The sequence below is a fragment of the Bradyrhizobium sp. B025 genome, assembly GCF_042257955.1.
Taxonomy (GTDB): Bacteria; Pseudomonadota; Alphaproteobacteria; order Rhizobiales; family Xanthobacteraceae; genus Bradyrhizobium; species Bradyrhizobium diazoefficiens.
Map to the genome: position 1 here is coordinate 5,219,427 of NZ_CP170150.1, position 53,184 is coordinate 5,272,610.

Annotated in this window: 58 protein-coding genes, 3 tRNA genes and 2 pseudogenes (2 of these 63 running past the window's edge); 25 read left to right on the plus strand and 38 right to left on the minus strand. The window is 65.2% G+C overall.

All coding sequences use genetic code 11. From position 1 onward, the window contains the following. On the plus strand, positions 1-289 hold the 3' portion of the coding sequence (locus tag ACE10W_RS24335) for a hypothetical protein (protein WP_244651782.1). Its footprint begins 92 nt before the window's first position; 289 of the gene's 381 nt are visible here — the last part of the coding sequence; its start codon lies beyond the left edge, outside the window; its stop codon occupies positions 287-289. 52 nt (positions 290-341) lie between these two features. On the opposite strand, the gene ACE10W_RS24340 is transcribed toward ACE10W_RS24335, so the two are convergent. Continuing rightward, complete coding sequence (locus ACE10W_RS24340; RefSeq protein ID WP_028176017.1) at positions 342-596, minus strand: hypothetical protein; 255 nt, start codon at positions 594-596, stop codon at positions 342-344. Positions 597-834: 238 nt separating this feature from the next. On the opposite strand from ACE10W_RS24340, the gene ACE10W_RS24345 reads away from it, so the two are divergent. Next, positions 835-1,149 carry a hypothetical protein gene (locus tag ACE10W_RS24345; protein WP_011088222.1) on the plus strand — a complete coding sequence of 105 codons (315 nt, stop codon included), beginning with the start codon at positions 835-837 and terminating at the stop codon, positions 1,147-1,149. Positions 1,150-1,263: 114 nt separating this feature from the next. Further along, positions 1,264-1,386, plus strand: a complete 123-nt coding sequence (locus ACE10W_RS24350) for a hypothetical protein (protein ID WP_256380430.1) — start codon at positions 1,264-1,266, stop codon at positions 1,384-1,386. Positions 1,387-1,403: 17 nt separating this feature from the next. Here the strand turns inward: ACE10W_RS24350 and ACE10W_RS24355 are convergent, their stop codons facing one another. From ACE10W_RS24355 to ACE10W_RS24400, 10 genes are all read right to left on the minus strand, one after another. Continuing rightward, complete coding sequence (locus ACE10W_RS24355; RefSeq protein ID WP_011088223.1) at positions 1,404-2,417, minus strand: formate dehydrogenase subunit gamma; 1,014 nt, start codon at positions 2,415-2,417, stop codon at positions 1,404-1,406. A 43-nt stretch (positions 2,418-2,460) separates the two neighbouring features. Continuing rightward, positions 2,461-3,057 (minus strand): formate dehydrogenase FDH3 subunit beta, encoded by a 597-nt coding sequence (gene fdh3B / locus ACE10W_RS24360; RefSeq protein WP_011088224.1) that lies wholly within the window; start codon positions 3,055-3,057, stop codon positions 2,461-2,463. 12 nt (positions 3,058-3,069) lie between these two features. Next, on the minus strand, positions 3,070-6,012 hold the full coding sequence (locus ACE10W_RS24365; protein WP_038967510.1) for a formate dehydrogenase subunit alpha: 2,943 nt from the start codon (positions 6,010-6,012) through the stop codon (positions 3,070-3,072). Positions 6,013-6,014: 2 nt separating this feature from the next. Continuing rightward, positions 6,015-6,233, minus strand: a complete 219-nt coding sequence (locus tag ACE10W_RS24370; protein ID WP_011088227.1) for a twin-arginine translocation signal domain-containing protein — start codon at positions 6,231-6,233, stop codon at positions 6,015-6,017. A gap of 29 nt (positions 6,234-6,262) precedes the next feature. Continuing rightward, positions 6,263-7,042, minus strand: coding sequence for a molecular chaperone TorD family protein (locus ACE10W_RS24375; protein WP_182871986.1), 780 nt, complete (start codon positions 7,040-7,042; stop codon positions 6,263-6,265). Between the two features lie 132 nt (positions 7,043-7,174). Continuing rightward, positions 7,175-7,801 (minus strand): DUF3306 domain-containing protein, encoded by a 627-nt coding sequence (locus ACE10W_RS24380; RefSeq protein ID WP_370204478.1) that lies wholly within the window; start codon positions 7,799-7,801, stop codon positions 7,175-7,177. Further along, entirely contained in the window at positions 7,798-8,316 is a 519-nt protein-coding gene (locus tag ACE10W_RS24385) for a DUF3305 domain-containing protein (protein WP_370204479.1), read from the minus strand. Before ACE10W_RS24385 ends, ACE10W_RS24380 begins: the two co-directional genes overlap by 4 nt. Continuing rightward, positions 8,313-9,320: a DUF6352 family protein gene (locus ACE10W_RS24390; protein WP_370204480.1), complete on the minus strand. Its 1,008-nt coding sequence runs from the start codon at positions 9,318-9,320 to the stop codon at positions 8,313-8,315. Before ACE10W_RS24390 ends, ACE10W_RS24385 begins: the two co-directional genes overlap by 4 nt. Next, positions 9,317-9,856, minus strand: a complete 540-nt coding sequence (locus tag ACE10W_RS24395; protein ID WP_028176011.1) for a DUF6505 family protein — start codon at positions 9,854-9,856, stop codon at positions 9,317-9,319. The genes ACE10W_RS24390 and ACE10W_RS24395 overlap by 4 nt, the downstream gene beginning before the upstream one ends. Positions 9,857-9,858: 2 nt before the next feature. Then, positions 9,859-10,614, minus strand: a complete 756-nt coding sequence (locus tag ACE10W_RS24400) for a biotin/lipoate--protein ligase family protein (RefSeq protein ID WP_370204481.1) — start codon at positions 10,612-10,614, stop codon at positions 9,859-9,861. Positions 10,615-10,765: 151 nt separating this feature from the next. Between ACE10W_RS24400 and ACE10W_RS24405 the strand changes: the two genes are divergently transcribed. Further along, the gene (locus ACE10W_RS24405; RefSeq protein ID WP_370204482.1) at positions 10,766-12,736 is read left to right on the plus strand and encodes a 4Fe-4S binding protein; all 1,971 of its coding nucleotides are present in this window, start codon (positions 10,766-10,768) and stop codon (positions 12,734-12,736) included. A 4-nt stretch (positions 12,737-12,740) separates the two neighbouring features. Continuing rightward, the gene (locus tag ACE10W_RS24410; protein ID WP_244651786.1) at positions 12,741-13,034 is read left to right on the plus strand and encodes a hypothetical protein; all 294 of its coding nucleotides are present in this window, start codon (positions 12,741-12,743) and stop codon (positions 13,032-13,034) included. Positions 13,035-13,093: 59 nt separating this feature from the next. Here ACE10W_RS24410 and ACE10W_RS24415 read toward each other — a convergent pair whose 3' ends face one another. Continuing rightward, entirely contained in the window at positions 13,094-14,386 is a 1,293-nt protein-coding gene (locus tag ACE10W_RS24415) for a c-type cytochrome (protein WP_182872573.1), read from the minus strand. A gap of 295 nt (positions 14,387-14,681) precedes the next feature. Between ACE10W_RS24415 and ACE10W_RS24420 the strand changes: the two genes are divergently transcribed. Continuing rightward, positions 14,682-14,921, plus strand: a complete 240-nt coding sequence (locus ACE10W_RS24420) for a hypothetical protein (protein WP_038967506.1) — start codon at positions 14,682-14,684, stop codon at positions 14,919-14,921. 715 nt (positions 14,922-15,636) lie between these two features. Here the strand turns inward: ACE10W_RS24420 and ACE10W_RS24425 are convergent. Both ACE10W_RS24425 and ACE10W_RS24430 read right to left on the minus strand, forming a co-directional pair. After that, positions 15,637-15,710, minus strand: a tRNA-Gly gene (locus ACE10W_RS24425). 318 nt (positions 15,711-16,028) lie between these two features. Next, entirely contained in the window at positions 16,029-18,434 is a 2,406-nt protein-coding gene (locus tag ACE10W_RS24430; RefSeq protein WP_028176005.1) for an ATP-binding protein, read from the minus strand. A gap of 334 nt (positions 18,435-18,768) precedes the next feature. Here ACE10W_RS24430 and ACE10W_RS24435 point away from each other — a divergent pair, with 334 nt between their 5' ends. Further along, entirely contained in the window at positions 18,769-19,482 is a 714-nt protein-coding gene (locus ACE10W_RS24435; RefSeq protein WP_370204483.1) for a substrate-binding periplasmic protein, read from the plus strand. Positions 19,483-19,491: 9 nt separating this feature from the next. Here the strand turns inward: ACE10W_RS24435 and ACE10W_RS24440 are convergent, their stop codons facing one another. Together ACE10W_RS24440 and ACE10W_RS24445 are read right to left on the minus strand one after the other, a co-directional pair. Next, the gene (locus ACE10W_RS24440) at positions 19,492-19,695 is read right to left on the minus strand and encodes a hypothetical protein (RefSeq protein ID WP_011088238.1); all 204 of its coding nucleotides are present in this window, start codon (positions 19,693-19,695) and stop codon (positions 19,492-19,494) included. Positions 19,696-19,734: 39 nt separating this feature from the next. Further along, the gene (locus tag ACE10W_RS24445; RefSeq protein WP_027549099.1) at positions 19,735-19,920 is read right to left on the minus strand and encodes a hypothetical protein; all 186 of its coding nucleotides are present in this window, start codon (positions 19,918-19,920) and stop codon (positions 19,735-19,737) included. 202 nt (positions 19,921-20,122) lie between these two features. On the opposite strand from ACE10W_RS24445, the gene ACE10W_RS24450 reads away from it, so the two are divergent. After that, positions 20,123-20,497 (plus strand): YciI family protein, encoded by a 375-nt coding sequence (locus ACE10W_RS24450; RefSeq protein WP_028176003.1) that lies wholly within the window; start codon positions 20,123-20,125, stop codon positions 20,495-20,497. 14 nt (positions 20,498-20,511) lie between these two features. Here ACE10W_RS24450 and ACE10W_RS24455 read toward each other — a convergent pair whose 3' ends face one another. After that, on the minus strand, positions 20,512-21,102 hold the full coding sequence (locus ACE10W_RS24455) for a TMEM175 family protein (RefSeq protein ID WP_028176002.1): 591 nt from the start codon (positions 21,100-21,102) through the stop codon (positions 20,512-20,514). A gap of 128 nt (positions 21,103-21,230) precedes the next feature. Between ACE10W_RS24455 and ACE10W_RS24460 the strand changes: the two genes are divergently transcribed. Next, positions 21,231-23,288 (plus strand): ATP-dependent helicase, encoded by a 2,058-nt coding sequence (locus tag ACE10W_RS24460; protein ID WP_370204484.1) that lies wholly within the window; start codon positions 21,231-21,233, stop codon positions 23,286-23,288. Between the two features lie 6 nt (positions 23,289-23,294). On the opposite strand, the gene ACE10W_RS24465 is transcribed toward ACE10W_RS24460, so the two are convergent. Genes ACE10W_RS24465 through ACE10W_RS24475 form a run of 3 tightly spaced genes read right to left on the minus strand, consistent with a single transcriptional unit; the run spans position 23,295 to position 26,414 of the window. After that, positions 23,295-24,542, minus strand: a complete 1,248-nt coding sequence (locus ACE10W_RS24465) for an amidohydrolase family protein (RefSeq protein ID WP_370204485.1) — start codon at positions 24,540-24,542, stop codon at positions 23,295-23,297. 13 nt (positions 24,543-24,555) lie between these two features. Continuing rightward, entirely contained in the window at positions 24,556-25,059 is a 504-nt protein-coding gene (locus ACE10W_RS24470) for a GAF domain-containing protein (protein WP_097532325.1), read from the minus strand. Continuing rightward, positions 25,056-26,414 (minus strand): MFS transporter, encoded by a 1,359-nt coding sequence (locus ACE10W_RS24475; RefSeq protein ID WP_028175998.1) that lies wholly within the window; start codon positions 26,412-26,414, stop codon positions 25,056-25,058. Before ACE10W_RS24475 ends, ACE10W_RS24470 begins: the two co-directional genes overlap by 4 nt. Positions 26,415-26,527: 113 nt before the next feature. Here ACE10W_RS24475 and ACE10W_RS24480 point away from each other — a divergent pair, with 113 nt between their 5' ends. Both ACE10W_RS24480 and ACE10W_RS24485 read left to right on the plus strand, forming a co-directional pair. Next, complete coding sequence (locus tag ACE10W_RS24480; protein WP_028175997.1) at positions 26,528-27,451, plus strand: LysR family transcriptional regulator; 924 nt, start codon at positions 26,528-26,530, stop codon at positions 27,449-27,451. 140 nt (positions 27,452-27,591) lie between these two features. Next, positions 27,592-28,623 carry an LLM class flavin-dependent oxidoreductase gene (locus ACE10W_RS24485; protein WP_370204486.1) on the plus strand — a complete coding sequence of 344 codons (1,032 nt, stop codon included), beginning with the start codon at positions 27,592-27,594 and terminating at the stop codon, positions 28,621-28,623. Positions 28,624-28,734: 111 nt separating this feature from the next. On the opposite strand, the gene ACE10W_RS24490 is transcribed toward ACE10W_RS24485, so the two are convergent. Beyond that, positions 28,735-28,820, minus strand: a tRNA-Tyr gene (locus ACE10W_RS24490). A 206-nt stretch (positions 28,821-29,026) separates the two neighbouring features. Here ACE10W_RS24490 and rlmB point away from each other — a divergent pair. Further along, a complete protein-coding gene (rlmB, locus tag ACE10W_RS24495; protein ID WP_060908009.1) occupies positions 29,027-29,857 on the plus strand; it encodes a 23S rRNA (guanosine(2251)-2'-O)-methyltransferase RlmB in 831 nt (276 codons plus the stop codon). Between the two features lie 115 nt (positions 29,858-29,972). Here the strand turns inward: rlmB and ACE10W_RS24500 are convergent, their stop codons facing one another. Both ACE10W_RS24500 and ACE10W_RS24505 read right to left on the minus strand, forming a co-directional pair. Beyond that, positions 29,973-30,452, minus strand: coding sequence for a hypothetical protein (locus ACE10W_RS24500; RefSeq protein WP_028175994.1), 480 nt, complete (start codon positions 30,450-30,452; stop codon positions 29,973-29,975). 44 nt (positions 30,453-30,496) lie between these two features. Continuing rightward, a complete protein-coding gene (locus tag ACE10W_RS24505) occupies positions 30,497-30,982 on the minus strand; it encodes a hypothetical protein (RefSeq protein ID WP_182871998.1) in 486 nt (161 codons plus the stop codon). 306 nt (positions 30,983-31,288) lie between these two features. On the opposite strand from ACE10W_RS24505, the gene ACE10W_RS24510 reads away from it, so the two are divergent. Continuing rightward, positions 31,289-31,741: a hypothetical protein gene (locus ACE10W_RS24510; protein WP_011088250.1), complete on the plus strand. Its 453-nt coding sequence runs from the start codon at positions 31,289-31,291 to the stop codon at positions 31,739-31,741. 163 nt (positions 31,742-31,904) lie between these two features. Beyond that, positions 31,905-31,979: transfer RNA gene (locus ACE10W_RS24515), tRNA-Thr, on the plus strand. A gap of 19 nt (positions 31,980-31,998) precedes the next feature. On the opposite strand, the gene ACE10W_RS24520 is transcribed toward ACE10W_RS24515, so the two are convergent. From ACE10W_RS24520 to ACE10W_RS24530, 3 genes are all read right to left on the minus strand, one after another. Further along, on the minus strand, positions 31,999-32,412 hold the full coding sequence (locus ACE10W_RS24520; RefSeq protein WP_182871999.1) for a GFA family protein: 414 nt from the start codon (positions 32,410-32,412) through the stop codon (positions 31,999-32,001). A gap of 276 nt (positions 32,413-32,688) precedes the next feature. Then, complete coding sequence (locus ACE10W_RS24525; protein ID WP_182872000.1) at positions 32,689-34,527, minus strand: PQQ-binding-like beta-propeller repeat protein; 1,839 nt, start codon at positions 34,525-34,527, stop codon at positions 32,689-32,691. Positions 34,528-34,629: 102 nt separating this feature from the next. Then, positions 34,630-35,343: a class I SAM-dependent methyltransferase gene (locus tag ACE10W_RS24530; protein WP_182872001.1), complete on the minus strand. Its 714-nt coding sequence runs from the start codon at positions 35,341-35,343 to the stop codon at positions 34,630-34,632. Positions 35,344-35,451: 108 nt separating this feature from the next. Here ACE10W_RS24530 and ACE10W_RS24535 point away from each other — a divergent pair, with 108 nt between their 5' ends. Then, positions 35,452-36,192: a dienelactone hydrolase family protein gene (locus ACE10W_RS24535; RefSeq protein WP_182872002.1), complete on the plus strand. Its 741-nt coding sequence runs from the start codon at positions 35,452-35,454 to the stop codon at positions 36,190-36,192. 222 nt (positions 36,193-36,414) lie between these two features. Here ACE10W_RS24535 and ACE10W_RS24540 read toward each other — a convergent pair. Then, positions 36,415-36,759: pseudogene (locus tag ACE10W_RS24540) on the minus strand (methyl-accepting chemotaxis protein); the annotation flags it as partial. Between the two features lie 213 nt (positions 36,760-36,972). On the opposite strand from ACE10W_RS24540, the gene ACE10W_RS24545 reads away from it, so the two are divergent. Next, positions 36,973-37,191 carry a hypothetical protein gene (locus tag ACE10W_RS24545; protein WP_038967516.1) on the plus strand — a complete coding sequence of 73 codons (219 nt, stop codon included), beginning with the start codon at positions 36,973-36,975 and terminating at the stop codon, positions 37,189-37,191. Positions 37,192-37,194: 3 nt separating this feature from the next. On the opposite strand, the gene ACE10W_RS24550 is transcribed toward ACE10W_RS24545, so the two are convergent. Then, the gene (locus ACE10W_RS24550; protein ID WP_028175886.1) at positions 37,195-37,374 is read right to left on the minus strand and encodes a hypothetical protein; all 180 of its coding nucleotides are present in this window, start codon (positions 37,372-37,374) and stop codon (positions 37,195-37,197) included. Between the two features lie 103 nt (positions 37,375-37,477). Between ACE10W_RS24550 and ACE10W_RS24555 the strand changes: the two genes are divergently transcribed. Together ACE10W_RS24555 and ACE10W_RS24560 are read left to right on the plus strand one after the other, a co-directional pair. Continuing rightward, positions 37,478-37,867: a hypothetical protein gene (locus tag ACE10W_RS24555; RefSeq protein ID WP_182872004.1), complete on the plus strand. Its 390-nt coding sequence runs from the start codon at positions 37,478-37,480 to the stop codon at positions 37,865-37,867. A gap of 305 nt (positions 37,868-38,172) precedes the next feature. Then, positions 38,173-38,427, plus strand: a complete 255-nt coding sequence (locus ACE10W_RS24560; RefSeq protein ID WP_011088256.1) for a hypothetical protein — start codon at positions 38,173-38,175, stop codon at positions 38,425-38,427. A gap of 21 nt (positions 38,428-38,448) precedes the next feature. On the opposite strand, the gene ACE10W_RS24565 is transcribed toward ACE10W_RS24560, so the two are convergent. The 4 genes from ACE10W_RS24565 to ACE10W_RS24580 all read right to left on the minus strand — a co-directional run bounded on the left by ACE10W_RS24565 (position 38,449) and on the right by ACE10W_RS24580 (position 40,939). Further along, positions 38,449-38,691, minus strand: a complete 243-nt coding sequence (locus tag ACE10W_RS24565; protein WP_011088257.1) for a DUF6719 family protein — start codon at positions 38,689-38,691, stop codon at positions 38,449-38,451. 254 nt (positions 38,692-38,945) lie between these two features. Continuing rightward, positions 38,946-39,653, minus strand: coding sequence for an outer membrane protein (locus ACE10W_RS24570; protein WP_028175884.1), 708 nt, complete (start codon positions 39,651-39,653; stop codon positions 38,946-38,948). Between the two features lie 286 nt (positions 39,654-39,939). Beyond that, positions 39,940-40,374, minus strand: coding sequence for a hypothetical protein (locus tag ACE10W_RS24575; RefSeq protein WP_182872005.1), 435 nt, complete (start codon positions 40,372-40,374; stop codon positions 39,940-39,942). A 196-nt stretch (positions 40,375-40,570) separates the two neighbouring features. Then, positions 40,571-40,939: a His-rich protein BRANT gene (locus ACE10W_RS24580; RefSeq protein ID WP_182872006.1), complete on the minus strand. Its 369-nt coding sequence runs from the start codon at positions 40,937-40,939 to the stop codon at positions 40,571-40,573. A 251-nt stretch (positions 40,940-41,190) separates the two neighbouring features. On the opposite strand from ACE10W_RS24580, the gene ACE10W_RS24585 reads away from it, so the two are divergent. Together ACE10W_RS24585 and ACE10W_RS24590 are read left to right on the plus strand one after the other, a co-directional pair. Then, on the plus strand, positions 41,191-41,733 hold the full coding sequence (locus ACE10W_RS24585) for a lipopolysaccharide assembly protein LapB (protein ID WP_182872007.1): 543 nt from the start codon (positions 41,191-41,193) through the stop codon (positions 41,731-41,733). Between the two features lie 108 nt (positions 41,734-41,841). Continuing rightward, positions 41,842-43,226 (plus strand): annotated as a pseudogene (locus tag ACE10W_RS24590) (serine hydrolase domain-containing protein). Here ACE10W_RS24590 and ACE10W_RS24595 read toward each other — a convergent pair. Further along, the gene (locus tag ACE10W_RS24595) at positions 43,216-44,778 is read right to left on the minus strand and encodes a S10 family peptidase (protein WP_011088262.1); all 1,563 of its coding nucleotides are present in this window, start codon (positions 44,776-44,778) and stop codon (positions 43,216-43,218) included. The pseudogene ACE10W_RS24590 and the gene ACE10W_RS24595 sit on opposite strands and share 11 nt — an antisense overlap. 247 nt (positions 44,779-45,025) lie before the next feature. On the opposite strand from ACE10W_RS24595, the gene ACE10W_RS24600 reads away from it, so the two are divergent. From ACE10W_RS24600 to ACE10W_RS24610, 3 genes are all read left to right on the plus strand, one after another. Next, positions 45,026-45,805, plus strand: a complete 780-nt coding sequence (locus ACE10W_RS24600) for an NAD kinase (RefSeq protein WP_038967522.1) — start codon at positions 45,026-45,028, stop codon at positions 45,803-45,805. A 109-nt stretch (positions 45,806-45,914) separates the two neighbouring features. After that, complete coding sequence (locus tag ACE10W_RS24605; protein WP_011088265.1) at positions 45,915-46,460, plus strand: response regulator; 546 nt, start codon at positions 45,915-45,917, stop codon at positions 46,458-46,460. A 27-nt stretch (positions 46,461-46,487) separates the two neighbouring features. Further along, positions 46,488-47,066 (plus strand): Hpt domain-containing protein, encoded by a 579-nt coding sequence (locus ACE10W_RS24610; protein ID WP_011088266.1) that lies wholly within the window; start codon positions 46,488-46,490, stop codon positions 47,064-47,066. A 179-nt stretch (positions 47,067-47,245) separates the two neighbouring features. On the opposite strand, the gene ACE10W_RS24615 is transcribed toward ACE10W_RS24610, so the two are convergent. From ACE10W_RS24615 to folE, 4 genes are all read right to left on the minus strand, one after another. Continuing rightward, positions 47,246-48,421, minus strand: a complete 1,176-nt coding sequence (locus tag ACE10W_RS24615; protein WP_182872009.1) for a DUF2336 domain-containing protein — start codon at positions 48,419-48,421, stop codon at positions 47,246-47,248. A gap of 172 nt (positions 48,422-48,593) precedes the next feature. Next, positions 48,594-49,673 (minus strand): transglycosylase, encoded by a 1,080-nt coding sequence (locus ACE10W_RS24620; RefSeq protein WP_038967526.1) that lies wholly within the window; start codon positions 49,671-49,673, stop codon positions 48,594-48,596. Positions 49,674-49,859: 186 nt separating this feature from the next. Beyond that, on the minus strand, positions 49,860-50,282 hold the full coding sequence (gene hisI, locus ACE10W_RS24625) for a phosphoribosyl-AMP cyclohydrolase (RefSeq protein WP_060908026.1): 423 nt from the start codon (positions 50,280-50,282) through the stop codon (positions 49,860-49,862). A 27-nt stretch (positions 50,283-50,309) separates the two neighbouring features. Next, positions 50,310-50,999 (minus strand): GTP cyclohydrolase I FolE, encoded by a 690-nt coding sequence (folE, locus tag ACE10W_RS24630; RefSeq protein ID WP_011088270.1) that lies wholly within the window; start codon positions 50,997-50,999, stop codon positions 50,310-50,312. Positions 51,000-51,240: 241 nt separating this feature from the next. On the opposite strand from folE, the gene ACE10W_RS24635 reads away from it, so the two are divergent. Next, entirely contained in the window at positions 51,241-51,696 is a 456-nt protein-coding gene (locus ACE10W_RS24635; RefSeq protein ID WP_011088271.1) for an iron-sulfur cluster assembly scaffold protein, read from the plus strand. Between the two features lie 117 nt (positions 51,697-51,813). Here the strand turns inward: ACE10W_RS24635 and ACE10W_RS24640 are convergent, their stop codons facing one another. Beyond that, on the minus strand, positions 51,814-52,713 hold the full coding sequence (locus tag ACE10W_RS24640; RefSeq protein WP_028175874.1) for a hypothetical protein: 900 nt from the start codon (positions 52,711-52,713) through the stop codon (positions 51,814-51,816). A 248-nt stretch (positions 52,714-52,961) separates the two neighbouring features. On the opposite strand from ACE10W_RS24640, the gene yidD reads away from it, so the two are divergent. Further along, on the plus strand, positions 52,962-53,184 hold the 5' portion of the coding sequence (yidD, locus tag ACE10W_RS24645) for a membrane protein insertion efficiency factor YidD (RefSeq protein ID WP_011088273.1). It continues 116 nt past the right edge of the window; only the first 223 of its 339 coding nucleotides appear in the window; it begins with the start codon at positions 52,962-52,964; the stop codon falls past the right edge of the window.

Here is a 53,184-nt window from a genome sequence, read left to right on the forward strand (position 1 = left end):
GGCCCTGCGGGCCTCACCGAGCGCGATCGGCAGCTGCTCGGAACTCGTCTTCACCTGCGAGAACGGCAGGCAATACCCCCTGTGCCCGATCGCGGTGTCCATTGCCGGTGAGGTTGTGACCGCATCGCTGCATACGAGCCACTCCGGCGGCGTGCATGTGCGCCTGGTCCCGATGGGAGTCGGATACCGCTATGCCGGTCCCGGCGTCTGGGTCGACGGCTTCCGCGGCAATGCCTTGCTCAATTTCGGCAAGCACAGCCAGATCGCCTGCACGATCGAGAACTACTGATCGATAGGACCGAGCGGCGCCTCCGCAAGGCGCCGTGCACCGGCCCCGCCCGTTAGCCCTTCGCGCGAACGGCCACCGCCCGCGCTCGCGGGTACATGTAAGCCTTGGGACGGACGTAGACCGGACAATAGTTGTCCCACTGGTATTGCTGCCAATTCCATTTCCAGCAGCCAGCCGCGATCTCGGGATCGGGATACCAGTTCAGCCGATACGGTTCATCACCGAAGGGGTACGGCCCCTGAGCGCTGACGGGCGATGCGTACAAGCAGACGGCGGTTGCGATCGCAACAAAACATGACTTGTACATGACTTTCTCCGAATATGTCGGCATAGTGTCAAACCGACGGGTCGGGATCAAGCTCGGAAACTTCGGTCGTCCCGGCATTCCCCTCCTCGGCAAGCGGCCAGACACGATATCACGAGGCCATTCGCCTGGTGCGTGGGCCTCTTTTGGAAGTTGTTGACCGGACGCGTCGATCGCGAGCGCGTTCAGGGCATTGCATTCGAAGTGATTTGCCCACTCGCCTTACACACAAGCATTGTTCATGAAACAATCTATTTCCCTCAATGCCAAGCTTCGGTGGCCGGACGTCAAGGACCACTACGTCGTCCTCTATGAGGGGCATGTGATCGGCAACGTACATCGGTCCGGAGACAGCTGGTCCTGGTCGATAAGCGTTCCCATGGGCTTGCCTGATTGGTCGGTCGGAAACGCTGCCAGTCTGCACGACGGCATCAAGGCACTCGGCAACGCCTGGGCCGCCATATTGAAGTCGACAAGCGCCGAGCGCCTGCAGCGGGCCTGGGATCTCGAACGCGCTGCGGAGACACGAAACACCGGTTTCGAATCCAACATCTAGTATCAAGACGCCGCGAGCGTTTTGGGTTCTACAGGTGAACAAGGCGAACCTGCCCAACCACAGCGTTTATTCGCGGCCAGACGTCCTGTATAATACTCGCGAGGAGGGATCGCGATGAAGGCTTTCATCCTTGCCTGTGTTGCGACGATCGTAATCGCGGCGGCTGGAGTTGCCGTTCTCGACAGCATACAGCAACCCGTCGCAGAGGCCTTTGCGACGACAGGCGTGCGTCTCTAAGCAATGCTCCGTCAGCTCTATTCGGCTGCCGACGCAGCATGGCGAGGCCGCGGCTGAGAATCGTTCGGTCCGCTCCGTGCCAACTCCTGGTCGAGCCACAGGCTATGATGCTCGCGCGCCCAGTTGACATCCACCTCACCTGATCCCATCGCCTCGAAAGCCCCCTCCATCCCGATTGTGCCGATGTAGATGTGAGCGAGCATCGCGGCGATAAACAGCACGGCCACGACGGAGTGAACGATCTGGGCAATCTGCATGCCCTCGATTCCCGACACGTAGAATGGGAACATGAGCTGATACCCGGTCGCGGCGACGAGACCACCGCCGATCACAACAATCCAGTAGATCCCCTTTTGCCCCGCGTTGAAGCGGCGAGCCGGCGGATGATCGTGACCGATCAGGCCGCCGCCGCGCTTGATCCACTCCAGATCCACCTTGTTGGGGATATTGCCGCCGATCCACATCAGAAAGATCAGCACGACACCAATCGTGAAGGGAAAGCTCAGGTAGTTGTGCGCGAATTTCGCCCATTGCGACCAATCGGAGAAGGCGTCAAATCCGATCAGCGGAAGCAGCAGCGGCCGCCCGAACGTGATGTTCAGCCCCGAGATCGCCAGGATAACGAAGCAGGTCGCGGTCATCCAGTGCACGAAGCGCTCAAAGGTGTTGAACCGTACGATGGTGCGGCCGGATCGTCCGCTTTCGAGGCGGATCATGCCGCGTGTCAAATAGAAGATCACCAGCACCGCCAGCATGCCGAGCACAGCAACGCCGCCGATCCACCGCAGCACAACGTTGCGGAATTCACGCCACTCGCGGCCAGCAGGTTGTATCAGCACGCTGGAGCGCTGGTCGGGGATGCTGACGCGTCCCTGGATCCGATCCATCTCCTGGAGCAACTGGCGCTCATTGACCGAGCTCGCCGTCGGATTGATCTGCTGGGCCAGCGACGGTGCCGGAGCTGCCATGATCAACAGAAGCAACGCCCACGCGCCGATGGTTGGTCGAATGAACCTTGCAAATGAGGACATGGACTTCTCCTCGGCATCTGTGCCGCGTCGCCCGCGGCCTGCTTCAGGACTCGATCGTCTCGCGATAGGCGGTCTTCCAGCCCCACGCTCCTGAGCCGTAGCCGCGCTTCAGCACGCGCTCCTTATAGATCTGGGCGATGATCTCGCCGTCGCCGGCGAGCAGCGACTTGGTCGAGCACATCTCGGCACACAGCGGCAGCTTGCCCTCGGCCAGGCGGTTCGCACCGTATTTCTCGTATTCCTCCTTGCTGCCATCGGCCTCGGGTCCGCCGGCGCAATAGGTACATTTGTCCATTTTTCCGCGCGAGCCGAAATTGCCGACCTTCGGATATTGCGGCGCGCCAAACGGACAGGCGTAGAAGCAGTAGCCGCAGCCGATGCAGAGATCCTTGGAGTGCAGGACCACGCCATCGGCGGTGGTATAGAAACAGTTCACCGGGCACACTGCCGCGCACGGCGCATCCGTGCAGTGCATGCAAGCCATCGAGACCGATCGTTCGCCCGGCTTGCCATCGGCGATGGTGACGACCCTGCGGCGGTTGATGCCCCAGGGGACCTCGTGCTCGTTCTTGCAGGCCGTGACGCAGGCGTTGCACTCGATGCAACGGTCGGCGTCGCAGAGAAACTTCATACGTGCCATCGTCGTTGCTCCTTATGCCGCCGCGATCTGGCAGAGAGTGACCTTAGTTTCCTGCATGTTCGTCGCGGGATCGTATCCGTAGGTGGTGATCGTGTTGGCGCTTTCGCCGAGCACGATCGGGTCGGTGCCCTTCGGGTAGTTGCCGCGAAGGTCCTTGCCCGCCAGCCAGCCACCGAAGTGGAACGGCATCCAGGCAACGCCCTTGCCGACGCGCTCCGTGACGAGCGCCTTCATCCTCGCCCGGGAATTGTTCTCGGCACCCGTGACCCAGACCCAGCCGCCGTCCTTGACGCCGCGCTCGGCGGCGTCGGCGGGATTGATCTCGATGAACATGTCCTGCTGCAATTCGGCGAGCCACGGGTTGGTCCGGGTCTCCTCGCCGCCGCCCTCATATTCGACCAGGCGGCCGGACGACAGGATGAGCGGGAATTGTTTTGCAATTCCCTTCTCCACCGCAGCCTTCTGCACGGAGAAGCCGATATTGGGCATCCGGAACTGCTTGGCGTCGGGCAGCGTCGGGTATTTGGCGACGAGATCGACGCGCGGCGTGTAGATCGGCTCGCGGTGAACCGGGATGGGATCGGGCAAGCCGAAGGCATTCATGCGCGCCTTGCCGTTGCCATAGGGAACGCAGCCATGCGCCAGCGCGACGCGCTGGATGCCGCCCGACAGGTCGAGCGACCACGACACTGCGTCCGGAGTGGCGGGGTTGACCTTGTTGATCACGGCCATTTCCGCTTCGGTGAGCTCGGTGTCCCAGCCGAGCTTCTTCAGGCTCGCGAGCGTGAATTCCGGATAGCCGTCCTGGATGCCCGACCCCAGCGAGTACGAGCCGTCCGCGAGCAGGCTCACCTTACGCGTCGTGCCGTCCGGCAGCTTCTCCTCGCGCTCGATGCCGAACCGCGGCCGGAACGTGCCGCCGCCATCCATCACGTGCAGATTGGTATTGTAGAGCAGCGGCGTTCCGGGATGCTTGACCTCCGGTGATCCCCAGCATGGCCAGGGCAGGCCGTAATAGTCGCCGCCGACCTCGGGATCGTCCTTCGGCGCCCGCATCGTCAGCATGTCGAACTTCGCCTGGTTCTTCATGTGCGCCTTGAGGCGCTCGGGCGATTGCCCGCAATAGCCGGTCGACCAGCTGCCGCGGTTCATCTCGCGAAGTACATCCTCTGCTTCAGGAAGATTGTTCTCGACCTTGATTTTCTTGAACATCTGGTCCGCGAAGCCGAACTTCTTGGCCAGCAGGTAGATGATTTCGAGATCATCCTTCGACTCGAACACCGGCTTCACAATCTGCTCGCCCCATTGCAGCGAGCGGTTGGAGGCGACGCGAGAGCCCTTGCACTCAAATTGGGTGGCGACCGGGAGAATGTAGACACCATCCTTGCGTCCCGCCTCGACTGCGAGCGAGGCCCAGGTCGTCGGATGCGGATCGGCGATGACGAGCAGCTCCAGCGCCTTCAGGCCATTGAGGGATTCAGGAATACGGGTGATGCTGTTGGAGGCGTGTCCCTGCACGAACACCGCCTTCACATTGTCCTTCTGCGCGACCTGATCTTTCGGCAGCGTCACCGCCTCGAACCAGCGGGTCAGCGGGATGCCGGGGGTTTCCATGATCTGCTTGGAATCGAACCGCGACTTCAGGAAGTCGTAGTCGACCTCCCAAACCCGCGACCAGTGCTTCCAGGCGCCCTCGGCGAGGCCGTAGTAGAACGGCAGCGTGACGATATCGAGCCCGACGTCGGTCGCGCCCTGGACGTTGTCGTGGCCACGGAAGATGTTGGCTCCCATGCCCGCGCCGCCGACATTGCCGGTCATCAGCAGCAGGATGCAACTGGCACGCACGTTGGCGGTGCCGACGGTCTTCTGGGTCTGGCCCATGGCCCAGATCAGCGTGGCCGGCTTTTCGGTGGCAAACATCTTGGCGACGCGCTTGAGCTGCTCGCCGGGAATGCCGGTGACGCGCTCGACTTCTTCCGGATTCCACTTTTCCACCTCCTTGCGGAGGTCGTCGAACCCGTAGACCCGCTGCCGGATGAACTCCTTGTCCTCCCAGCCGTTCTGGAGGATGTGCCACATCATGCCGTAAAGCACGGGGATGTCGGTGCCCGGCCGCATCCGCACATATTCCGTCGCGTGCGCGGCGGTGCGCGTCAGGCGCGGGTCGATGACGACGAAGTTGGCCTTTTGCAGTTCCTTGCCCTCGAGCAGGTGCTGCAGCGAGACCGGATGCGCCTCTGCCGGATTGCCGCCCAGGACGACCTGCGTCTTCGCATTGCGGATATCATTGAAGCTGTTGGTCATCGCGCCGTAGCCCCAGGTGTTGGCGACGCCGGTGACGGTGGTCGAATGGCAGATGCGGGCCTGATGATCGGTATTGTTGGTTCCCCAGAATGCGCCAAGCTTGCGGAACAGGTAGGCGCCTTCATTGGTCATCTTGGCCGAGCCAAGCCAATAGACGGAATCGGGGCCTGACTTCTCACGTACGGTTTGAAGCTTGTCGCCGATCTCGTTGATTGCGGTATCCCAGGACACGCGGGTCCACTGCCCTCCGACGAGCTTCATCGGATAGCGCAACCGTCGCTCGCTGTGCACGAGCTCGCGCACGGATGCGCCCTTGGCACAATGCGAGCCGCGATTGATCGGAGAATCCCAACTCGGTTCCTGGCCGATCCATACCCCGTTCAGGACCTCGGCAGTCACCGTGCACCCAACCGAGCAATGCGTGCAGACGCTCTTGCGGACGCTCGCACCCGCGGTGAGCGGACCGGCCATCGCCGCCTCCGCCTTGCGCACGCCGCCGACCGGCAGCGTGCCGAGCACGGCGAGCGCGCCACCGGCGAGACCGGATTTGCGCAAGAAGCTGCGGCGGTCGAGACCGCCGCCCTGCCCTGCAAGGGACTCGGCAACGGAACCATGGCGCAGGGAACGCTGGTTTGCTCGCTTGATCAGCACGGTCAACCTCCCTTGGCCGGATAACGATTGACGCGATAGAAAGCCTTGACGTGATCAGTTTCCTTGTAGCGCGCCTTGCGCTTCTCATCGTTGGTTTCGCTATCAGCCTGCGCGGACCCGACCAGCGGTGTCGCGAGCGTCGCGCCGGCGCCCAACGTGCCGGCGCCGACCTTGCGCAGGAAATCGCGACGCCCGACTGTGGCTTTCCTGTCTTCACTCATCGCATCTCTCCTGGACCCGCCGGTGCAGGTCAGTTGGCGAACGTGAATGCCTCCGCCTCGATCTCGATAAAGGCGCGACCGAGCGCGCCGACCGCACGATAGAAGACGGCGCTCTCCGCGCCCTCGATGTCGGCGAACAGCCGCCCTATCCAGGGCTCGACGTGTTTGACAAAGAATGCGCGCTGCGCCTCGAACGACGCAGGGAAGCGGCCTCCCGCGAAACCCGCCATGATCTCGCACAGGATGGCGGCGTGATCTTCCGGCTCCGAATTATTCGCGGCGCGCTCGATCCCGGACGCGGCGAGATCGGCGCGCAGGCGCGACAGCGGCCGCTCGTTGAGGAATCCGGTCAGATAGTAGGAGGCATAGGGCAAGAGCTCGCCGCGGCCGAGACCGACGAACAGATCGAAATATTCGCGTTCGACCTGCGTTGCGACTGCATTGGCGGCGGCCGCGGCCAGCCCAGCATGCGCGCGCCCGAGTGGCGTCGCATCACCGGTCAATGCGGCCAGTTGATCGAGCAGCCTTCTTGACGGTGCTGCGGACAAGAGCGTCGCGAGCAGCAGATATTCCTGCGCACGCGCCGCATCGACGGGTTCAATCAGCTCATTGGACACAAACGGCTCGCCGTACAGATCAGGCCGCAAGTCTTTGCGCGATACGCCGGTCGCCGCTTCGACCGCAATCACCCGTTGCGCGGGCACCTGGTTCCAGTTCGAAACGGAGGGTTGGCTAATGCCGATTTTGCGCGCAAGCCCAGCAACGCCGCCGGCGGCGTCAATGGCTCGCTCAAGGCCATCATCACGCACGTGGACCTCCCATCCAAGTCCCGGGTGCTGATTTTGCTTTTGCTACAAAGCGCTAGACGAAGCGTAATCCCGGCCCAGCGGAGGGTCAATCGCATCACATAGTCTGAGGCTATGGCCTTTCGTCGGGGAGCCCTAGCGGGGCAGCGCGCCGCCATGCGGGCGACGGGGAAGCGACAGGTGTTCGCTTTCAGTGCTTTCAGGGACCGTTAGTTGCGCTGCAGCAGGAACAGGTGCGGGCTTGGTGGGCGCAGCTTCTTCGGCGACGACCTCGACATTCGATCTCTCGGCCTGGCGCAATTCCCGCGAAGAATCCGTGACTTCAACCGGAGTCTCGGACAGCGTCTCGACTGACTTGCTGACGCCGCCGACGATTCTGTCCACGAACGCGGCCAGTTCTGCTTCCGAACAATCCAGCGGACCAAAGCCCGGCATCGCGGTCGGATCGTTGAAGTCCCACGCGCTTTCGGCAAGCCCCACGAAGTCGCGAATGGCGGGATCAGCGCTCCAGGCGCGACGAAGCGCCGCACGCGTCAGCTCCTGCGGAATCCCTTTGCGCAAGAACGCCTTGATGTCGGTCGCCGACGTGATCAGGTCGATCGAAGGCAGGCTCGAGGGGGCGAACTCCGCTTCGTCATCCTTCGCGGTGGGCGGCAGTGCCGACGGCATGTCGTCGCGCTTTGCCGGATCCGATTGCGTCGGGTTCGCCTTTGCGTGCTGCTTGCGACGGGACCAGCGCGTCAGGAACCTATCCTCACTCATTCGTGTCCGCCTTCATGCTGCCGGCGCGCCAGTGCCTCCGGATCGGCCTGCCGCCGCTTCCGTTTGAAGAACTCCCGTTCGACGTGGTGCTCGGCAACGAAGCTTTCAATCTGCTCACGCAGCACGTCCGGCATGGGCACGGCCTCGACCAGATTCGCAGCGGCCCCGGTGAACGCCTCGCCTTCCGCAGGATCGGCGGTGGCGGCAGCCACCGAATAGGGCCAGGTGCCTTCCGCAGGCGACAACACTGTCCAGATGCTCGGACGACCCGTAGCAAGATTGTCGCGATAGCGCGCCGTCTCGGAACTGTAGAGATCGACCATAGTGCTGCCGGCATAGAACAGCGTCGTCCCACCGCCCTCCTCACGGAGCACCGTCCAGGACTTTGTGTCCGGCTCGTCCGGCAGCACGGCGACGGCGCGCCAGATAAAGTCGGTCCACGGCGAGTCCGCCTTGTACCGTCCGACCACGATACCGACGGGGATGCGCACAAGCGGCAGCGCAGCCGGGCTCACGTTACCCTCTCCAGGTGCTTGATCGGCAGCCCCGTCAGCAAATTCTGCGGTTTCATCCGGAGCTTTTGATCGGAGTTCATCGACAGGATGAGATAGACGGGCTCTCCCTGCATCTCGTCTGCGACCGCACTCGTATCTGCAAACGTCAGGCGGAACAATGAAAGCACGCGGCCGGCGCTGCGGTCGTCGAGTTGCTCGCCATGCCAGAGGCGGTCGCCGAGCCTGGTCGCATCGGCGTCGAGCCCGACATACCAGGTGAGCCGCGCATCACGCAGTTCGCGCAGCGGCTCAATGCAGACGTCGATCCCGAGCAGATGGGAGATCCAGCGCGCCATCGCCTGCGCCAGCGCCCTCGGCCCGCGCCCGCCCGCGGTGAGATCGAAAGCCATGTCGAAATGGTCGCTTCGGTGCCAATAGTCGTCGGCGTTATCCTCGTTCAAGACGTCCAGCTCGGCATCGGTCACGGCCCCGAGCATCGACATCAGCGAGAGCACCGGGGTCGGGCTCTGCCCACCGACGACCTCCTCATCGCCGAGCAGCAAGGCCCGTTCATGCGGCAGGATGCGCTGTGGGCGGAAGAACAGCTCGGCGGCGCGCAGCACGAAAGGGTCATCGCAGCCATCCAGCGCATTGCGCAGGATGACATGCACGAGTTGATTGACGAACAGCGGCGGCAATCCGTTTCCCCCCGACCGGACGGTCGCAAGATAGGCGGCCTCCAGGGTCGGGTGCCGCACCAGGAGATCGCGAACGGCAAGCACGAACTGCCAGTTCTCCCGGGCATCCGCATCGACAATCGCTGCGATCTCGTCCGCACTGACCGCCCGGCGGGGAGCGGCCAGCAGCTCGCGGTGCAGCCGCCGCTCGACCGGGCATGCTTCGTCCGGTGGAATCAGCTCGGGCCTGACGAAATAGACCTTCAGGAACTCGTCGGTGACGCAAAGCCCGCCGCCCGCCTCGCGATCGAGCAGATGGTGGCCGCATGCGATCCAGAAATCATTCATCGATGCTGCGGCTCCTGGCTCATATCGGCAAGCCTGACATTGCTGTCGGGTTCGACATCATCCTCGGCTTCCATGAACGAGAACGCCTTGCCGTGCCCCTGCCCTTGCCGCAGCTGCAGCCTGCGGAACGACTCGCGGACTTCGCCGTCGCTCACCGAGCGGTGGACGGCAATGAGCGAACTGATCGGATGCGTGCAGAGCGACCGCACGAAGGCGACCTCCTCTTCGGCGGCCGTCCGCGCGGTTGCCGGATCCGGCGCGCCGAAACGATCGATGAGTTGTCCGGCGAGGAGCTCGATCAGCGCCCGGCAATCGCTCTCCGTTGCCGGCACGATCTGCACCAGCGTCGACCAGCCCCAGGATTGCACCCCGAGGAAGCCGCTGCGGAACGCCGCGCGCGCCTTGCCGCTCAACGTCGCCGGATCCTGGTCGCAGAAGCGGAACGCGCCGGAGACGGCCCATTCGCCGGGCTCTGCCGCCGCGTCGAACACGAAGGTGTCGGAGGGATCGAGCGCGATGGCGCGCAGCAGTTTCACAGTCACGTCCTTGGCCCTCCGAGCTTCGAATCGAGCCAGGATGGCCTGGCGAGCGCCTTGACGAGCTCGCTCCGCTCAACCTTGCCGGTACCGACCTGGCGCGTGAGGAGATCGCCGCTCTCGTCGATGCTGAGGACGGTTCGCCGCTCACGGGGAACCCGGCTGAGATAATCGCGTGCGACGCTGTCAAAGCCATCGACCTGCCAACGATCGATCGCCCGCATCAGGTGCCGGGCAAAACTCTCGGTCACCTGCACGGCGCCCGCTTCGCCGAACCCCTCCTCATCCAGCGCGGACGCGAGCGGATGAACGCCGGGCCCCTGATCGGCCATTGCCACCGTCCGGATCATGGCGCCGAACACCAGCCAGGCGGGCGGCTCATTCTCGCGCGCGGACGATGGCCACCCCATCCGCCCCCCGCCGACCAGCCCGCCGTCGATCTCGACGGAGCCGGGCCAGCCGATCGCAACCGTCTTGTTGGGCGGGGCATAGGCGCGAAGAGCGTCGGTGAGCGCGACCATGCCGGCGTAGAAGGCGCGCCGCGCGGTGCTCAAAGGTTCGCCTGGCTCGAGCACCACGGCGAATTCGGCGAGATCGAACCGCCCGACGCACACCAGCGTGCCGGCGCCGCACTTGGGTGCAATGCCGCAAGCGTGGGCAAAGGCGTCTCCGCTCTCCCGCAGCCGGACGAGCGTGAAGGGCGGCGGCAGCTGGATCGGTTCTACCAGGGAAACGTAGTTGATCGGGGTCGACCGCAAGGCCGTCCTCCACTTTCCTTTTCTTCCCAATAGTGAAAATCTATACGAGGTGCAGGAACGGCGCGAGTCCGTAAGTCGGCGCCGCACTGACGGAGGGATTCACCTGGAGCAGCCAGCGAAGACCGTCCTGATCTGCTCGTGTGAAGACACGATGCGCCTCGACACGGCCGCGATCCGGCGTGGATGCCCCAATTGCGAGATCAGAAGCTTTCGCCATCTCTGCGGCGCGGAGCTCGATCATTTCCGCAACGCGGCAAAGGCGGATGGCCCGCTGACGGTCGCCTGCACGCAGCAGGCTGCGCAATTCACCCATGAGATGGGCGAACGCCCTGACGGGATCACCTTCGTCAACATCCGCGAGACGGCGGGCTGGTCGCGCGACGGTGAGAATGCGGGCGCGAAGATGGCGGCGCTGCTTGCGGCGGCCGCAATTCCCGCACAGGACTTTCCGCTGGTCACATTGTCGAGTGACGGCATCATCCTGATCTATGGGCGCGACGAGGCCGCGATCGAAGCCGGGCGCCTGCTCGCAGACCATCTCGACGTCACGGTCATGCTCATGCAGCCGGCAGACGTTACGCCGCCTGCCACGGCAGTGTTTCCGATCGTAAAAGGCAAGATCCGCAACGCGCGGGGACATTTTGGCGCATTCGAGCTCACGATCGACGACTACGCGCAACCGCGCCCCTCTTCGCGCGACCGCTTCGTGTTCGAGGCCCCGCGCAACGGGGCGACCTCGCGCTGCGATCTGGTGCTCGACCTCTCCGGCGAGCCACCGCTGTTTCCGGCGCACGACCTGCGGGACGGCTATCTCCGCGCCGATCCGAGAGATCCGGCGGCGGTGCTGCGCGCTGTGCTGGCCGCCCGCGACCTCGTCGGCAGTTTCGACAAGCCGAGATATGTCGACTTCACGCCCAGCCTCTGCGCGCATTCGCGCTCGAAGCTGACCGGATGCCATCGCTGCCTTGACTTATGCCCGACCGGCGCGATTACGCCGGACGGCGACCATGTCGCCGTCAACGCATACGTCTGCGCAGGTTGTGGGCAATGCGCGGCCGCCTGCCCCACGGGTGCTGCATCCTACGCGCTGCCGCCCGCCGACACCCAGTTGCAGATGCTTCGCGCCATGTTGCTCGCCTATCGCGAAGCTGGCGGCACGCATCCGGTGCTGCTGCTGCATGACGGCGCGCACGGCACCCCGCTGATCGATGCGCTCGCCCGTCATGGCGACGGATTGCCAGCCAACGTGCTGCCCCTCGCCGTCAACGAGTTGACGCAGGTCGGCCTGGAGGCCGTTATCGGCGCATTCGCTTATGGCGCGGCGGCCGTGCGGTTTCTTCTGCGCGCCAAGCCGCGACACGGCGTGACCGGATTGCTGCAGACGATCGTCATGGCCGAGACCATTCTCGCCGGGCTCGGATTTGAGGGCCGACGCGTGGCCACGATCGAAACTGACGATCCCGACACGCTAGCTGACCAACTGACGGGGATTGGTCCCCTCGCCGGCCTCGACAATCCTGCGACTTTCCGGACGGTCGGCAAGCGCGGCGACCTGCTTCGCTTTGGCCTGAGTGAATTGCATCGCCTCGCGCCCACGCCGGTCGACGTGATCGCCTTGCCCGAGGGCGCACCGATCGGTGCGATCACCGTTGACACCGGCGGTTGCACGCTATGCTTGTCCTGTGTTTCGGCCTGCCCGACCGGCGCGCTTCGCGCCGATCCCGAGCGTCCCGTCCTCAAATTCGTGGAGGACGCCTGCGTGCAGTGCGGTCTGTGCCAGAGCACCTGTCCTGAGAAGGTCATCACGCTCACCCCGCAGATCGACTTCCGGGCAAGGCGTGCCCAGGCGCAAGTGATCAAGGAAGAAGAACCGGCCCTGTGTGTCCGCTGCGGCACGCCCTTCGGCGTGAAGAGCACGATCGATCGGATCGCGACGAAGCTCGAGGGGCACCATTGGATGTATCCCACCGGGGACCGCCGGACCGAGGCCTTGCGGATGTGCGCCGATTGCCGCGTCATTGTCATGAGCGAACAGCAGTTCGATCCGATCCAGGACGTTCCGGAACGCGCGCCACCGCGGACGACGGACGACTATCTGCGTCAACGCGAGAACAAGGACTAGCCGTATGCCTCGTTTCATGATGGTTTTTTGGACATGCCTCGTCATCACGGCGCTCGCTGGCACAGCCGTCGAGGCCGCCGCCCTCGCCAAGGCGGAAAAGGTCGCGCTCAAGCAGGCGATCGTCGCCTGCAAGGCCGAGGCAAAGGGCAAGAAGATCAAGTGGCTGTCACGCCGGACATACGTCAATCAGTGTGTCGTGACGGCACTCAAGGAACGTCCCAGCGTCAACGTGGCTCGCATGCTCGAGGAGAACCCGGATCTGACGAATATTCCCGTGGAGCGATGGCCGGGCTATTAGGGCGTTGACATCAAGACCTTGCCGCCTTCGCTTGAAGACGCGCAAGGCGTTGCTGCGGGCTACTTCGACGTCGCACGCGCCAGAAAGTCCGTGAGCGCGCGGCGATCCTCGGCCGAGCCGATCCGCTGCTCCGGCATCTTGGTGCCGGGCGTGTAGGCGTTCGGCCCGATCTCGAACAGTTTTGACACGGTCTCCGGCGTCCAGACGATATCCATCGCCTTGAGCGCGTCGGTGAACCGATAGCCCGGCAGCGAGGCAATCTTCCGGCCGAAGAGCCCCGCAAGCGTCGGCCCGGCACGCTGTACCTCATTCTCCGACAATGTATGGCAGGCAACGCAGGCCCTGAACATTTCGGCGCCGTGATCGCCGACATAGGCAGCGAGCGGATCCGCCGGCGTGCCCAGCACGTTCGACCCGATCGCCGCGCCGGTCAGTGCATTCCAGCGCCTGATCTTGCCGTCAGCACCGCCCGTCAGGAGCGTCGCGCCATCGGGCAGGAACGCGACCGACCAGACCGGCGCGCCGAGCCCGGCGAGCGTGCGCATCACGCTGCGCGCCTTGCGATCGACGATCGCAACGGTGCCGTCAATTGCCCCCGTGGCGATCAAAGCCCCGTCTTGCGAGATCGCCAGGGCCACGATCGGCCTGGCGCCAGCCATGACCTCGCCGTTCTCCTTGCCATCGGCGGTCATCATGCGCAGCTTCCCGTCTGCCGCGCCGGTGACGATTTCGCCATCAGGCGAGATGGCGACGGCATTCAGCGGCGCCGGCATCGCAACGATCTCGGGGCTGCCGCCTGCCAAGGGCCAGATCCGCACCGTCAGATCGTAGCCAACGCTCACCAGCGATTTTCCATCGGGGGCAAAGGCCACACCGTTCACGCTTTGCGAGTGACCTTGCAGCACGCGCGTCCCACCATCGGACAGGGATGAAATCCGCACGGTGTGGTCCCACGAGGCCGACGCGAGCTTCGATGTATCGGGCGAGACGACGAGTCCGACAATGGGTCCTGTATGACCTTCGAGAACCTGGTCTGGCTGCAGTCCGCCCGCCGTCCAGATCGCAATCTGGCCGTCCGCACCAGCCGTTGCCATTCGTCCGTCTCCAAGGAAGGCAGCCGCGTTCACCGCACCCGAATGGAAGCGAAGGACCTGCTCGGCCGACTCGGTTGCCAGGGACCATCGGATCGCTGCCGTGTCGAAGCTCCCCGACAAAACCGTCTTACCATCGCTCGAAACGGCGATTGCGCGGACAGGCCCGCCGTGCCCCGCCAATTGCGCCTGCGCGGGCCGCAGTGGAAGAAGCAGCGATGCCGTCAGAAGGGCGGTGGCGAGACGCAAGGTCAAATCCATTGGCCGTCGGAGACACTCACAGCAAAGCACCCACCGTGCCATTTTGCCCGGCCTTTGCACCATGGCCAAATGCCGTCCCGTGACGTCCCGCGCTTCTTGCCGGCGATCGTTCTGTGGAGATCTTCCGTGGCGTGTCCGTGGCCGACTGGCCTGGCCTCTGGGCAAAAGCGCACCCATTTGATCCAGCTCAACGGGGGTAGCTCATATTCGGTTCCAGGTGCGACAAGCGGCGCCTTGATTGGCGATCGACGTGGTCGCAGTCTTGCGAAAGGCGCCTCAGAGAGCGAGGCCGGACATGCAAGTACACCCGAAAGCCTATCTGCAGCTCATCGCGCGGTTGTGGCACTTTCGCGCGTCGCCGCCGCGAAATCGCGATCCCGACAGCCAGGATGCGTCGGCACTGCTCGTCTACATCGCCGTCGTGTTAGCGCTGCTCTTGGCTGTCCTTGAAATCGATATCCACAGCGCGCAGCTTCAATCCCTGGGACTGCTCGGCGATCCCATCGGGATCAACCCGATTTTCATGGGTCCTTGAGACAGCGCCTGCGACAATTGCTGCGCTCGCGACCCGACCAGCCGCTGGCGCATAGCCGTTCGAGAACATACGAGCCGACCAAGACGTCCAGCTCGGCCACGATTGGTTGAGACGCGTCTACTCCTGTGTTCCCCTTGGAAACACAAGAGATCGATCTACGAAATCTTCAACCGGCAGTTTGCCTTGTTGCGCTTGTCTTTGCATCTCTTGCACCGGCATCCCTGCTACCGATGTGCGACTTACCGGTAATGGATGCGATCGCAGCATATTCGTCGCGGCCACGAAAACCGCGAACACGGCCAAGCCAGAGATCATCAGGAGCTTCACGCGAACCTCCGTTGGTTCTGAGAGAGTCGAAGCTCTGACTAGTGCAAGACTCGAAGTTCCCGTGTGAGATCTCTCACATCTCTCTTTCTCTTGATCATCTCTTGATCATCTCTTGATCATCGCCGGGGCGGCTGCCCCTCATCTGGTGCGCCGTGGAAGGACTGCTGACATTTGCGTTCAATAGACCTTTCTTGACCTTTCGATGCACACCTCGCGCAGCGGCCATGGCGCACGATCTGCATGACGACGATGAAGGCAAGCAGATGCGCAAATGAAACGCATCAACCGCCGCGCAAGACCAGCGAAAGGAGAGTGGACGTTCGTCAGAATGAGAATGCGCGACTTGTCAGAATGGAAAACTCTTGACGCGCTAAGCCATTGAAAACATTGGAGCGGGTGAAGGGAATCGAACCCTCGTATTCAGCTTGGAAGGCTGCTGCTCTACCATTGAGCTACACCCGCATCTCGCGTTCCCCTAACACGGCCGCGCGGCGGCCTCAACTGCCCCGGATCGGTCTTTCCCGCTTCGCGAAGGGCTTGTTCCCGGCCGCCCGCCCCACCTCTTAACGACGCGGGTATTTCGCCCTATATTGGAGTCTCCCGAAACCAACGAAAGGAGGTGATCCAGTGTCTTATCTCAAGCGCTGTCACCTCGCTGGGATCGCCCGCTAAGCTTTGAACAAGGCTTGGCATCGGGGCGCTCTCAGCCCTGGACCAGCGAGCACGAAATCGGGCGCGACGGGGCCTCCCCGCCGCGCCTTTTTCGTGGGCGGGCGCCGCTCAGGCGGCCGGCTCGCCCGCAAGCACCTCGCGAATCTTCTGCGACAGCTCCGACTTCCGGTATGGCTTCTGAAGCAGCGCCACGCCGGGATCGAGATGTCCTTCGTGGACGATGGTGTTGTCGGTATAGCCGGAGGTGTAGAGCACTCTCGCCCCCGGCCGCCGGAGCCGGACGGCTTCGGCCAGTTCCCGCCCGTTCATGCCTCCGGGCATGATGATGTCCGTGAACAGCAGGTCGAAACTGGCGCCCTGGTCGACCAGCGCGAGGGCGGCTGCGCCGTCGCCGGCCACGAGCGTGCGATAGCCAAGGCTGCCGAGCTGGGCGATGACATAGCCCTGCACCAGCGGATCGTCCTCGACCACGAGTATCGTCTCGTGCCCGCGCGCCGCGGCGGGCGCCTGAGCCGATCCCGTCCTGGTTGCCGCCTCGCCCTCCGATCGCGGCAGGAACAACCGCATCACCGTGCCTTGTCCCTCCTCGCTCTCGATCGCGACGGTGCCGCCGGTCTGGCGGGCAAAGCCGTAGACCATGCTCAGCCCAAGCCCGGTGCCGCGGCCGACCCCCTTGGTGGTGAAGAACGGCTCGAACACGCGCTCGCGGATGTCGGCCGGGATGCCGTGACCGGTGTCGGTCACCGCAATCATCACGAAGGCGCCGCGAATGACGTCGCCGTCGCTGCGCACGCCGTCAAGCTCCCGGTTCGCGGTCTCGAGCGTGAGCCTGCCGCCGTCCGGCATCGCGTCACGCGCGTTGACGGCGAGATTGACGATCGCTGAAGAGAGCTGCGACGGATCCGCCATCGCGGACCAGGCGTCGTCCGCGAGCCGGGTCACGATCTCGATATGCTCGCCCAGGATCGGCTTCAGCAGCTTCGCCGTCTCGACCACGAGGGCGTTGACGTCGATCTCGCGCGGCTCCAGCGGCTGGCGGCGCGCAAAGGTCAGCAGCTGCGAGGTGATCTCGGCGCCACGCGCGGCCGCATCGTCGATGAGCTGCGCGATCGCGGCGAACTGGGGCCTGTCCGCAAGCCCTTCCTGGATGATCTCGATGGTGCCGGTGATGACGGTGAGCACGTTGTTGAAGTCGTGCGCGACGCCGCCGGTGAGCTGGCCGATCGCGTCCATCTTCTGGGATTGGCGAAGCCGTTCCTCGGTCTCGTGCTGCTCGGTGAGGTCGGTGGCGGAGCCGCGATAACCCATGAAGCGTCCGTCGGCTGCGAATACCGGCTGGCCGTTGACGCTGAAATGGCGCACGCGTCCGGTCATATCGCGGCCGCGATACTCGAACTTCCGGAACGGCTCGTGGCGATCCAGCACCGCCATGTGCGCGCGCCATTTCTCCGGCTCGGCGTCGTGGTCGAAGGCGGCATCGGTGCGGCGCTTGCCGATCAGCGCCTTATGGTCCATGCCGAAGGCACCTGCGCGGTCGGATATGTAGGTGAACCGATGATCCGGCCCGGTCTCCCAGAACCAGTCGGACGCGGTCTCGGCATAGTCGCGGAAGCGCTGCTCGCTCGCGCGCGCGTCGCCTTCGGCGCGCTGGCGGATTTTCAGGTCGCGCTCGAGATTCGTATTGGCCTCACGCAGCTCGCCATAGGCCCGCTCGAGATTGGCGCACATGGCGTTGAAGGCGTCGATCACCTTGTCCAGTTCGTCCGCATCGTAGGGCGGCCGGCGCTCCAGGTGCAAAGGCGGCGGCGGCCGCACCAGGCTGTACTTGCTGACGAAGTCGGCGATGGCAACAAGGTGCCGCGTCACCAGGAGATGGAACATGTAGATGATGAACAGCGAGACGAGGAACGTCTTCGCCGCCTGGCTTGCCAGGATGATCAGGGCACGGTGCAGCAATTGCTGATAGACCTCGCTCAGCGTCGCCTCGACATGGAGCACGCCGATCGGGCGCGCGGCGCCCTGCACGGAGTAGTTCAGCGGGTAATCGCGCGTGACGATCGAACGGGTGTTCGGCTCGCCGACCGCGACACGGACCGGATTGGGGCGATCAGCGATCTCGCGCACCTCGGCGGCGCGGATGTCGGGCAGCCGCAGGATGCCGTCGAGCTGGAGCTTGAGCTGGTTCTGGTCGAGATTCCACAGGCTTTCGCCGAGGCTGCCGGTGGTGCTCCGGCCGATCTCGTCGAGCCGCGTCTCGATGACGCCGACCTCGCGGTCATAGTCGAGATAGAGCTGAAGCGCGGTCAGCATCAGCGTGACGATTGAGGAGAACAGCAGCACGGCGGCCAGGAGGCGCGGCCCGACGCCGCTGCGCGACCAGTTGAAAATCCGCGACAGCAACGCACCGATCATCGCCGGCGCAAACGCGGCGCCGATCCCGCTCAAATCCTGCTTCGCGGCCGCCGGGGCAACGGCGCGGCCGCGCTTGGAATCCTCGTCGCCTGCGTTGCCCATGCACCACGTCCCCGGAATGGCGGCATCCTGCTCCGGCCGGCAGCGGTCGCGAGCAATTCGATCGTTGAGACTTCCCCTCCACGCGATGCGCGTGGCGATTCCTGTCGGCCCATGGGCGGCTTGAGGTCGGCGGGGTCATATCTTGCGCCCAGCAGCAGGATTCCGGCGCAAACTATCACTTCGCGTGCTAGAATAACATCGGTTAAAGTCCGGAGTCGCCGGCATGGCGGCGAGTGATGGCCGTTGCGGCTGGCGCGCAGGCGCGCGCCACTCCCGGTAGATCGCGCGGGCCTCCGAATCCAGTGGTAGCAAGGCACGACCAAGGAGACGCGTGATGTGGCGGATGGCCATCGCCTGCCTGTCGTTGCTCGCAGCCGGTCCAACGCAGGCGCAGGAGCTGATCCGGCTGGCGCGCATCGCGGACATCCCCGATCAATATGTCGGCGGCGAAATGCTGCGGGCCGTCTACGCCAAGCTCAGCATCAAGCTCGAATTCGAGGACGTCCCCGGCAAGCGGGCACTCGCGCTGTCGAGCGCCGGCGAGGTCGACGGCGAAATCCAGCGGATCGGAACGCTCTCGCGCGACTACCCGACGCTGATCCAGGTCACGCCGGCGATCAACTACATCGAGCCCACGGTGTTCACGACGAAACTGCGTTTCGACGTCGCCGGCTGGAATTCGATCAGGGACTACAACATCGGCATCGTCCGCGGCGTCGGCTCATCGGAGGCCGGCACCCGCGACATGGCCCGTGTCACGGCGACCACCAGCCTCGAGAACATGATCCAGATGCTCGATGCCGACCGTTTCGACGTGATGGTCACCGACCTCTTCAGTGGACTCGTCGCGGTGAGGAAGCTCAATCTCCAGGCCAGGATCTACCCGCTCTCCCCGCCGCTCGAGCGCATCCACATCTACCACTACCTGCACGAACGTCATCGCGATCTGGTGCCGAAGGTCGGCAAGGTGATCGCGCAGATGGAGGCGAGCGGCGAGCTGGCGGCGCTGCGTGAGGTCCTCGTCAAGCAGGTCCTGAGCGCGCCGTAACAGCGCCGCTCAGGTCGCGCGAAGCCGTTCGCGTAACGCCACAGCGGCGATCAGCACGCCAACACACCAGGCCAAGACCGCCCGGTGAGGCTCCTCGCCGAGCAGCACTGTGAAGATGCTCGCGAGCAGGCATGGCGCGATCGCCTTGCTGCTCCGGCTCGCCAGCGAGACCAGGAACGGCAGCGCGGCAACCGATATTTGCAGGACACCCATCAGCGGAGACCGGTCTCGCCCAAAGCTTCAGAAAAGGCTTCAGAAGCCACAGACATTGACCGCGCGCGGGCGTTTGCCGCGGCGGCTCTCCACGATGCGTTCGCCGCCGTTCTCGGCCGAGCTGCCGTAATAGCGGTGATGACCGCTCTGGTCGTGCAAATCGGCGGGCTCCGATTGTGCCGCCCGCCGTGCGTCGCAGATGATCTTGATGGTGTGACCCGACATTGCCGCCTCCGATGGCCTTCCGTGTTCTTGTGGCCATCAGTCGCCTCGGCTTTAGGCAGCGTTCACACCGCAAGGCGGTAATCGGGTTTCAGGACGGTTTCGTCGAGGCCTGCACGACGCAATATTTTGCGCTCGGGGATTGTCGGCGCGGGGCGTCGTGATACGTCCTTTGGACCCGCGCAGCAAAAAAAACGAGGTGACGATGCTCTACGCCATCCTGGCCTATCACGTGGAAGACGAGATCTTGTCCTGGACTCCGGAGGAGGACGCCGCGGTCGTGGCCAAGGTCATCGAGGTTCAGGCGCCCCTCAGGGCAAGCGGACACCTTGGGCCGGCCGCCCGTCTGGACGAGACCCGAAAGGCCCGCACCTTGCGCGGCCCCGGCGCGGGCGTGGTGATGGACGGCCCGTTTGCCGAGACCAAGGAGCAGCTTCTGGGCTTCCACCTCGTGGAATACGACACGGATGACGAGGCGATCGCGGCGGCACGGAAGCTGCGTCAGGTCAATCCGAGTGCGGTCTACGAAATCCGCCCGGTCAAGCTTTATGTGCCGGCCGACGGGTTCGGCGCGACATAAGGGAAGCGACCACCTTACGCATCCGGTTCGGTTTGCGCACTGTAGAAGCGCTGGATCAGCAGGCCGCCGAAGGCGATGAACCACACGAAGGGTGCGACGTGCGGCGCAAACGCCGCCACGATCGTGCCCGGGATGAACACGAGCAGCGGAAACAGCGATGCCATGATCTCATGGCGCCAGCCGCCCAGGATCGTCCACCACAGCCAGGCATTGAGGCCGGCGATCGCGGTTAGGTGCAAGCCGTAGAGCACGGCAACGGCGCTGCTCATGGCGTAGTTGGTATAGAGGCCGTTGGTCACCGGCAGCAGCACGATCGAGAGCAGGAAGAACAGGTTGAGGATCACCGCGCCGCGGCTGCCCACCGGCTGGCGCGCCAGCCGCCGGTGATGGCTGATCCAGAACACCCCGGCGATGATGAAGCTGAGCGCAAAGCCGGCAAGCTTGCCGGAATAGACATGGGCGAGATCGCTCCAGCCGGGTGCGCCGGTGAAGACGGCGGCCTTGGGCAGATCGTAGGCCAGGAGCGTCATGGCGACACCAAAGATGGTGTTGCTGAGCGACTCCAGCCGCCGCATCTCGAACTGGTCGGGCTTGAGCTCGGTCATGCCGGGCGCGCTCTTCTCGGGCTGGAACCTTGGGCCGTCTTTTCCCTAGGTGCTAAATAAGGTTCCGTCCAGCCGCATTGCGATTCGCGAGCAGATCGCCGAATCTCACGGTTTCACCGGGGCGATTCGTGGCAACATATCTGGACACGCTCAATGCGGAGCAGCGCCGCGCCGTCGAGCATGGCGTGGCCGATGGCGCGACCGTCGGCGCGCCCCTGCTCGTCATCGCCGGTGCCGGCTCGGGCAAGACCAACACGCTGGCCCATCGCGTCGCCCATCTGATCGTTGCGGGTGCCGATCCGCGCCGCATCCTGTTGATGACATTCTCGCGCCGCGCCGCGGCCGAGATGGCCGGCCGCGTCGAGCGGATCGCCCGAAAGGTGCTCGGGGAGAACAACGCCGCGATCATGCGCGATGCGCTGACCTGGGCCGGCACGTTCCATGGCATCGGCGCGCGCCTCTTGCGCGAATATGCCGAGCGGATCGGCGTCGATCCCGCCTTCACCATCCACGACCGCGAGGATTCCGCCGACCTGATGAATTTGGTTCGGCACGAGCGCGGCCTGTCCAAGACCGAGAGCCGCTTTCCAGCCAAGGGCACGTGCCTGTCGATCTACTCCCGCTGCGTCAACGCCGAGATGGAGATCGAGAAGGTGCTGGGACAGCACTATCCCTGGTGCGTGGGCTGGGCCGCCGAGCTGAAGGGCCTGTTCGCGGCTTACGTCGAGGCCAAGCAGGCCCAGCACGTGCTCGATTACGACGACCTCCTGCTCTACTGGTCGCAGATGATGAGCGACGCGCTGATCGCCGAAGAGATCGGCGGCCGCTTCGATCACGTGCTGGTCGACGAATATCAGGACACCAACCGCCTGCAATCCTCGATCCTGCTGGCGCTGAAGCCCGACGGACGCGGCCTCACCGTGGTCGGCGACGACGCGCAGTCGATCTACTCGTTCCGCGCCGCCACCGTGCGCAACATCCTGGAGTTTCCGCAAAGCTTCTCGCCCCGCGCCGAGATGATCACGCTCGACCGCAACTACCGCTCGACGCAAGCCGTACTGGCGGCGGCCAACGGTGTCATTGGGCTCGCGCGCGAGCGATTTACCAAGAACCTCTGGACCGACCGCACCTCCGCGCGAAAGCCGCAACTCGTCACCGTGCACGACGAGGCTGACCAGGCGCGCTACATCGTCGAAGAGGTGCTGGCCAACCGCGAGCAAGGCGCGCTCTTGAAGCACCAGGCGGTGCTGTTCCGGACGTCCTCGCATTCGGGACCGCTGGAAATCGAGCTGACCCGCCGCAACATCCCGTTCGTAAAGTTCGGCGGGCTGAAGTTTCTCGACGCCGCGCACGTCAAGGATGTGCTGGCGATGCTGCGCTTCGCCGAAAACCCGCGCGACCGCGTTGCGGGCTTCCGCATCCTGCATCTGTTGCCCGGCATCGGCCCCGCGACCGCGCAGCGCGTGCTCGACCAGATGGCGGAGAGCGCCGATCCGCTTGCTGCACTCGGCCAGCTCCCGGTGCCGCCGCGCACCGGCGCGGACTGGACCGACTTCGTCCGCACGACCCAGAATCTGCGCTATTCGGAATGGCCGGCGGATCTCGAGCGCGTGCGGCTCTGGTACGAGCCGCATCTCGACCGCATCCACGAGGAGTCCGAGACGCGTCGCGCCGATCTGATGCAGCTCGAGCAGATCGCGAGCGGCTACGCCTCGCGCGAAAAGTTTTTGACCGAGCTCACGCTCGATCCGCCGGACGCGACCAGCGACAAATCCGGGCCACCGCTCCGCGACGAGGACTATCTGATCCTCTCCACCATCCATTCCGCCAAGGGCCAGGAATGGAAGTCGGTATTCGTGCTCAACGTCGTCGACGGCTGCATGCCCTCCGATCTCGGTGCCGGCACCAGCGCCGAGCTCGAGGAGGAACGCCGCCTGCTCTATGTCGCGATGACGCGCGCCAAAGACGATCTCCATCTCGTCGTGCCGCAGCGCTTCTTCACCCACGGCCAGGCCGCCAAGGGCGACCGCCACGTCTACGCCTCGCGCACCCGCTTCATCCCGGAGCAGCTGGTCTATCTGTTCGAGCGCACCGCCTGGCCCAAAGCCGCCGCCGGCGGAGCCCGTACCGCGGCGCAAGGGCCGAAGATCGACATCGGCGCGCGCATGCGCGGGATGTGGCGGTAAGGCCGACTACGCGTTCAGCCTGTCGAACTGGACCTTGCCGGCCTTCAGCACCAGCGGAATGTGCTCACCCTGGCCGAGCAGGCAGGCGACATCGCGCAGCGGGTTGCCGTCGACCACCAGCAGGTCCGCGATGGCCCCGGGGGCGATCCGGCCGAGCTTGCCCTCCATGCCGAGCACCTCGGCACCAATCACCGTGGCGCTGGCGATGACGGCGCGCGGGCCGAGAATCTCGGCGCGGATGCGGAATTCATCGCTCTGGAGACGCTGGGACGGCCCGAGCAGATCGCTGCCGAACCCCATCTTCACGCCGGCATCGCGATAGATCGCGAGCGAACGGAGACCCGCGTCGCGGACATCGGCGATCTTGGCGACGCTCTCCGGCGGCAGGCCATATTGAGCGCCCTCGTTGGCCAGCGCCTCATAGGTGACGAGCGTCGGCACCACATAGGCGCCCTTCTCGGCCATCAGGCGCGCGGTCGGCTCATCCACGAGATTGCCGTGCTCGATGGTGCGCACGCCGCAGCGAACCGCGCGCGCGATGGCGGCGGCGGTGTAGGCGTGGGCCAGCACATAGGTCTGGCGCCCGCGCGCTTCCTCGACGATGGCGCGGATCTCGTCCTCGGAATAGCCGAAGGCGCCGACCGGGTCGGTCGGCGAGGCAACGCCGCCGGAGGCCATGATCTTGATCTGGTCGGCGCCCATCTGGAGCTCCTCGCGCGCGGCCCTGCGCACGCCGTCGACGCCGTCGGCGACGCGCGCCAGCGCGCCGACGCGCACGCAGCACGGACATGGTGCGTCGCTCGCCAGATAATCCGAGCGCGCCCGCATGTCGCCGTGGCCGCCGGTCTGGCTGAGCGCGCGGCCGGAGACGAACAGCCGCGGGCCGTCGGTGAGACCGGTCTCGATCGCCTGCTTCAGCGCATGGCCGGCGCCGCCGGCATCGCGGACGGTGGTGAAGCCACGCCGCAGCATGCCGCGCAGCAGCAGCGTCGCGCGCAGCGTCACCAGCACGTTGGGCATGTGCACCTGCTGCGCCAGATTGAGCTCGACCGCCACCGCATGCACATGCAGGTCGATCAGGCCGGGCATCAGCGTCTTGCCCTTCAGATCGATGGTCCGGTCGGCGGTGACCTGGAGCGGCCGGTCCGAGACCTCCTTGATCAAATTGTCTTCGACCAGCACGTGATGTCCGTCCATCAGGTCCGCCTGGAGCGGATCGAGCAGAGCGGCGTTCTTGAAGAGGATGCGGGGCATCGCGGGCGTCCTGTCAGAAGTGGGCCGGCGCAAGCAATGCCGGCAATGTGAGCTGAGCAAAGGGAAGGCACGCGGCGACATCATCCTCGCCGTACCAGCCCGCCTCATGAAGCAGATTGAGCGAGCCGAGCGTACGTCCGCGCCAGCGCACAGGCATGTTGAGCACGCTCTCGCAGCCGAGCGAGGCGATCAGCTCGTGGTCGGAGAACACCATGCGCAGATCGGCCTGTGTGCGGCCGATATAGGCCTCGCCGCGATCGAGCACGGCCTCGGTCCACGGGCCCGGCGCGAGGCGCTTGCGTCCGCCGGTCGGATATGGGCCGGGGAGATTGGAATAGATCCGCGCCGCTTCACCGCTGTCGCCGTCATAGGTCAGGATCGTGAACAGCTTGTGCCCGATCGCCGACTTCACGGCTTCGTCCAGCGCCGCGAACAGCGCATCCGGCTGATCGACCCTGCCCTGCGCCGCCGCGACGGCACAGAGCAGCGGATCGGCCTGGCGTTTGGTCCGCGTCATGCAACTTCACCCGCCGCGATCTCTTCCAGCGAACGGCCGCGGGTCGGCACGCCCATCAGCACGACGGTCACCGCCCCGAGCAGCAGCACGGTGGTGGTGACGCCGAACACGCCGGCGAAGCCGAAATTGGGATAGAGATAGCCGACCAGGATCGGCGAGACGATCGCGCCGATGCGGCCGATCGCGGAGGCAAGGCCGGCACCGGTGGTCCTGACCGGCGTCGGGAACACCTCGGCGGTATAGGCATAGACGCCCGCATAGGTGCCGTTCATGAACAGGGACAGGAAGATTCCCGCCGCCATGATCTGCTGGTCGCTCTGCGCGAAGGCGAGCCCGAGCGCGCTGGCGCCGCCGAGCACCATGTAGGTCGCGATCGTCGCCTGCCGGCCGATACGCTCGTTGAAATACGCGGCGCTGAAATAACCGGGGATCTGCGCGCAATAGATCGCGATCGAATAGGCGAAGCTCTTGGTGATGCTCATGCCGTTCTGAACCAGCAGGCCGGGGATCCAGACGAAGAAGGAATAATAGCTGAAGGTGATCGCCAGCCACATGATCCAGGTCATGATGGTGATGCGCGCCTGCCGGCCTGCGAGGAGCGCGGCGAAATTGGCGAGCAGCGTTCCGGTCGCGCCCTGCGGCGCGACGGCTTCGACGACCGGCTGCGGCAGGACATGGCCCTGGCGCGCAAAGCCCGCCTCGATCGTGTCCAGCAAGGCTTCGGCTTCCTTCTCCCTGCCGCGGCTTTCGAGCCAGCGCGGCGATTCGGGCAAGGCCCTGCGCCACCACAACAGCATGACGACCGGCACCGCGGTGATGACCAGCACGATGCGCCAGCCGTTCTCATAGGCGGGCACGATGAAGTAGCCGAGCAGCGCCGCCGCAACGAAGCCGAAGGAGAAGAAGCCGGCCAGTGCGCCGGTGAAGCTGCCGCGGTAGCGCCGCGCGACGAACTCCGCGAGATAGGGCGCGATGATCGCGCTCTCCGCGCCGGTGCCCATGCCTGCGACGACGCGGGCGGCAAAGAAGGACGGCCATGTATCGACCATCGCACTCACGATGGACGCCGCGCAATACAGCGCAAGCGCGGACATCATCACGGCGCGGCGGCCGATCAGGTCACCCAGCGTGCCCGCCAGCAACGCGCCGAACAGGAAGCCGATATAGGTGCTGCTGCCGAGCACGCCGATCTGCACGCTCGACAGATTCCACGCGGTGCGCAGCACCGGCAGGATGAAGGCCAGCACCGCCGCATCCATCGCGTCGAACATGTAGCCGAGCCCGCCCATCAGTAGCAGATGCTTGTGGAAGCGAGCGAACGGAAGGCGCTCGATGCGCGCCGATATCATCGACATGAAAGTCCCCTCAGTCTGGCGGCCCGGCGCACCGCGTGTCCCTCAGGGAACCATAGACAAGGAGATATTATCGTCATAATTTATAATCATGATCTAATATATCACTGTGGTGAATGTTCGTGTCCTTCCGTGCACTCGACCTCAACCTCTTGAAAGTCTTCGAGGCGCTGATGACCGAGGGCAGCGTCACGCGCGCGGCGAGCGCGCTGACGATGACCCAGCCCGCGGTCAGCAACGCGCTGGCGCGGCTGCGCGACGCGCTCGGCGATCCCCTGTTCGTGAGATCCGGCACCGGCATCCGTCCCACCCAGCGCGCCGTGGTGCTGTGGGAGCCGATCGGCGAAGCGCTGGAAAGCGTGCGTGGTGCGCTCGACGAGCAGGTGTTCGATCCCGGCCGCGCGCAGACCGAGTTCAGCCTGTCGATGTCGGACTACGTCTCCTCGCTCGTGATGCCGGACCTCCTCGGCCATCTCGGCAAGGTCGCGCCCAAGGCGCGGGTCCATACCGTCCCCAACACCATCCTGGAGATCGCCGACCAGCTCGAGGACAACAGGGTCGACTGCGTCATGAGCGTCTATGTCAACGAGGCGCAACAACCGGCCGCCATTCGCTCGCGCTCGCTGTGGACCGTCGACTATGCCTGCTTCATGCGGCGCGGCCATCCGCTCGCGGGCATGAAGCGCCTCAGCACGCGAACTTTCCTCAACGCGGGCCACGTCGATGTGAGCCTCGCGGGCAAGACCATGCCGTCCTACGACCTCTTCCTCGCCTCGCGCGGGCTGTCACGCAACCTGGTCGCGACCGTCAATCACTACAGCGCCGCCTACGAGGTCGTGCGCCAGTCCGACCTGATCGCCGTGCTGCCGAGCGACCTGCGTTCGCAATCAAGGCATGCGCCGTTGCTGCACGCCATGCCGCTTCCGCTTCAGGCGCCGCCGCGCATCGTCAGCCTGTTCTGGCACCAGCGCAACGACACTGTGCCGGCGCAGCGCTGGCTGCGCGAGACCCTGGTCGAGATGTTCGCCAGATCCGATTGAACCCGCCGGCGTGATGCAAAACCGGAAACCGTGCCTTTCCCGGAGCGGCATTGCCGAAGCGGCCTCCGCGCCCTAGCTGCACGGCGAGCCATTTCCTCCCACATGACGGGCGCCGCCCGCGTCCTGCAGAGACCCGATCGATGACCGCATCGCTTCAATTCGGACTGGATACCTTTGGCGACGTCACCAGGGACGCCGACGGCGCCATGCTTTCCCATGCGCGGGTGATCCGCAACGTCGTCGATGAGGCGGTGCTGGCCGACGAGCTCGGCCTCGACTTCATCGGGCTCGGCGAACATCACCGCGCCGATTTCGCGATCTCCTCGCCCGAGACCGTGCTCGCCGCGATCGCATCGCGCACCAGGCGCATCCATCTCGGCTCGGCCGTGACGGTGCTGAGCTCGGACGATCCGATCCGCGTCTTCCAGCGCTTTGCCACGCTCGATGCGCTCTCCAACGGGCGCGCCGAGGTGATCCTCGGCCGCGGCTCGTTCACGGAATCCTTTCCGCTGTTCGGCTTCGACCTGCGTTCTTACGAAGCGCTGTTCGAGGAGAAGCTCGATCTGTTCGCGGCGCTGCTGTCGCAGAAGCCGGTGACATGGCACGGCAAGCTGCGCCCGCCACTGAAGGATCAGCTGGTCTATCCCCCTGTCGAGAACGGCCAGCTCAAAACCTGGATCGGTGTCGGCGGCAGCCCGCAATCCGTGGTCCGCGCGGCGCATTACGACCTGCCTTTGATGCTGGCGATCATCGGCGGCGATCCCGCGCGCTTTGCGCCTTACGTCGATCTCTATCACCGCGCCTTCAAGGAATTCGGCCGCCCGGCCCAGCCGATCGGCGTGCACTCGCCCGGCTATGTCGCGGAAACGGATGAAGAGGCGCGCGAGGAGCTCTGGCCCGACTACAAGGCCATGCGCGATCGCATCGGCAAGGAACGCGGCTGGCCGCCGATGGGCCGCGACGAATACGTGAGCGAAGCCGAGCACGGCTCGCTCTATGTCGGCTCGCCGGAAACCGTGGCGCGCAAGATCGCGGCGACCGCGAAGGCGCTCGGGATTTCACGGTTTCAGTTGAAATATTCGGCCGGCCCCCTGCCGCACGAGAAGCTGATGAAGAGTATCGAGCTTTATGGGCGCAAGGTGGTGCCGATGGTGCGGGAGATGATGGGGTAAGATAGCGACGTTCGCCTCAGTCCGTCTTCGCCCTGCGGGCTTCGCCGGACACCACGCTTTGCCTTTCAGGCATCACGTGGCTACGCCACGCGTAGCCCGAAGGGCGAAGCGTGGTGGGGGAGGCAGGACTCGAACCTGCGAAGCCATGAGGCGGCTGATTTACAGTCAGCTCCCTTTGCCACTCGGGACACTCCCCCGCTCGACGGCAGCACAATCGGGCCGGACCTTGCCGGCGACCGAGAACGGCCATGGAACGTGAAGGCCGCGACAGCCCGGATGGGGGCGCGACCGGGCGCGTTTATGGGCGATGCGGTGGGGCAAAGTCAACCGAGGCGAACAGCTAAAATCGCCCTCGGAGGCGCTCAAATTGCCATATTACGGGACCCGTGACACAAGCGAGCCCATGAAGGATCGAAAATTCACCTCCAAGGGCTCCCGCGGCGGGGCTAAGCCCTTCAACAGGCCCGGGAAATCGGCCGGCCGGCCGGCCTGGCGCGACCGTGATTCGGCATCCGACGGGCCGGTCATCCTCTATGGCTGGCACAGCGTCACCATGGCGCTGCAAAACCCGGCGCGGCGGATCCGCAAGCTGACGCTGACCGAGAACGCCGCAAGGCGCCTCGCCGAAGAGAATATCGAGACCCGCGTCACGCCCGAGATCGTCCGGCCCCAGGAGATCGACCGCCTGCTGTCGCCCGACGCCGTGCATCAGGGCCTGCTCGCCGAGGCCGATCCCCTGCTCTCACCCGACATCGAGACCTTGACGCCGGAGGGCATGGTGCTGGTGCTCGACCAGATCACCGATCCGCACAATGTCGGCGCCATCCTACGCTCCGCCGCGGCCTTCGCGGTGAAGGCGATCGTCACCACCGCGCGCCACAGCCCGGAAGCGACCGGCGTGCTCGCGAAAGCCGCCTCCGGCGCGCTCGAGCTGGTGCCCGTCGTGACGGTGCAAAACCTCGCCCGCGCGCTGACCGCGCTGAACGAGCGCGGCTTCCAGACCGTCGGGCTCGACAGCGAAGGCAGCGAGGACCTCTCAAACGTCGCACTGCGCGAACCGCTGGCGCTCGTGCTCGGCGCGGAAGGAAAAGGCCTGCGGCAATTGACGCGCGAGACCTGCAGCGTCGTGGCGCGGCTCGACATGCCCGGCGAGATCAAGAGCCTCAACGTCTCCAACGCAGCCGCACTCTCGCTCTATGTCGGCGCGAGCCGGCTCGGGCTGATGAAGCGGTAGCTGCGGCCGCGGACGCAACTACGCTCCCTCGCCCCGCAAGCGAAGAGACACAAACAAGAAACGCCCGTCCGCATGACGCGGACGGGCGCTTCGAAAAACTCAACCGATCAAGTGATCAGTAGTAGCGGCGCAGCACGCGGTGGCCGCCATAGTACGGCGCGGGCGCGTGGCGATGGGCGTAACCATAGCGCGGGCCGTAGCCGTAATGCACGCGCGGCAGATAGCCGTAGCGCGGGCCATAGCCGTAGCGATACGGACGGTAGTACGGGCGGTGATAGGGATAGGCGGCGGCGCGATAGCCATAACCATAGTTGGCGGGGGCGACGACCGCGTCCTCACGATAGGTCGGATACGGCGCGAAGGCGCCCGGGCCGGTGTAGGTCGGACCCTGGTTGACGTAGTAATACTGCGTGGTCGGCTCGGCGAGACGCTCATAGGCGCCATAGCCATAGCCGTAACCGCCGCAACCGGTGTTGCAGCCGGAATAGACGGGCGCAACCGGCTGGCACGGATTGAAGCCGCAAGCCGCGGCCGGCGCGGCCCCGACGAACATCACGGCAGCCGCCGCGACCAGTCCCGAAATCATCTGACGCATTACTCTCTCCTGTTGATTTCCGTATCTCGGATTTTTGACGTTTCTTAACCCGGCGGCTTGCCGGGCACCTCGGCACGCGGCCGGGGCCGACGATGCTGCGGATTCACATTGATCTCCGGCGCCAGGATCACCGGCGGCGGATCGGCGGGCACGTCCATCTGCGGCGGCAGCGGCGCCGATTGCGCGCCCCAGCTCTGGTGGTAGCTCTCGGCCGCCTTCGGCAATCTGCGGTTCGCGGGCGGCTCGACCTCGAGCCGGCCGTAGCCGGGCCGCAGGCCCAGTGTCGGATAATAATGGCCGACGTCGTCGGGCTGCCGCTCGGCGATATAGCGTCCGCCATAGATCGTCGGCTGTACCTGGACGTTCTTGCCGAGGCCCCAGACACCTTCGACGACGCTATAGGACGCGTCGATGCCATTGATGATGATCGGCACGCCGGGGCGGCCGGGCACGACGATATCGAAGCCGCCGCCGGCAAACGCCGTCGCGGGCAGTCCGATCAGAAAGGCTGCGAGCGCCAGAGCGCGCATGGTGGGATCCCGGTTGTCTGGAACACAACCTAACCGATCGCGGCACAGAGAGGGTTAAGGCCGGCTCACCAAATGCCGGTAAGCCTAACGCGCAAGGGGCGCGGGCCGCTCAAATGCCGCAAGCTGCGCTAGCGAAGCGTTAACGCGGCGCAAGCTCGCGGCAGGTGCCGGAGCGAGCAAGGTTGCGTGGCACAAACTTCACATCCTGGGCGGGCTCACGTCGATGTGACCTCACAGGCGAGAATCCGCGGAACGACTGCCAGAGGTCGCACTTAGCACAGGTCTCAACAACATGGAGAAAATGCCATGACGAGCCTGAAGCTTCTTGGCTTGGCCGCAATCGTTGCGTCCACGCTGGCAACACCGGCCTTCGCGCAAGCGACAGTCGACAATTCGGGCCGCTGCACGGGGCTCTTCCAGGATCCCAATTGCCAGAATCTCGGTCCCGGCAATGCGACCGCCGACCGCGCCTATCGCCGCCGGCACATGGCCCGCGGCCAAGTGAATCCGAATGATGGAACACAATCGGGCTTCTGGCCGCTCGACACCGCGGGCGCGGTGGCTGGTGCGGCAGTCGGCACCGCCGCAACGATTGCGGCTGCACCGTTCCAGGGCTGGGGCAATTCCTACGCGCGCTATGACAGCGGCGGCCCCGCCTGGTACGGCAACTGGGACGCCTACGCAGCCCGCAACGGCATCGTGTGCAGACCCGGCACATGGTTCAAGGGCGAAGACGGACGGCGGCACCTCTGCCAGTAAGGCCCCGGCCATCAGGCTGAAAGCTTGCAGGCGGCCCGACGGGCCGCCTGTTTCTTGCCGGCGAAACGCCACTGCCAGGTTCTGGCACTTTCCGACCAAGTCTGATATTGCGACGCCCGAGCGGGCGGACAGCTCCGGCACATGCCGAGCCCTGCCCCGCGTCGCCGGCTTAGCTCAGCGGTAGAGCAGCGGTTTTGTAAACCGAAGGTCGGGGGTTCAATCCCCTCAGCCGGCACCAGCGCTCGAGGCGGGAGCACTCAGTCCGAATTCTTCTGCGCGCTGCTCTGCTGGAAATGCTGGGCGCCGGTGATTTCCACCCAGGCATGTTTCGACTGCTCGAAAGCCGATCTGATCGGTGCCGGATAGTTTGGATCCGCGATGGCGCCAACGGCGACGCCGATCATCGCAGGCAGATTGTCGGGTTTCCACCAGACCGTTGAACCGCAGTCGGGACAAAAATAGTTGCGGACCTTGCCGCCGCTTGCGGCTGTGCGGACGTATTCCTTCGACGCGCCTGAGATCGTGACGGCCTCTGCCGGATAGAAGGCACCGACACCGAACGGCGCGCCTGTTCGCCGCTGGCAGTCAATGCAATGGCAGGCAGCGACGAGGCTTGATGGCCCCGGAAGCGACAGCGCAAGGGCGCCGCAATTACATCGGGCGTCGATCATCGAAATTCCTTCCTCTGGGTTGGCCGGCGGGTCCTGCGGCCCGGATGGAGTGGAGCGCAATCCGGGACGGTGTTCCCGCATTCCGCTGCTTGGAGCGCGCTACGAAAGAGCTGTGCCCGTGTTTGAGATGCGAGTTGGATTGACCATGACTTCTCATCTTGCTCCGTTACTGCGAGCGCAGCGAAGCAATCCAGACTGTCATCGCGGAAAGACTTTGCGGTTGCTTCGCTACGCTCGCGATGACGAGTTGGTGGAGCGATGCACCTATGCTCGCCCTCACTCCTTCCCGACCTCGAACGCCAGCAGCACGTTGCCGGCCACGCCGCTCCACTGGCCGTAGCCGGAATTGGTGTAGAGCATGCCGCCGGCGATAACCGGCCCGGGGCCGTCGATCGCGCCGCCATGGGCGGGAACGCCGTTCACGGCCGTATAGTCTCGCGCGGTATCGAACTCCCACAGCAGCTTGCCGTCGGCTATAGCGTAGGCGCGCAGGAAGCCGCTGACGCCGCCGGAGAACACGACGCCGGGGATCAGGCTGACCGCCGCCGACAGCGCGGGGCTGCATTGGAGGCGATCGCCGCAGGCGACGGGAGGCACTTCCATCGCAATCTTCCCGCTGGCGAGATCGAGACCGAACAGGCCGCCGCCTTGGGTGGAATCCAGCCGCCGCGTGCCATCGCGCAGGAAACGCACGTCGGAGTTCGCGACGTAGATGCGGTCCTGGTCGGCGGCCGAGCCCCATTCGCTGCCGCCGAGCGCACCGCCCTTCCCGATCCGCGTCTGCCACAGGATCTTGCCGCCATCATCCGGGTCGAGCGCGTGCACGACGCCGGACTTCTGCGCGATGGCAAGAACACGCCTGCCGTCGCGCAAGGTCACGAGGATCGGCGACTGGCCGAAATCGTGATCGGGGCCGTGCTCGTCAGGACAATTGGTCCTGTCCGCGCCGTAGCATGCCACGATGAAGGCGTCCTTCGGGGTCGCCTGCTGCTTCCAGAGCAGCTTTCCGGTCGCAAGCTCGAACGCGAGGATCGCATCGGCGGTTGCGGCCGGCGGATTCGAGTAGGAATTGCTGGTCGCGACGTAGACGGCGTTACGCTTCGGATCGATCGTCGGTGCCGACCAGACCGCGGCGCCGGACGGGCCGAACAGCTGCGTACCTTTCGTATTCTTGCCGGTCGGATGCGGCACTTCCGGGATCGTGTAGGCCTGCCACACCGGCTTGCCGGTCACAGCCTCCAGCGCCACCACGCTGCCGCGGAAAGTGCAGCATTCGTAACTGGCTTGCGAGCCGGCGGCCTCCTCGAGCGAGGACACCGGGACGTAGAGCACGCCGGAGTGCAGCGTCGGTGCGCCGGTGATGCGCGCGGCCGGATGCTCCTCGACCTTCGTTTTCCAGATCAGTGCACCGGTCAGCGCGTTCACGGCATAGGCATTGGCGCGCAAGTCACCGAAGAAGATCACGAACTGATCGGTGCCGGGAAGCGGCGCGAAGCTGATCGCTGCGCGCACCGCGGCATCGGTCGCGAATGTCCACAGCGTGCAGCCGCTTCGCGCATCGAGCGCGTGCACCTTGCGGTCGGTGCCGCCGATGAACAGCAGGCCGCCCATGATCGTCGGCGGCGCAAAGGACACCGAGGCGCCGGGAAAGGCGTAAGCCCATTTCAGCCGCAGGCGCGGCACCTCTTCCGCGGTCAGCCCCGCCATGTCGGCCGGCTGGAAGCGGCTGTTGCCAGCGTCGACGCCCCACCCGTTCCAGCGTGGACCGTCAAGCGGCTCTGGAAAGCCGCGGACCTGCTGCGTGCAGCGTCCTTCTGCATCGGCTGCGACGCCGCCGGTCGCAGTCTTGCCAGTGACGAAGGAAGCAATCGCGCGGCGTTCCTCGTCGCTGCGCTCCTTCGCCATCGCGGCCATGCTGCCGGTGGTCAGTGTCCCCAGCACATGATCGAACGACATTCCCTGCATGGCGCTACGGCCCGGCACACGGCTTTGGGCATCGCCGCCATCGTGACATTGCGCGCAGTGGCTTGCGTAGAGCGCAGCGCCCTCCTGCTGCGCCAGCGCCGGCGCGCAGCACCAGATCAGCATGGCGGCAATCGCAACACTCGGTCTCATGGCGTGCTCCGGAATCGTCACCGCAACGCGAGATGGCTTCATGCAACCCAAAGTGTAGCGCGACGGCATTCGCGGAGGCAACGGGCGTCCCGCGTGCGTCCGTCACATCCCCGTGGCAATGCGGATGCGATCGGGCAATTCATCCAGCCGCCAGAGCCCGAGGCTCTTGTCGCGCCAGCCACCGCCGCCCTCCTCGCAGCGCTCGTTGATCAGTTCGCGCGGCGCCGGCCAGTTGAACGGCGCCGTCGCCATGTTCAGCGCGCGCCAGTCGCCGTCCTCGCAGTCGCGATTTGCATCCCATTCGGGAAACGTCGTGACCAGCAGGAAGCGCGCGCCGCTCGCACGAAAGTTCGTGACGGCGCGAGCGATGTTATCGAAGCTCAAATGAACCAGGCAGTCACGGCACAGGATCAGGTCGACGGCCGGCAGCGCATCGCGCGTGATGTCTGCAATGAGAAAGCGGCCGGACAATTCACCGCGCGCCACACGCTCTTTGTTGGCCTCGATCAGCGACGGCACGATGTCGATGCCGGTGTAGTCGAGATCGAGCTTCATGCGGCCGATCCAGCCCGCATCGCCGCAGGGCGCATCCAGCAGCGAGCGCGCGCCGAGCCGTTGCAGCAGTGCAGGAAGCACGTCCCGGATCGCGGCGGTGGCGGGATCCTCCGAGCCGAGGCCCGAGACCGAGCCGGCCGCGCCCCACAGGTTCGTCTTCTCGATCCGCTCGAACCGCGCGGCGAGATCGAGGCCCGCGAAACTGTCACGGTCGGCAGCGAAGCGTTCGTGGGCGAGCACGGGCGGACGATTGGGGATCATCGGGCGGGACTCGCGTCAAGATTCCGTCGCAAGCACACTATACAGCCGACGCGTCGCCTCCGAAATCTCCCTCGCGCGAGTTCGCTGATGATTACCCGACGAACGGCCATGACCGGCATCGCCGCGCTGCTGACGTCTATCCCTGCACACGGTGCACCAGGCGAACAGTTCAGCGTCACCTCCGGCAATGACAGCCTGCCCGTGTCACGTTACGCGGCGACGGTGGCCGGGAAGCGCCCTGCCGTGATTGTGCTGCACGGGTCCGGCGGCATCGAGCTTAGGCTCCGCGCCTACGAGCGATATGCGGATGCGCTGTCCGCCAAGGGCATCGACGTCTATTTTCTCCGCTATATGACACCGGCCGATACGGCCGCGCTGGCGCCGAAGTCCAGCACGCGTGAGAGCCGCGATGCCTTTGACACGTCGCGGTTCGACGATTGGGCCGACACGGTCTCCGCCACCGTGACGGCCATCGTGGGCCGGTCCGACAGTTCCGGGCGCATCGGCCTGCTCGGCTTCTCGCTGGGCGGCTACGTCGCCGCCGACACCGCCGCGCGGGACACGCGTATCGCCGCACTCGCGGTGCTCTATGGCGGCATGCCCGATGCTATGGCCGCCAAAATCAAGCACCTGCCGCCCCTGATCGCATTGCATGGCGAGGCGGACAGGAACGTACCGGTTGCGAAGGGACGGCAACTGGTCGCGCTCGGCAAGTCGGTCGGCGCCGAGGCCGAATTCGTACCCTATCCAGGCAAAGCCCACGGCTTTGATTTCTCCGACCCCGACCCGATGACGTCCGATGCGATCGATCGCGTCACACGGTTCTTCCAGGCAAGGCTCGTTGCCTGACCGAGGCGGGTCACGAAGACGGCTCCTGACCGCAGATTGGACTGGCGTTCAACATGAGGTAGCATGCACCCCGCATGCCTCCCGCCACTGCCCGAGAGAAGGCCAGGATCGCCGCCGGCGCGATTACGGCCGTCGTCATGACGGCCATGCTGTTCGTCATCGCGCTAGCGTTGCTGCTGCCGCAATAGAGACTCTTGGCGCGGCGGATGCCGCCGCGCGGACTCAGGCGGCACGCACCGTCCGGAGGAATTTTCCGACCTCGTCCTTCAGCCGGTTGCTGTCGGTCGCCAGCATCTTTGCGGTCGAGAGCACCTGCAAGGAGGCCGAGCCGGTTTCGGCCGCGCCGCGCTGCACGTCGGTGACGTTCGAGGAGACCTGCTGGGTGCCGTGGGCGGCCTGCTGCACGTTGCGCGAGATCTCCTGGGTCGCGGCGCCCTGCTCCTCGACCGCCGCGGGAATGGTCGAGGACACTTCCGAGAGCCGCTCGATCGTCGGGGAGATGTCGCGGATCGCGTTCACCGATTCCTGGGTCGCGGTCTGGATGCCGGAAATCTGCAGGCTGATCTCGTTGACCGAGGAGGACAGCTCTTCCGTGGCGGTAGCAACCGACTGCACGGACCATGTCGCGGCGACGCTGCTCGGCCGCCTGCTTCTCGGCTTCGGCCTGCGCCGCCTTGAGCCGCTCCACTTCGAGTCCGTTGGACTTGAACTCTTCGACCGTCCTGGCCACGTCGCCGATCTGGTGCGGAACCAAGCACGTACGTCGCTCGTTCTTGCCCCATGCGGATCAGGGCAGACCATCGAGACATATTCTTGCTGGGGGCGGTGACGCTGTGCTGCGTCGTCGTAGCCGGCGCTCTTGCGCTGTACGAGCCCGTCTTTGGACAGGCTCCGGAGAGGCAGGTCGCCGACAGCAGGCCGGTCGAGGCCGCAGCCCCGGCGGCGGTCCGGGTGGTCGGTGCGCCCTTCGTGCCCAACGTCAACCCGCGCGAGCGATAGCACTCACCTCTGGGATGTGCCCTTCGGAGACGTGCCCTCGCCCTCCCCGGGCTGGCCATGGGCCCGCGCCAATTCCTCGGCGAACGCTATCACCTCCGCCCGCTTGTCGGGCGGCAGCGACAGGAACGCGCGAACGAGCCTCAATCCTTCGGCTTCATCCGCCTGCTCTTTTCCGGCATCCATCCGCCCACTGTCGGGCGACCGGGAAAAATATGCAATCCCTCGGAGGATATCTTCTTGATTCGTCCCTCGAGCTTTGGTGGAGTACCCCTAACGGGGGTGGCCCATGAAGTGGATCCGAGAGCGCGACGCATTGATCGCGCAGACACTGGCCTTCGTCCAATCGGTAACCGGCAAGAAGGATGACCTCCATCCGCCGGAAAGCCCGCCTGCTGCATTCGCGGTGACCACGGAAATCGTGACCGTGCAGGCCATCGCGATCGAAACCGACCCGCCACCGGCCGTATCTCCGCCCGCCCCTCAAGCTCGGCCCGTCCAGGTCCCGCCGCCCCGCACGGGTGGCGATTTCCGTACCGAGATGCAGGCCAGGATCGCAAATTTCCGCAAGCATCAGGAGCGGTTCGAGCGCGAGCGCGAGGAATATTGTGCGGCGACCCTGACAAAAGTCCGCGCCGCCATCCGCGACGCCGGCCCTCGTCCACCGGCCGCCAAGTAAGGCAGGCCGTCCGTCTGGGGACCTACAGCCAGGACCAAACCAGCCAGAGATTGGCTGCGCAGGCGCCGAGCAGCGCCACCGTCAGCGGCAGGAGCATGTGCCCGCAGGAGGTTTTCAGGTCGCTCGTCATGGCCGAAAACATCCGCTGATTCCGGCCGGAGAGTCCCAGGGATTCTTTTTTTGGAGATTCAGGACTCGTTTACGACTCAAGGACTCCGGGCACCGCGATCACGGCGCCGTGATCAACCGCCGGCCGGAACCCCTCGCCATTGAAGTCGTTAACGCGCTTTCCGGGAGCGGGAAGAATGCCCTACGCCTTGTTTTGCAACGATGCCCAGATCAGCAAGGCCTATCCTGATGAGTCCGACGTCTGGAAATTGGCGCAGCGGAGCGGTCTCGTCGTGGATGTCAGCGCCGACGACAACCGTGCCGGGCCGCGGCGTGTGCTCGACAACGACTACGAGATTAAGCCCTGCCGGGCAGCGCAGGGCGAGGACCCCGCCACGAACAAGGCGGAGGCCGAGCGCCAGTCCAGGATAGAGCTTCAGTTGAATTTGTGAGGTCGGGCCGGAAGCCGGGGTTCAGGGCGTCGCGGTCGCCAGCGATGCCTGCTCGCCGGCCAGCGCCACGCAGGCCTTGCGGCGGTGCAGCCCGCGGATCGCGCCGGTGACCTTCAACACCTTGCCGGACGGACAGGACGCGTCCTTGACGAAGGCCACCTCGTAAGGTGCCAGCATCAGAGGCTCGGATTTGAGGATTGTTTGAGCAGTGCACGGCCCGCCGACGAAGCACACGAGCACCGCTGCCGACACCAAGATACGCATGACCGTCGTCCCACCAGCCCGATAATTCTCATATAACGCGTTCCGGAGCGCGAGTTCCGTAAGCGGCAAAAATTATTTTTGCTTTACGCCAGCCCCATGACACGCGTGAGAAGGCGCGCGCCGGAATGTTTGCTTGCAAATGACGCGCCAGATGGTTCACGCAAAGCAAAGAACCGGCCGCCAGCACGGGCCGGCACACGAGAAAAGGCCGGCGGGAGCCGGCCTTTGTCAGAGCTGGGATTGCCGCTGGCGGGTCAGTAGCGCGAGGCTGACGGACCACCCCAGCCGAAGCGGTAGTTCACACCGACCTTGACGGTATGCTCGTCCTCCCGGCCGCGGACGCCGACGATGTCGGCCGGCCCGGAGGTGAAGGTGGTGCTGCCGAAATTGTAGTACTGGTACTCGGCCTTGGCCGACCAGCTCGGCGCGAACATGTATTCGAGGCCGGCACCGACGGTGTAGCCGTCCTTGTTGTTACCGGTGGCGGTGAAGCCCTGCGGCACGCCGGCGACGTTGACGCCAAGGCCGCCATTGCGCCAGGCGTAACCACCCTTGGCGTAGACCAGCGCCGGACCCCAGGTGTAGCCGATCCGGCCTGTCACCGACCCGAGCTGGTCGGTATTGGACGTCACCTGCGTTCCCAGCGGGAACGTGACACCGTTGTTGTTGGTCGGCAGCCAGGAATACTGAGCCTCGACACCGACGACCCAATTGGGCGCGAACTGGTAGTCGAAGCCACCCTGCACACCGCCGAGGAAGCGGGCGTCGCTCGACTGGAAGCTGCTGTCGCCGGCGAACGCGCCGCCAACATGGCCGCCGATGTAGAACCCGGTCCAGTTGTAGATCACCTGCGGCGGCGTATAGGCCGGTGCCTTGGTATAGGCGCGCGGCTGCATGTCGGCCGCTGCGGCCGGCGCGGCCAGCGCAAGCAGAGCGACTGCGCCCAGCAAGATCGTTTTCATGATCATCCCCGTTCTTTCAAATTCGACACTCAGGAAACAACGTGGCGTGAATTAGGTTGCTTCGCGGCGATGCCGGAACGTTGATCGTTCGCTACTGTGACGGGGTGGCAACATCGCGATTTTGTTCCGTCACGTTGCCCTGCACCGGCTGTTTTGTCGCCTGCGCAAGGCTTGCCGTAACAATCTGTCGCAAGGCGAACCCGCCCCGTTCAAAGCTCGCCAAAATGTGATCCAGCGGCTCCGGCGACTGCAGTCCTAGCACCAGCCGATGAAGGCGGGCTTTGCGCTACCGCATCATCTTTTCCAGTTCCGGAAAGGGTGCGTAAACCGCACCGGTACAGAGCTCGCTGGCGCGATCGAGAACACGGTCGGCCCGTCCGTTGACGAAGACGACGGCGCGCTCGCGCATGCCCTTGTAGCTGCCGTCGGTCTCGCGGGGCGTGAAGCGCAGGCAGCTCACGTAGAACTGCCGGCCGCCGAGCTCGCGCAACACCGGCTCGGCCATGCCGGCCTCGCGCACGCCGACCGGATTGTTGAGGTAAGTGCGCATCAAGGCGAGTGTGTCGCTGCGGAAATTGTCGGGAAACGGCTGCGGCCCTCCGGCCTGGCTTCCCTCCATCAGGGATGGACGGTCACCGTCGCTGCCGAAACACGCTGCGAGCGCCAGCGGCAATGCCAGGATCAATAGCAGGCTCACCGCACGTTTCGCCAATCGCCCCACAGGTCACGCTCTCCGCTCGCTCAGACTCGGAGATGTTCTAGCCCCAAGGTTGCACGAAGGGAATTCGCTTGCAGGCGCACCGGCCCGCCGCCGGTGCCTTGCGCTTTCGCGCAAGGCACCGAGACAGCGGACCGGGCCTGAATTCCGCACGCGGCGGCGGGGCAATGCCAGGGATGCCGCCGCGCGGGATCAGTCGTTAGCTGCGCTTCTCGGTCGTCACCGGCTTGGTCGCGTCCGGCTGGGCCTTCAGCGACTTCTTGGCCGACAGATGCTTGTGGTGATGGCGATGCGTCCGCACGATCTTGTGCTCGTCGGGCGTGACCGCGGCGTTCGCATTCATCGTCTTCGACTTGGTGTCGACCTTGGCGTCCGCCTTGACGTCGGCGGCCTTGGTGTCGGCCTTGACGCCGGCATCCGGTTTCGCGGCGGTGTTCGACACCTTGGTCTGGCTCTGGTCCGCCTTGATCACCGGCGCGGTCGTGGTGGTCTTGCCGGCCTCGGCGGCGAAGGCCGGGGCTGCGATCACCGAAGCTGCGAGCAAGGCTGCGGAAATGGTCTTCAACATGGTTGGTCTCCTCTTGGAAGGATCTTCAGGCGGGCGCCCTCTCGCCAACCCTTCGATCGTAGGTGGGAGCCTAGGCCTCGCGCGCTGAACCCAGTCTGAAGCCGGTTGCAGGCTTCCGTTCATCTGGATGACAAGTTTGTCATCTGCCCAGGGCGAATAGATCGTGCGAAGCGGGAATGTTTTCGCCCGTTGGGTGTTCCGGTCTTCGGGCAATCGTGTAGGATCGCCACGTTCCATACGGGAGAACTTAGATGCGCAAACTCTCAATGCTTCTGCTGCCGGGGCTCGTTTCCATGACGCTCGCAGCCGGGCCGGTGCTGACCAGCGCCTATGCCGCGGGGAGCGACGAGCCCTCGTCGCCGCCGAAGTCGGACACTTCGACCAAGAAGGGCAAGAAGAAGAGCTCGTCCGTCAGCGATCCGAAATTCCTTGCTGCCTATCGCACCGCCTACACCACGATCTACGACAATCATGACTACACCGGCGCGATCGATCAGTTGAAGTCGCTCAAGCGCGACGAAGTCGCCGACGTTGCCAATCTGATCGGCTATTCCTATCGCAAGCTCGGCGACTACCAGTCGTCGAAGGTCTATTACGAGCTGGCGCTGAAGGACGATCCGAACCACGTCCGCACCTGGCAGTATTACGGCCTCTGGCAGCTCGAGCAGGGCAACCGCGAGCAGGCGCAGTATCACCTGAACAAGATCGCCTCGCTCGCCGGCACCGACAGCTCCGAGTATCGCTCGCTTGCCGCGGCGCTGGACAAGCCGACCGGCGCGACGCTCGTCTACTAAGCCATCCCGTTTCCGAACGACGCGAACCGGCACAACCTAGGGGTTGTGCCGGTTCTGCTTTCTCGGCTAGCCTCGCGCACCAATCCTTCCCTCGCAAATCGGTGCGCAATGGACACGTGGCTGCGATCCGCGATCGACTACATCAGCTCCTGGATCGAATTCCAGCAGACGACAATCCAGCAGCCGGGCGTCATCGTCGCATTCGCCCATCGCGGCGAGGTCGTCGCCGAGCATGCATTTGGCGTTGCCAATCTCGACACCGGCGAAAAGCTCACGCCGCGCCACCGCTTCCGCATCGCCTCGCACTCCAGAGTTTTACCTCGGCTGGCATCATGAAGCTGCGCGAGCAGCGCAAGCTTCGACTCGACGATTCCGTTGGGCAGTATGTCGGCGGCCTGCATCCGCGCGTCGCCGAGACCACGATCGCGCAACTGCTCTCGCACAGCGCCGGGCTGACGCGCGACGGCGCCGATTCCGGCCAGTTCATCGATCGTCGTCCGTATCTGAACGCGGAGGAGTTGCTCGCGGAGCTGAAGCTACCGACCGCGATCGAGCCCGGCACGCGCTTCAAATATTCCAATCACGGCTTTGGCCTGCTCGGTCTCGTGATCGAAGCGGTGACGAAGGAGCCCTACACCGCCTGGATCAAGCGCGAGATCATCGAACCCGCGGGTTTGCGCGAGACCGAGCCGGACGCGCCGCTCCCCAAAGGTGCGGCGTTCGCACGCGGTCACACGCGAAAAGTGCCGCTGGGCGAGCGCTGCGTGATCCCCGGCGACAATCCCACACACGCGATGGCGTCCGCCACGGGCTTCGCCGCCACCGCCGCCGATACGGCGCGTTTCTTCGCGCAGCTCGCGCCCAACGCAAGAAAGAGCGTGCTGTCGGTCGCCAGCCGCCGCGAGATGACACGACATCATTGGCGTATCCCGCAGAGTTTCGAGGCCTATTACGGCTTGGGCATCGGCGCCGGCAAGCTCGACGGCTGGGACTGGCTCGGCCATGGCGGTCACTTCCAGGGCTATATCTCGCGGACCTGCGCCATTCCCGCCTGCGAGCTCGCGATCAGCATCATCAGCAACTCCATCGACGGCGCTGCGCCGTTCTGGATGGACGGCGCGATGCAGATCCTGCGAACGTTCAAGACCCGCGGCGCACCCGACCGGCGCGTACGCGACTGGACCGGCCGCTGGTGGACGATCTGGGGCGCGACTGACCTCGTGCCGATGGGCGACCGTGTGCTCATCGCCAACCCGCAGTTCAACAATCCGTTCATGGATGCCGGCGAGATCGAGGTGACCGGCCGCGATACCGGCAGGATTGCCGCCGCCGCCGGCCATTCAAGTCATGGCGAGCCGGTGCGCCGCGTCCGCGATGCTCGCGGCAAGGTCAGCGACATCTGGCTCGCCGGCGCCAACGTCAAGCCTGCGAGCGTCGTCGCCCGCGAGATCGCGCGCCAATATCCACCGCGCAAGCGTCGGCCTACTCCCTGATCAATCCCTCGACCTCGCCACGAAGCGCCTGCCGCGAGCCGTCGCGCGAATAGAACATGTGGCCGCCGGGATAGACGACGAACTTGATCCGCTGCGTCGCGAAGGCCGGCAACTGGTCGAGCACCCGCTTGGATCCGAAATAGGGCGTGGCGAGATCGAACAGGCCATGCGCGACCAGCACGTTCAGCTTCGCGTCGGCGGCGAGGACCTGCCGCAGATCCGACACCGACTGCGGCGGGTTGATGCCGCGGCCGAAATCCCACTGCCCCTCGACGGCGCCGTTGAGGACTTCATAGGAGCCGTCCGGCCGCCAGTTGAGCTTGCGTGTCAGGACGTCCACCGCGGCGCTCGTCAACGGCGCCTGGAGCGCGTCGCCCGAGGGATCGCCGAAACGCGAATTGCCCGAATCCGGATAGGGATCGAGGCCGCGGACAGAGGCATCGTAGCGTCCCGTCACCTTGCCGTTCTTGCGGTCGAACTCGCGGCGGAATTCACCGATGTCGAAGCGGCCGGCGAGCCTGCGGCTCACCGCCCGGTCGATGCCGGTGAGCTCGGCGACCTTGTCGGCAAGGCGATTGGTGGCCTCCTTGTCGGCCTCGCCCTTGACGAGGTCGGCCAGGAATTCGCCGCGCGCGTAAGCCTCGACGTCGGCGAGATCGGCGCGCTTGACCGGTCCTTTGGCCTCGCGCGCCACCGCCACATAGCTCGGCAGCGTTGCGACATATTGCAGGAGGCTGGTGCCGGTGAACTCGCGGAAGTCGAGCAGCGGCGACACCAGGATCAATCCCCTGACGCCGACGCCGTGCTGGACCTGCAACTGGCGCACCACCTTCGGCCCGCGAATGCCGCCATAACTCTCGCCTGCAACGTATTTCGGCGAGACCAGCCGGTCATGCCTCTCGAGCCAGCGGCGGATCACCAGCGCGATCGCATTGACGTCACCGTCGACGGAATAGAAGGACTTGCGCGCGTCCTCGCCGGTCGCAACGAACCGGCTGTAGCCGGTGCCGACGGGATCGATGAAGACCAGATCGGTGAAATCAAGCCAGGTCTCCGCGTTCGGCTTCACGTCGGGCGAGGCCGATGGCGAAAGGGCTTCGCCATCGAGCGGCAGCCGCCACGGGCCCGCAGCGCCGAACTGCAGCCATGCCGAGGACGCGCCGGGTCCGCCGTTGAACAGGAACGTCACGGGACGCGTCGCGCGGTCTGAACCGTCGAGCTCATAGGATGTGTAGGCGATGTCGGCCAGCGGCTCGCCCTTGCCATCGAACACGCGGATCGAGCCGGCGGTTGCGGCGAAGTTGAGCGTGCGACCGGGCAGATCGAGCGTCTGCTTCGTGGTCGAATCCGAGGGAAGACGGTGCGGCTCGGCGGCCGACGGCGAAGCTTGCTGCGCGCTTTGCGTGCCGCCGCCGCGTCCGCCTTTCTGTCCGGCCGGCGCCGCCGTCTCAGATCGCGGCTGCGGCGGATCGTCCGCACGCGCAAGGCCCGCAAGCGCGAAGGCCGACACCGCCAGCACCAGGATCGCGCGGCTCGGCAAACTCGTGGTCATGATCGTTCTCCCTGCCGGCTGTGAGAGCCCGGCGAGGCCAAAAGCCTAGCGCAAAATTGCGACGGTTTGGGGGATTGTGGACTCGAGGGCGCCCAAGGAGGCCGATCGGGCTCGAAACGACCCGGTTTCGTCCCGAATCGGCAGCCGCCCGTTTGCCTTGAAGGGCGGTCATCCTCGACAATGCAGGCCCGGGTGTATAGACGAGCCCGGCGGAACTTACTCGAGCCAGCGGCCCTGCCCGGAAGCCATGACCAAGCCAGCGCGCTACGACCGGATCGCCTTCGTCGCCAGCCCGAGCAGCGAGGCGCAGGCCGCCTTCGGCCAGCTCACCAGCGACTATGGCAATTGCGACCCGAACGAAGCCGACATCGTGGTCGCGCTCGGCGGCGACGGGTTGATGCTCCAGACGCTGCACCAGAACATGCACACGGGAAAGCCGATCTACGGCATGCACCGCGGCACGGTCGGCTTCCTGATGAACGAATACTCGACGCACGATTTGCGTGCGCGGCTCGAGGCGGCACAGGAGTCCGAGATCAATCCGCTGCTGATGCGCGCGACCGACGTCAACGACCGCGTCCACCTGCACCACGCTATCAACGAGGTCGCGCTGTTCCGTCAGACCTACCAGGCGGCACGCTTGCGGATCCTGATCGACGAGCGCGAGCGGATGCCCGAGCTGATCGCCGACGGCATCATGGTGGCGACACCGGCAGGCTCGACCGCCTACAACCTGTCCGCCCAGGGACCGATCCTGCCGATCAACGCCGCGCTGCTGGCGCTGACCCCGATCAGCGCCTTCCGCCCCCGCCGCTGGCGCGGCGCGCTGCTGCCCAACACGGCCTATGTCGTGATCGAGGTGCTGGAGGGCGACAAGCGCCCCGTCGCCGCGGTCGCCGACCACGATGAGGTGCGCGACGTCCGCCGCGTCGAGGTGCTGTCCGACAAGACCATCTCGATGCGCATGCTGTTCGACCCCGGCCACAGCCTGGAAGAGCGTATTTTGCGCGAGCAGTTCGGGTACTGAGCCCCCTGCCCGGCGCCTTGACCGGCGCTTTGGGACGCCCGGTCGCAACCCTTCGTTAACCCCAGCCACGATATGGTTAACGAAGGTTGACCGCTCTGGCCCAGGCGTCATGTTCCGCATCGATTTCAACAAGCTGCGCTTCCTCGTCTGCGACGACAATCCGCACATGCGCCGCATCCTGCGGACGCTGCTGCATTCCTTCGGCGCGCGCGAAGTCTACGAGGCCGAGGACGGCGCCACGGCGCTGGAAATGTACAGCCACTACGTGCCCGACATCGTCATCACCGACTGGGCGATGCCGATCTTCGACGGGCTCGAGCTCGCGCAGATGATCCGGCAGCCGGAATCCAAGGGCAATCCTTACGCGCCGATCATCATGCTGACCGGCCATTCCGAGAAGCGCCGCGTCACGGTCGCGCGCGATGCCGGAGTCACCGAATTCCTGGCCAAGCCGATCTCGGCCAAGGGGCTCTATCAGCGCATCCTCAACGTGGTCGCCAATCCCCGGCCCTTCATCAAGACCAAGACCTATTTCGGTCCGGACCGGCGCCGCAACACGAACTCCGCCTATATGGGCCCCGAGCGCCGTGTCGGCGAAAAGCACGAGGTGCTGCAGCAGCCCTCGCTGCTCGACAAGGCCCGCTCCACCATCTAGCGCAACGTCTCAGGCGAGGCAGGTATCATGGCGAAGAACAGCGCAAAGGACATCGAGGTCACGGCCTTCGCCACGCATCAAATCATCACGCAGCCCAATCCGCTGCGCAGGGTTCTGCGTCGTGTCGAAGAAAAGGACCTGGACGATCCGGTCAGCCGCGCCGAGCAGGCGCTCGCCGGCCTCGCCGGCGAGTTCAAGGACTGGATGACGACAGAGGTCAACCGCCTGTCCGCCGCCTACGTCGCCATCCGCCATGACGGCTTCACCAAGGACAGGCGCGACGAGCTGTTCCGCGCCGCGCACGACATCAAGGGCGACGCTGCGACATTCGGCTACCCGGCCGCGGCGGGAGTCGCCGAGAGCCTGTGCCGCGTCATCGAGCACGCGCCCGATCTCGAAAGGGTGCCGGCCGAGCTGTTCACGCACCACATCAACGCCATCCTGGCCATCGTGCACGAGAACACCAAGCTCGACAGCATCAGCGTCTCCGCCGAGCTCAGCCGGCGCCTGCGCAAGGTCGCCGACGACTACCTCGCCGACGTCAACCGCGACCGCCCCGAGCACCTTGAGGTGATCCTGGCGCCGAGCATCGTGCCGGCGGAGTAAACACTCTCGCGTCTTGTCATTGCGAGCGCAGCGAAGCAATGACAGAGCCTCAGGCTGCTCCATCGACACGACCAGAACGTAGGGTGGGCAAAGCGAAGCGTGCCCACCAATCAACATGAGCTGCGTGGAGAGATGGTGGGCACCGCGCTACGCGCCTTTGCCCACCCTACGGCGTCTCGTTACGCCGCGATCAGATCGTCATAAACCGGATCGACCGTGTCGTCCGCGACCAGCTCGTCGCAGAACAGCCTTGCCTCTTCGCGCGCAGACTCGGTGGCGAAGCGGCGGAGCAGGACCATCAGCGGCTCGGTGGCGCCGCGGTCGGTCTCGCAATGGGTGAGCACGCGCTCGACCATGCGCCGGCGCAGCCGCACCGCGCCGTCGTCGCTGTCGACGAAGCCCTGCTCGTGGCAGGCATCGAGCGCCACCTGGAACGCCGCAAACGTCGCCTCGGGAAGCCCGGCGCGGCGGAGCAGCGCGTGCAGGCTGTTGCCGCCGCGGTCGTGCAGCAGCGCGGTGACGCGCGCCAGCGGCAAATCGGCGAGTTCAGCCAGCGCGGCGTCGAACAGGTCGAGATTGCTCGACAGCAGCGCGCGCAGGATCAGGCCCGCGGTCAGCTGGCCGGTGACGCGCAAATGATGCACCAGCCCCTGCATGTCCTCGCCGCGCGAGCGCGCCGCGATGTTGATGGTGGAGCGGTCGCGCGCCTCGATGGTGATGCGGTCGGCGCGATCGGCACTCAGCCAGTTCCGCGCGACGACGAATTGCGCCAGCGTCTCGGAGAGCTTTGCCACCAGCGCCGCGCGCGTTGCGGCCGGCAGATCCTCCAGCACCAGCATCGCCTCGCGGATCGCGGCGAGATGGCCGTGACGGTCGACGATGCGGTTCCAGGAGAACGGCGCGAGCTCGGCGTGGGGATTCTCGATCAGCTCGAGCGCTGCCGCTGCGCAGCCGACTTCGGCGATCGCGGCGCAGACCGACACCGGCAGCGCGACGCGGCGCGCGACCGCGCACTGCACCTCGTCGTTGCCGGTTGCGACGATGTCGACGAGGTCCGCATCGATCAGCAGCGGAGAATGCTCGAGCACGGGCAGCGCAACGGTCGGCTGGTCCGCCGACAGCGCCCGCACGATCGCCGCCGGGGCATCCGTGCTGCGCGCAAAAGCCTCGGCCATCGCCTGCCGCACCAGCGGCGAGGGATCGTCGAGCAGCATCAGAAGCGCGCCTTCGGCGGCGACGCGATCGTCATGGGACAAGTCTGAGATCAGCCAGGCCCGGGCCAGTGCCCGTGTTGCCTCGGCCCGCTCGCCGGCGGGCGCCGTCCTGATCCAATTGATGAACTGCCGAACAATCATGCTGCTTCCGGCTTACACAACAAACGAAAATGGTGACGGCTCGTCACCTGCAACACAAAATAAACCACGACGCTTAACAAAGCGTTCACCATAACTGGCTGGTTTTATTGACGTTTTGTTAAGGGAACCAAGGCGCCTCTGCATCCGTGCCCCGGACGCGAAAGGCGAAATGTCAGCTCGAGAACGTGCCGCTGCGATCGCTGAAGAGATCGAGCGGCTGCGGCGGCCGCACATCCGGCGTCGCCGATGCGACCGAGGTCGCGGGCGCGACCGAGGTGAGCGAGGCGTTGTTGCCCCACAATTTCTGCACCGTCGTCGAGACCGGCTGCGTGGCGTCGCCGGGCTGATAGATCGAACGGAATGCCGGCGTGATCGGCGTGTTGTCCGCGACCGTCATCGAGGATGTCGCGCTCACCGGCGTCACGCCGCGCACATCCGGAAAGGTCTGGAGATAAGCGGCGTTGTCGATCACCGGCGTGGTAGGCAGCACGGCATTTGCACTCGCGACCTGCGTCGTCGACGGCGTGCCGCCATACATCGCCATCGCGCTGCGCGTGGTCTTCGAATTTGCCGCGCTCGCATAGCGCGCGTCCAGCACCGAATAGACTTCAGAGACGCTACGGGCGCGGCCATCCCTGGCGTAGAAGATCGAACGGTTGGCGGATGCCGCGTTGGGAAACAGCCGCGCGCCGACCGCTTGCGGATTGTCCTCGGCATTGGCGATCAGTTTTGCGGCGCCGCCGACGCCCATGAAATGCGCCATGTAGAGTTCGCTGTCGGACGGCCTGCGGCCGAGCAGACCGGTGAGCTTGAAGCTGTTCGACTGCGTCAGCGCCGCCGCCATGCTCGAGGCAGCCTCCGGGTCGTCGCGCAGCTTCATGATCGACCGCTTCGTCACGGGATCGTCGACGGTGTAGGTGCCCGACGAAGTCCTGGTGATGGCGTCGGCGTAGTTGCCATAGCCGAGCTGGGTCCCCGCCTCCTTCACCGTGCCGAGCCAGGTCTGGTCGATGAACTGGTAAAGCCCGTGCGCGGACGATGTCGTGGCCCCCGCCGTCGGATCGAAATCCGATTCCATCTTTGCGGTGGTCAGCATGTATTGGAAGCTGACGCCACTGACGTTCGAGGCCTGCTTGATCGCACCGGCGACACGCGCCCGCGACGGATCGAGAACCGCCGTCTGAGAGGCACTGGAATTGTCGACCGACATGATGAAGTGCCCGCCCCGCGCGGCGTTGAGCGACGCCGGCAATTCGGCGTCCTGTCGTCTCACCGTGAGACAGGTATGGTTAATGCGGGGTTAATTCGGGGATCGCCCCCCTCCCCGAGTCATTCCGGGGCATCGCGAAGCGATGAGCCCGGAATCGATCCAACCCCGCGTGATGCCGCACGATGGATTCCGGGTTCGTGCTGCGCACGCCCCGGAATGACAGAGGGGCTACTTCTTGTAGACCGCGTCCGGATCGAACAGCCTGTCGGCGTCGACAAAGACCAGTTTCGCTCCCCCGTCCTCGGCCTCGACCTTGCGGTAGAAGCAGGACCGGCGGCCGGTGTGGCAGGCCGCGCCGATCTGCTCGACGCGGATCCAGACCGCGTCCTGGTCGCAATCGGTACGCATCTCGACCACGCGCTGGGTCTGACCCGATGTCTCACCTTTTCGCCACAAGGCATTGCGCGAGCGGCTGAAGTACCAGGCCTCGCCGGTCGCGATCGTCTTGCGCAGTGCCTCGTCGTTCATGTGGGCGACCATGAGCACGTCGCCGGTGGCGACGTCGGTCGCCACGCATGTCACGAGGCCGCTTGCGTCGAAGCGCGGCTGGAAGGATATCCCTTCCTCGATCTCATGGGAGTGAGCGGACACAGGAACCTCGCCAGTCAACTCGCGAGGTCAGCGCGTGCCTCGCACCAGGGACAGGAAACGGGCCTGCTCCGCCGGATTGTCGCGGAACATGCCGGTAAAGCGGCTGGTGAACGTGGAAGCGCCATGCTTGGCGACGCCGCGCACCGACATGCAGGTATGCTCGGCCTCGATCAGCACGGCAACGCCGCGGGGCTTCAGGACCTCGTCGATGGCCGCGGCAATCTGCGCCGTCAGATGCTCCTGGGTCTGGAGCCTGCGGGCGAAGATATCCGTCAGGCGGGCAAGCTTCGACAGGCCGACGACGCGCTCCACCGGCGTATAGGCGATGTGCGCCTTGCCGTAGAACGGCATCATGTGGTGCTCGCACTGCGAGGTGAACTCGATATCGCGCACCAGCACGAAGTCGTCATAGCCGGCGGTCTCGCCAAAGGTGCGGTCGAGCACCTCGGCCGGGCATTGGTGGTAGCCCTGATAGAGCTCGTCGAAGGCCTCGACCACGCGGCGCGGCGTGTCCAAGAGACCCTCGCGCTCGGTGTTCTCGCCGATATAGGCCAGCAGCGTCTTCACCGCCGCTTCGGCCTGCGCGCGCGCGGGGCGCGGCTGGTCGGCGCGGACGGCGGCCGCGAGGAATTCGGCTGGGTCAAGCTCGGCCGGGCGGCTCTCAGGCTGCCGGTCGGAGGGCTTGCTCGGGCGGATGGATTTGATCGTAGCGTCCATATCGACTCCGTTCGACGGCCTTGCGGCCGGAGTGTCACCGGCAGACGGGGCGGCAAGCCGCCGGACGCCTGAAGACTACAGTTTTGGCGAAAAAGGTCCGCAATCTCTGACGTCGCCCGCGTGGTCCTGGATCACCACTGCCGGGCCGCTGGACTGTTTTTCCACCCGTTCCGACCCTATATAGGACCCTGGACGGCGCCCGCCAAGGCCGATCCGGTGCGGAAGTGTTGGACTCCATCACATGCTGAACGACATTTATAACAAGCGGATCATCGAGTTGGCCGGGAATATTCCGCGCCTCGGGCGGCTGTCCGCCCCCGATGCCACCGCGACTGCCCACTCCAAATTGTGCGGCTCGACCGTGAAGGTCGATCTCAAGATGGACGGCGACACCGTCACCGACTTCGCCCATGACGTGAAGGCCTGTGCGCTCGGACAGGCCTCCTCATCCATCATGGCAAGTCACGTCGTCGGCTCGACTGCGAGCGAACTCCGTGAGTTACGCGAAACCGTTCGCAAGATGCTCAAGGAGAACGGCGCGCCTCCTGAAGGCAAATGGGAAGAAATCAAGTTCCTCGAGCCGGTGCGCGACTACAAGGCGCGACATGCCTCGACGCTCCTGACCTTCGATGCCGTCGTCGATGCCATCGGTCAGATCGAGGCCAAGGCGAAGCAGCCGGCAACGGCGCAGGGCTGAACCGCCCGCGTCATTCCGGGGCGTCGCAAAGCGACGATCCCGGAATCCGGAGATTACAGCGCGAGATTCCGGGTTCGCGCTACGCGCGCCCCGGAATGACTGCCAAGATTTAAGATCCTACTTCGGCGAGGCCGCGCTCGGCGTCGCCACCCCACCCGTCGGCACCACGGCTTCCGCCGTCTTGGTCGACTTGGCCGGCTGCTCCGGTTCCACACCGAACCTGGCCTGCGTCTTCGGCGCCAGCTCCGCCATGGCCGGCGCTGTGACGTCCACATGCGGCAGCACGTCGGCCACCAGATCCGTCGTCACGAGATTGGTGAGCTTGAGCTCTCCGGTGTCCAGCTCATGCAGATCTTCCCAGGGCGGGACGCTGAGCGCGAGCGACAAAAGATCGCCGGCGCCGCCCATGTCGAAGGTGTATTTGGCGAGCCGGCCGATGTCGCGTTCCACGATCATCAGGTCCTGCGCGCTGTAGCTCGCCGCCTTGGCATCGTCGGCGCGATCGCCCATCCAGATCTGGTGGACCCGGACATGGGCGGCGTCCGGCACGTAGCGCTTCTTGCCGGCCAGCAACAGGAACACGCACATGGATTCGCAATAGGCCTCGGGCGCGACCGCCGGACGGGCCGACTGCCCGCCACGGTTCTGAACGCTGATGCCGACCGTGGTCAAAAGCCCGAGATTGCGGAAGCGCCTGCCGAGCGTGATCGCGTCGTTGACGGAACCGCCGCTGGAATCGAGCACGACAGTGGCGCCGCCGAGCTGGCGCCCGCGCGAAAACTCCTCAAAGTCCTTGGGCGTATCGGCGGTGATGATGCCAACCGCACTGACCCAGCCGCGGCAGTTCGGCTCGCAGGCGACCCAGCTGAACTTCATCGGCAGCTTGCGCTCTTCGAGGGCCGCGCCGGCGTGAGCCTTGGTGCCGGTCGTAGCGACAGCTCCGGTCAGGGCGATGCCGAATGCGGCGGCCCCAAGCACCAACCAGCCGCGACGATCAAGGGAGTTCAGAAGTCTCAATCTGGTTCCTTCCCCAAGCCCCAAAGGTCCCCCAACAATCCCCGGTAGCGCCCTCTGAGTCCATCATACAGGCGTATGTTTCTACACGCGGGCGTCATAAAAATGGTATCCGGGGGAATACAGATCGTCCACAGGTACTTGCTGCACTGCTCCCAAAAAGCACGTAAAATATGGCGCGCAAACAACAGCTTGCTGTTCCCTGCTCGGGAACCGCGCAACACCTCGCTTAACGTCGCAGCAAAGCGCACATGAAGCATTCAGCCTGCGAGCATTGTTCCACTCCCGTCGAGGGCGCGCTTCGCCTCCCGCGCAGATTCGGTCGCGCGCTGATCTGGCTCTACCGCCATACACTCTCGCCGCTGGTCGGCTACAACTGCCGGCATTTGCCGACCTGCTCCGTCTACGGCGACGAGGCGATCGAACGTTTCGGGCTCTGGGCCGGTGGCTGGATGACGCTCGCGCGCCTGCTTC

Bases quoted from the DNA above. Each gene is read 5' to 3' on its own strand.
- ACE10W_RS24520 (WP_182871999.1), bottom strand. From the start codon at position 32,412: ATGATCGACGCCCGATGTAATTGCGGCGCCCTTGCGCTGTCGCTTCCG.
- ACE10W_RS24500 (WP_028175994.1), bottom strand. From the start codon at position 30,452: ATGCGTCAGATGATTTCGGGACTGGTCGCGGCGGCTGCCGTGATGTTC.
- ACE10W_RS24560 (WP_011088256.1), top strand. From the start codon at position 38,173: ATGCCCTACGCCTTGTTTTGCAACGATGCCCAGATCAGCAAGGCCTAT.
- ACE10W_RS24355 (WP_011088223.1), bottom strand. From the start codon at position 2,417: ATGTCCTCATTTGCAAGGTTCATTCGACCAACCATCGGCGCGTGGGCG.
- ACE10W_RS24440 (WP_011088238.1), bottom strand. From the start codon at position 19,695: ATGGGTGTCCTGCAAATATCGGTTGCCGCGCTGCCGTTCCTGGTCTCG.
- ACE10W_RS24465 (WP_370204485.1), bottom strand. From the start codon at position 24,542: ATGCCCCGCATCCTCTTCAAGAACGCCGCTCTGCTCGATCCGCTCCAG.
- fdh3B (WP_011088224.1), bottom strand. From the start codon at position 3,057: ATGGCACGTATGAAGTTTCTCTGCGACGCCGACCGTTGCATCGAGTGC.
- ACE10W_RS24545 (WP_038967516.1), top strand. From the start codon at position 36,973: ATGCGGATCAGGGCAGACCATCGAGACATATTCTTGCTGGGGGCGGTG.
- ACE10W_RS24430 (WP_028176005.1), bottom strand. From the start codon at position 18,434: ATGGGCAACGCAGGCGACGAGGATTCCAAGCGCGGCCGCGCCGTTGCC.
- ACE10W_RS24570 (WP_028175884.1), bottom strand. From the start codon at position 39,653: ATGAAAACGATCTTGCTGGGCGCAGTCGCTCTGCTTGCGCTGGCCGCG.
- ACE10W_RS24505 (WP_182871998.1), bottom strand. From the start codon at position 30,982: ATGCGCGCTCTGGCGCTCGCAGCCTTTCTGATCGGACTGCCCGCGACG.
- ACE10W_RS24390 (WP_370204480.1), bottom strand. From the start codon at position 9,320: ATGAATGATTTCTGGATCGCATGCGGCCACCATCTGCTCGATCGCGAG.
- ACE10W_RS24555 (WP_182872004.1), top strand. From the start codon at position 37,478: ATGAAGTGGATCCGAGAGCGCGACGCATTGATCGCGCAGACACTGGCC.
- ACE10W_RS24455 (WP_028176002.1), bottom strand. From the start codon at position 21,102: ATGACCGAGCTCAAGCCCGACCAGTTCGAGATGCGGCGGCTGGAGTCG.
- ACE10W_RS24370 (WP_011088227.1), bottom strand. From the start codon at position 6,233: ATGAGTGAAGACAGGAAAGCCACAGTCGGGCGTCGCGATTTCCTGCGC.
- ACE10W_RS24565 (WP_011088257.1), bottom strand. From the start codon at position 38,691: ATGCGTATCTTGGTGTCGGCAGCGGTGCTCGTGTGCTTCGTCGGCGGG.
- ACE10W_RS24480 (WP_028175997.1), top strand. From the start codon at position 26,528: ATGTTCGTGTCCTTCCGTGCACTCGACCTCAACCTCTTGAAAGTCTTC.
- ACE10W_RS24475 (WP_028175998.1), bottom strand. From the start codon at position 26,414: ATGTCGATGATATCGGCGCGCATCGAGCGCCTTCCGTTCGCTCGCTTC.
- ACE10W_RS24380 (WP_370204478.1), bottom strand. From the start codon at position 7,801: ATGAGTGAGGATAGGTTCCTGACGCGCTGGTCCCGTCGCAAGCAGCAC.
- ACE10W_RS24350 (WP_256380430.1), top strand. From the start codon at position 1,264: ATGAAGGCTTTCATCCTTGCCTGTGTTGCGACGATCGTAATCGCGGCG.
- ACE10W_RS24535 (WP_182872002.1), top strand. From the start codon at position 35,452: ATGACCGGCATCGCCGCGCTGCTGACGTCTATCCCTGCACACGGTGCA.
- ACE10W_RS24580 (WP_182872006.1), bottom strand. From the start codon at position 40,939: ATGTTGAAGACCATTTCCGCAGCCTTGCTCGCAGCTTCGGTGATCGCA.
- ACE10W_RS24345 (WP_011088222.1), top strand. From the start codon at position 835: ATGAAACAATCTATTTCCCTCAATGCCAAGCTTCGGTGGCCGGACGTC.
- ACE10W_RS24585 (WP_182872007.1), top strand. From the start codon at position 41,191: ATGCGCAAACTCTCAATGCTTCTGCTGCCGGGGCTCGTTTCCATGACG.
- ACE10W_RS24340 (WP_028176017.1), bottom strand. From the start codon at position 596: ATGTACAAGTCATGTTTTGTTGCGATCGCAACCGCCGTCTGCTTGTAC.
- ACE10W_RS24635 (WP_011088271.1), top strand. From the start codon at position 51,241: ATGCTGAACGACATTTATAACAAGCGGATCATCGAGTTGGCCGGGAAT.
- rlmB (WP_060908009.1), top strand. From the start codon at position 29,027: ATGAAGGATCGAAAATTCACCTCCAAGGGCTCCCGCGGCGGGGCTAAG.
- ACE10W_RS24550 (WP_028175886.1), bottom strand. From the start codon at position 37,374: ATGGATGCCGGAAAAGAGCAGGCGGATGAAGCCGAAGGATTGAGGCTC.
- ACE10W_RS24470 (WP_097532325.1), bottom strand. From the start codon at position 25,059: ATGACGCGGACCAAACGCCAGGCCGATCCGCTGCTCTGTGCCGTCGCG.
- ACE10W_RS24410 (WP_244651786.1), top strand. From the start codon at position 12,741: ATGCCTCGTTTCATGATGGTTTTTTGGACATGCCTCGTCATCACGGCG.
- ACE10W_RS24415 (WP_182872573.1), bottom strand. From the start codon at position 14,386: ATGGATTTGACCTTGCGTCTCGCCACCGCCCTTCTGACGGCATCGCTG.
- ACE10W_RS24485 (WP_370204486.1), top strand. From the start codon at position 27,592: ATGACCGCATCGCTTCAATTCGGACTGGATACCTTTGGCGACGTCACC.
- ACE10W_RS24435 (WP_370204483.1), top strand. From the start codon at position 18,769: ATGTGGCGGATGGCCATCGCCTGCCTGTCGTTGCTCGCAGCCGGTCCA.
- ACE10W_RS24595 (WP_011088262.1), bottom strand. From the start codon at position 44,778: ATGACCACGAGTTTGCCGAGCCGCGCGATCCTGGTGCTGGCGGTGTCG.
- ACE10W_RS24600 (WP_038967522.1), top strand. From the start codon at position 45,026: ATGACCAAGCCAGCGCGCTACGACCGGATCGCCTTCGTCGCCAGCCCG.
- ACE10W_RS24405 (WP_370204482.1), top strand. From the start codon at position 10,766: ATGCGCCTCGACACGGCCGCGATCCGGCGTGGATGCCCCAATTGCGAG.
- ACE10W_RS24420 (WP_038967506.1), top strand. From the start codon at position 14,682: ATGCAAGTACACCCGAAAGCCTATCTGCAGCTCATCGCGCGGTTGTGG.
- ACE10W_RS24610 (WP_011088266.1), top strand. From the start codon at position 46,488: ATGGCGAAGAACAGCGCAAAGGACATCGAGGTCACGGCCTTCGCCACG.
- ACE10W_RS24450 (WP_028176003.1), top strand. From the start codon at position 20,123: ATGCTCTACGCCATCCTGGCCTATCACGTGGAAGACGAGATCTTGTCC.
- ACE10W_RS24530 (WP_182872001.1), bottom strand. From the start codon at position 35,343: ATGATCCCCAATCGTCCGCCCGTGCTCGCCCACGAACGCTTCGCTGCC.
- folE (WP_011088270.1), bottom strand. From the start codon at position 50,999: ATGGACGCTACGATCAAATCCATCCGCCCGAGCAAGCCCTCCGACCGG.
- ACE10W_RS24525 (WP_182872000.1), bottom strand. From the start codon at position 34,527: ATGAGACCGAGTGTTGCGATTGCCGCCATGCTGATCTGGTGCTGCGCG.
- ACE10W_RS24615 (WP_182872009.1), bottom strand. From the start codon at position 48,421: ATGATTGTTCGGCAGTTCATCAATTGGATCAGGACGGCGCCCGCCGGC.
- ACE10W_RS24445 (WP_027549099.1), bottom strand. From the start codon at position 19,920: ATGTCGGGTCACACCATCAAGATCATCTGCGACGCACGGCGGGCGGCA.
- ACE10W_RS24605 (WP_011088265.1), top strand. From the start codon at position 45,915: ATGTTCCGCATCGATTTCAACAAGCTGCGCTTCCTCGTCTGCGACGAC.
- ACE10W_RS24510 (WP_011088250.1), top strand. From the start codon at position 31,289: ATGACGAGCCTGAAGCTTCTTGGCTTGGCCGCAATCGTTGCGTCCACG.